The sequence below is a fragment of the Streptomyces sp. NPDC017246 genome, from assembly GCF_044331325.1.
Classification (GTDB): Bacteria; Actinomycetota; Actinomycetes; order Streptomycetales; family Streptomycetaceae; genus Streptomyces.
In genome coordinates this window covers 461373-518204 of sequence record NZ_JBIRMW010000004.1, presented here as the reverse complement: position 1 = coordinate 518204, position 56832 = coordinate 461373, and the positions used below count along the sequence as shown (strand labels likewise).

General features: G+C 73.3%; 48 protein-coding genes and 1 pseudogene (1 of these 49 cut by a window edge). 25 read left to right on the top strand and 24 right to left on the bottom strand.

The genetic code is table 11. From position 1 onward, the window contains the following. Positions 1-23: 23 nt before the first annotated feature. Positions 24-1508, top strand: a complete 1485-nt coding sequence (locus tag ACH4MY_RS12985; protein ID WP_398001625.1) for an SDR family NAD(P)-dependent oxidoreductase — start codon at positions 24-26, stop codon at positions 1506-1508. Positions 1509-1826: 318 nt separating this feature from the next. Further along, the gene (locus ACH4MY_RS12980) at positions 1827-1997 is read left to right on the top strand and encodes a hypothetical protein (RefSeq protein ID WP_266899547.1); all 171 of its coding nucleotides are present in this window, start codon (positions 1827-1829) and stop codon (positions 1995-1997) included. 76 nt (positions 1998-2073) lie between these two features. On the opposite strand, the gene ACH4MY_RS12975 is transcribed toward ACH4MY_RS12980, so the two are convergent. From ACH4MY_RS12975 to ACH4MY_RS12965, 3 genes and pseudogenes are all read right to left on the bottom strand, one after another. After that, positions 2074-3504: a lipase maturation factor family protein gene (locus ACH4MY_RS12975; RefSeq protein WP_398001623.1), complete on the bottom strand. Its 1431-nt coding sequence runs from the start codon at positions 3502-3504 to the stop codon at positions 2074-2076. A gap of 22 nt (positions 3505-3526) precedes the next feature. Continuing rightward, the gene (locus ACH4MY_RS12970) at positions 3527-4078 is read right to left on the bottom strand and encodes a DUF1990 family protein (protein WP_398001621.1); all 552 of its coding nucleotides are present in this window, start codon (positions 4076-4078) and stop codon (positions 3527-3529) included. A 155-nt stretch (positions 4079-4233) separates the two neighbouring features. Continuing rightward, positions 4234-5064 (bottom strand): annotated as a pseudogene (locus ACH4MY_RS12965) (YndJ family protein); the annotation flags it as partial. A 210-nt stretch (positions 5065-5274) separates the two neighbouring features. Here ACH4MY_RS12965 and ACH4MY_RS12960 point away from each other — a divergent pair. The 3 genes from ACH4MY_RS12960 (at position 5275) to ACH4MY_RS12950 (ending at position 10264) form a co-directional block, all read left to right on the top strand. Continuing rightward, entirely contained in the window at positions 5275-6597 is a 1323-nt protein-coding gene (locus ACH4MY_RS12960; protein WP_398001618.1) for a DUF6777 domain-containing protein, read from the top strand. Between the two features lie 49 nt (positions 6598-6646). Next, positions 6647-8779: a SpoIIE family protein phosphatase gene (locus tag ACH4MY_RS12955; RefSeq protein WP_398001616.1), complete on the top strand. Its 2133-nt coding sequence runs from the start codon at positions 6647-6649 to the stop codon at positions 8777-8779. 138 nt (positions 8780-8917) lie between these two features. Then, entirely contained in the window at positions 8918-10264 is a 1347-nt protein-coding gene (locus ACH4MY_RS12950; RefSeq protein ID WP_398001613.1) for a wax ester/triacylglycerol synthase family O-acyltransferase, read from the top strand. Positions 10265-10321: 57 nt separating this feature from the next. On the opposite strand, the gene ACH4MY_RS12945 is transcribed toward ACH4MY_RS12950, so the two are convergent. The 3 genes from ACH4MY_RS12945 to ACH4MY_RS12935 all read right to left on the bottom strand — a co-directional run bounded on the left by ACH4MY_RS12945 (position 10322) and on the right by ACH4MY_RS12935 (position 14264). Then, positions 10322-12046: an alpha/beta hydrolase gene (locus ACH4MY_RS12945; RefSeq protein WP_398001611.1), complete on the bottom strand. Its 1725-nt coding sequence runs from the start codon at positions 12044-12046 to the stop codon at positions 10322-10324. A gap of 191 nt (positions 12047-12237) precedes the next feature. After that, entirely contained in the window at positions 12238-13596 is a 1359-nt protein-coding gene (locus ACH4MY_RS12940; protein ID WP_398001608.1) for a sensor histidine kinase, read from the bottom strand. Then, positions 13593-14264: a response regulator transcription factor gene (locus ACH4MY_RS12935; RefSeq protein WP_398001607.1), complete on the bottom strand. Its 672-nt coding sequence runs from the start codon at positions 14262-14264 to the stop codon at positions 13593-13595. The genes ACH4MY_RS12940 and ACH4MY_RS12935 overlap by 4 nt, the downstream gene beginning before the upstream one ends. Before the next feature lie 81 nt (positions 14265-14345). Between ACH4MY_RS12935 and ACH4MY_RS12930 the strand changes: the two genes are divergently transcribed. The 5 genes from ACH4MY_RS12930 to ACH4MY_RS12910 all read left to right on the top strand — a co-directional run bounded on the left by ACH4MY_RS12930 (position 14346) and on the right by ACH4MY_RS12910 (position 19563). Continuing rightward, entirely contained in the window at positions 14346-15218 is an 873-nt protein-coding gene (locus tag ACH4MY_RS12930) for an Fpg/Nei family DNA glycosylase (protein ID WP_398001605.1), read from the top strand. A gap of 47 nt (positions 15219-15265) precedes the next feature. Continuing rightward, positions 15266-16033 carry a LytR/AlgR family response regulator transcription factor gene (locus ACH4MY_RS12925; protein ID WP_398001602.1) on the top strand — a complete coding sequence of 256 codons (768 nt, stop codon included), beginning with the start codon at positions 15266-15268 and terminating at the stop codon, positions 16031-16033. Positions 16034-16134: 101 nt separating this feature from the next. Next, positions 16135-16548, top strand: a complete 414-nt coding sequence (locus ACH4MY_RS12920) for a hypothetical protein (RefSeq protein ID WP_398001599.1) — start codon at positions 16135-16137, stop codon at positions 16546-16548. A 10-nt stretch (positions 16549-16558) separates the two neighbouring features. Continuing rightward, complete coding sequence (locus tag ACH4MY_RS12915) at positions 16559-18358, top strand: cation acetate symporter (RefSeq protein ID WP_398001596.1); 1800 nt, start codon at positions 16559-16561, stop codon at positions 18356-18358. Next, positions 18355-19563 (top strand): histidine kinase, encoded by a 1209-nt coding sequence (locus ACH4MY_RS12910; protein ID WP_398001593.1) that lies wholly within the window; start codon positions 18355-18357, stop codon positions 19561-19563. Before ACH4MY_RS12915 ends, ACH4MY_RS12910 begins: the two co-directional genes overlap by 4 nt. Positions 19564-19578: 15 nt before the next feature. Here ACH4MY_RS12910 and ACH4MY_RS12905 read toward each other — a convergent pair whose 3' ends face one another. The 3 genes from ACH4MY_RS12905 to ACH4MY_RS12895 all read right to left on the bottom strand — a co-directional run bounded on the left by ACH4MY_RS12905 (position 19579) and on the right by ACH4MY_RS12895 (position 21341). Next, positions 19579-20091, bottom strand: a complete 513-nt coding sequence (locus ACH4MY_RS12905; protein WP_398001590.1) for a hypothetical protein — start codon at positions 20089-20091, stop codon at positions 19579-19581. Positions 20092-20365: 274 nt separating this feature from the next. After that, positions 20366-20779: a PaaI family thioesterase gene (locus tag ACH4MY_RS12900; RefSeq protein ID WP_398001588.1), complete on the bottom strand. Its 414-nt coding sequence runs from the start codon at positions 20777-20779 to the stop codon at positions 20366-20368. 4 nt (positions 20780-20783) lie between these two features. Then, on the bottom strand, positions 20784-21341 hold the full coding sequence (locus ACH4MY_RS12895; protein ID WP_398001586.1) for a sigma-70 family RNA polymerase sigma factor: 558 nt from the start codon (positions 21339-21341) through the stop codon (positions 20784-20786). A gap of 269 nt (positions 21342-21610) precedes the next feature. On the opposite strand from ACH4MY_RS12895, the gene ACH4MY_RS12890 reads away from it, so the two are divergent. Beyond that, positions 21611-22837, top strand: a complete 1227-nt coding sequence (locus ACH4MY_RS12890) for a CapA family protein (RefSeq protein ID WP_398001584.1) — start codon at positions 21611-21613, stop codon at positions 22835-22837. A 24-nt stretch (positions 22838-22861) separates the two neighbouring features. On the opposite strand, the gene ACH4MY_RS12885 is transcribed toward ACH4MY_RS12890, so the two are convergent. Further along, positions 22862-23323: a universal stress protein gene (locus ACH4MY_RS12885; RefSeq protein WP_398001583.1), complete on the bottom strand. Its 462-nt coding sequence runs from the start codon at positions 23321-23323 to the stop codon at positions 22862-22864. 105 nt (positions 23324-23428) lie between these two features. Here ACH4MY_RS12885 and ACH4MY_RS12880 point away from each other — a divergent pair, with 105 nt between their 5' ends. Beyond that, positions 23429-24280: a polysaccharide deacetylase family protein gene (locus tag ACH4MY_RS12880; protein WP_398001580.1), complete on the top strand. Its 852-nt coding sequence runs from the start codon at positions 23429-23431 to the stop codon at positions 24278-24280. An 86-nt stretch (positions 24281-24366) separates the two neighbouring features. Here ACH4MY_RS12880 and ACH4MY_RS12875 read toward each other — a convergent pair whose 3' ends face one another. Continuing rightward, positions 24367-25026 carry a class F sortase gene (locus ACH4MY_RS12875; protein ID WP_398001577.1) on the bottom strand — a complete coding sequence of 220 codons (660 nt, stop codon included), beginning with the start codon at positions 25024-25026 and terminating at the stop codon, positions 24367-24369. A 489-nt stretch (positions 25027-25515) separates the two neighbouring features. On the opposite strand from ACH4MY_RS12875, the gene ACH4MY_RS12870 reads away from it, so the two are divergent. Then, positions 25516-26034 carry a hypothetical protein gene (locus ACH4MY_RS12870; protein ID WP_398001574.1) on the top strand — a complete coding sequence of 173 codons (519 nt, stop codon included), beginning with the start codon at positions 25516-25518 and terminating at the stop codon, positions 26032-26034. Positions 26035-26148: 114 nt separating this feature from the next. On the opposite strand, the gene ACH4MY_RS12865 is transcribed toward ACH4MY_RS12870, so the two are convergent. The 3 genes from ACH4MY_RS12865 to ACH4MY_RS12855 form a co-directional block, all read right to left on the bottom strand. After that, on the bottom strand, positions 26149-26706 hold the full coding sequence (locus ACH4MY_RS12865) for a hypothetical protein (RefSeq protein WP_398001572.1): 558 nt from the start codon (positions 26704-26706) through the stop codon (positions 26149-26151). A 167-nt stretch (positions 26707-26873) separates the two neighbouring features. Then, on the bottom strand, positions 26874-27638 hold the full coding sequence (locus tag ACH4MY_RS12860; RefSeq protein WP_398001569.1) for a hypothetical protein: 765 nt from the start codon (positions 27636-27638) through the stop codon (positions 26874-26876). An 80-nt stretch (positions 27639-27718) separates the two neighbouring features. Beyond that, on the bottom strand, positions 27719-28465 hold the full coding sequence (locus tag ACH4MY_RS12855; protein WP_398001566.1) for a hypothetical protein: 747 nt from the start codon (positions 28463-28465) through the stop codon (positions 27719-27721). A 542-nt stretch (positions 28466-29007) separates the two neighbouring features. On the opposite strand from ACH4MY_RS12855, the gene ACH4MY_RS12850 reads away from it, so the two are divergent. Both ACH4MY_RS12850 and ACH4MY_RS12845 read left to right on the top strand, forming a co-directional pair. Next, positions 29008-29820 carry an SAM-dependent methyltransferase gene (locus tag ACH4MY_RS12850; RefSeq protein WP_398001564.1) on the top strand — a complete coding sequence of 271 codons (813 nt, stop codon included), beginning with the start codon at positions 29008-29010 and terminating at the stop codon, positions 29818-29820. Beyond that, positions 29817-31982, top strand: coding sequence for a putative bifunctional diguanylate cyclase/phosphodiesterase (locus ACH4MY_RS12845; protein ID WP_398001561.1), 2166 nt, complete (start codon positions 29817-29819; stop codon positions 31980-31982). Before ACH4MY_RS12850 ends, ACH4MY_RS12845 begins: the two co-directional genes overlap by 4 nt. 140 nt (positions 31983-32122) lie before the next feature. Here ACH4MY_RS12845 and ACH4MY_RS12840 read toward each other — a convergent pair whose 3' ends face one another. Together ACH4MY_RS12840 and ACH4MY_RS12835 are read right to left on the bottom strand one after the other, a co-directional pair. Next, positions 32123-34297 (bottom strand): hypothetical protein, encoded by a 2175-nt coding sequence (locus tag ACH4MY_RS12840; RefSeq protein ID WP_398001558.1) that lies wholly within the window; start codon positions 34295-34297, stop codon positions 32123-32125. A gap of 86 nt (positions 34298-34383) precedes the next feature. Continuing rightward, positions 34384-35295, bottom strand: coding sequence for a LysR family transcriptional regulator (locus ACH4MY_RS12835; RefSeq protein WP_398001555.1), 912 nt, complete (start codon positions 35293-35295; stop codon positions 34384-34386). A gap of 195 nt (positions 35296-35490) precedes the next feature. On the opposite strand from ACH4MY_RS12835, the gene ACH4MY_RS12830 reads away from it, so the two are divergent. The 5 genes from ACH4MY_RS12830 (at position 35491) to ACH4MY_RS12810 (ending at position 40352) form a co-directional block, all read left to right on the top strand. After that, positions 35491-36117, top strand: coding sequence for a succinate dehydrogenase (locus ACH4MY_RS12830; protein ID WP_398001552.1), 627 nt, complete (start codon positions 35491-35493; stop codon positions 36115-36117). A 3-nt stretch (positions 36118-36120) separates the two neighbouring features. Further along, complete coding sequence (locus ACH4MY_RS12825; RefSeq protein WP_398001550.1) at positions 36121-38076, top strand: fumarate reductase/succinate dehydrogenase flavoprotein subunit; 1956 nt, start codon at positions 36121-36123, stop codon at positions 38074-38076. Next, positions 38073-38822, top strand: a complete 750-nt coding sequence (locus ACH4MY_RS12820; RefSeq protein ID WP_398001547.1) for a succinate dehydrogenase/fumarate reductase iron-sulfur subunit — start codon at positions 38073-38075, stop codon at positions 38820-38822. Before ACH4MY_RS12825 ends, ACH4MY_RS12820 begins: the two co-directional genes overlap by 4 nt. A 292-nt stretch (positions 38823-39114) precedes the next feature. Continuing rightward, positions 39115-39501: a tyrosinase cofactor gene (locus ACH4MY_RS12815; protein WP_398001545.1), complete on the top strand. Its 387-nt coding sequence runs from the start codon at positions 39115-39117 to the stop codon at positions 39499-39501. A gap of 23 nt (positions 39502-39524) precedes the next feature. Then, complete coding sequence (locus tag ACH4MY_RS12810) at positions 39525-40352, top strand: tyrosinase family protein (protein ID WP_398001542.1); 828 nt, start codon at positions 39525-39527, stop codon at positions 40350-40352. A gap of 15 nt (positions 40353-40367) precedes the next feature. Here the strand turns inward: ACH4MY_RS12810 and ACH4MY_RS12805 are convergent, their stop codons facing one another. From ACH4MY_RS12805 to ACH4MY_RS12795, 3 genes are all read right to left on the bottom strand, one after another. Continuing rightward, on the bottom strand, positions 40368-42740 hold the full coding sequence (locus tag ACH4MY_RS12805) for an ATP-binding cassette domain-containing protein (RefSeq protein WP_398001539.1): 2373 nt from the start codon (positions 42738-42740) through the stop codon (positions 40368-40370). 139 nt (positions 42741-42879) lie between these two features. Further along, a complete protein-coding gene (locus tag ACH4MY_RS12800; RefSeq protein WP_398001536.1) occupies positions 42880-46269 on the bottom strand; it encodes a S8 family peptidase in 3390 nt (1129 codons plus the stop codon). Between the two features lie 343 nt (positions 46270-46612). Further along, the gene (locus ACH4MY_RS12795; RefSeq protein WP_398001534.1) at positions 46613-47641 is read right to left on the bottom strand and encodes a helix-turn-helix domain-containing protein; all 1029 of its coding nucleotides are present in this window, start codon (positions 47639-47641) and stop codon (positions 46613-46615) included. A gap of 215 nt (positions 47642-47856) precedes the next feature. Between ACH4MY_RS12795 and ACH4MY_RS12790 the strand changes: the two genes are divergently transcribed. Next, positions 47857-48345 carry a hypothetical protein gene (locus tag ACH4MY_RS12790; protein ID WP_398001531.1) on the top strand — a complete coding sequence of 163 codons (489 nt, stop codon included), beginning with the start codon at positions 47857-47859 and terminating at the stop codon, positions 48343-48345. A 12-nt stretch (positions 48346-48357) separates the two neighbouring features. Here the strand turns inward: ACH4MY_RS12790 and ACH4MY_RS12785 are convergent, their stop codons facing one another. Next, positions 48358-48573, bottom strand: coding sequence for a dodecin (locus ACH4MY_RS12785; RefSeq protein WP_398001528.1), 216 nt, complete (start codon positions 48571-48573; stop codon positions 48358-48360). A gap of 379 nt (positions 48574-48952) precedes the next feature. Here ACH4MY_RS12785 and ACH4MY_RS12780 point away from each other — a divergent pair, with 379 nt between their 5' ends. The 3 genes from ACH4MY_RS12780 (at position 48953) to ACH4MY_RS12770 (ending at position 52188) form a co-directional block, all read left to right on the top strand. Next, positions 48953-50203 (top strand): extracellular solute-binding protein, encoded by a 1251-nt coding sequence (locus tag ACH4MY_RS12780; protein WP_398001525.1) that lies wholly within the window; start codon positions 48953-48955, stop codon positions 50201-50203. A 138-nt stretch (positions 50204-50341) separates the two neighbouring features. Next, positions 50342-51211 (top strand): GNAT family N-acetyltransferase, encoded by an 870-nt coding sequence (locus ACH4MY_RS12775; protein WP_398001523.1) that lies wholly within the window; start codon positions 50342-50344, stop codon positions 51209-51211. Beyond that, complete coding sequence (locus tag ACH4MY_RS12770) at positions 51208-52188, top strand: lysophospholipid acyltransferase family protein (RefSeq protein ID WP_398001520.1); 981 nt, start codon at positions 51208-51210, stop codon at positions 52186-52188. Before ACH4MY_RS12775 ends, ACH4MY_RS12770 begins: the two co-directional genes overlap by 4 nt. Here ACH4MY_RS12770 and egtD read toward each other — a convergent pair. From egtD to egtA, 4 genes are read right to left on the bottom strand one after another with little or no spacing between them, the layout of a single operon-like run. Beyond that, positions 52083-53048 carry an L-histidine N(alpha)-methyltransferase gene (gene egtD, locus ACH4MY_RS12765; protein ID WP_398001517.1) on the bottom strand — a complete coding sequence of 322 codons (966 nt, stop codon included), beginning with the start codon at positions 53046-53048 and terminating at the stop codon, positions 52083-52085. The genes ACH4MY_RS12770 and egtD overlap by 106 nt on opposite strands. Continuing rightward, positions 53045-53797, bottom strand: a complete 753-nt coding sequence (egtC, locus tag ACH4MY_RS12760; RefSeq protein ID WP_398001514.1) for an ergothioneine biosynthesis protein EgtC — start codon at positions 53795-53797, stop codon at positions 53045-53047. The genes egtD and egtC overlap by 4 nt, the downstream gene beginning before the upstream one ends. Continuing rightward, positions 53797-55128 carry an ergothioneine biosynthesis protein EgtB gene (egtB, locus tag ACH4MY_RS12755; RefSeq protein WP_398001511.1) on the bottom strand — a complete coding sequence of 444 codons (1332 nt, stop codon included), beginning with the start codon at positions 55126-55128 and terminating at the stop codon, positions 53797-53799. Before egtB ends, egtC begins: the two co-directional genes overlap by 1 nt. Further along, positions 55125-56384 carry an ergothioneine biosynthesis glutamate--cysteine ligase EgtA gene (egtA, locus tag ACH4MY_RS12750; RefSeq protein WP_398001509.1) on the bottom strand — a complete coding sequence of 420 codons (1260 nt, stop codon included), beginning with the start codon at positions 56382-56384 and terminating at the stop codon, positions 55125-55127. The genes egtB and egtA overlap by 4 nt, the downstream gene beginning before the upstream one ends. Before the next feature lie 256 nt (positions 56385-56640). Here egtA and ACH4MY_RS12745 point away from each other — a divergent pair, with 256 nt between their 5' ends. After that, positions 56641-56832, top strand: partial view of a TIGR02452 family protein gene (locus ACH4MY_RS12745; protein ID WP_398001507.1) — the start only. The gene runs 639 nt beyond the window's last position; the window shows 192 of its 831 coding nt (coding positions 1-192); the start codon lies at positions 56641-56643; its stop codon lies beyond the right edge, outside the window.

Below are 56832 nucleotides of genomic sequence, written 5' to 3'. Positions count from 1 at the left end.
AGCGAACGAGGATCCCGAAGGCCATGACGGTGACCGAAGAAACCCAGGACTACGGGCCGGGCGTCGACCCCGAGCGCCTGGCCGTCTGCCTCGGCGTCCTCGACGAGCTCGACAAGCTGGACGTCGACCACCCGGACGCGATCCTCGTCCGGCGCGCCACGGCCGGGATCTACCGGACCGTGAAGCAGCGCCGCCGCCAGGAGCGCCGGGCGTCCAAGACCGCCAACGACAAGGCGGTCACCGAGGCCACGGCCACCGGCTCCGCGCAGCGCATCGACGACGAGACCGAGGGCATCCTGCCCTCCTCCGTCACCGAGGAGGGCCGGATCGCCGGGATACTCCAGCGTCCGCGCTCCTGCTACGTCTGCAAGACGCGGTTCGTCGAGGTCGACTACTTCTACCACCAGCTCTGCCAGCCGTGCGCGGCCCTGAACCGGGCCAAGCGGGACGCGGGCGCCGACCTCTCCGGCAAGCGCGCGCTGCTCACCGGCGGCCGGGCCAAGATCGGCATGTACATCGCGCTGCGGCTGCTCCGCGACGGCGCCCACACGACGATCACCACCCGCTTCCCCAAGGACGCCATCCGCCGCTTCAAGGCCATGGACGACTCCGCGGACTGGATGCACCGTCTGGAGGTCGTCGGCATCGACCTGCGCGACCCGGCCCAGGCCGTGGCGCTCGCCGACCAGATGACCGAGGCCGGGCCCCTCGACATCCTCATCAACAACGCCACGCAGACCGTGCGCCGGCTGCCGTCCGCGTACGCCGCGCTGGTCGACGGCGAGAGCGCGCCGCTGCCGGCCGGGGAGCTGCCCGCCCACCACGTCATCGGCGCCTTCAACTCCGGCGCCGTGGGCGAGCTCGTCGGATCGTCCGAGCTTCCCGTCGGCGTGCGCGACCTGGAGGCCCAGCAGGTCGCCGATCTCGCGCTCGTCGCCGGCAACGCCACCATCGCCAAGCACCTCGACGGCACCGCCATCGACGCGGGCGGCCTGGTGCCGGACGTGGTCGACTCCAACACCTGGGTGCAGAGCATCGAGCAGATCTCCCCGGTGGAGCTGCTCGAGACCCAGCTGTGCAACTACACGGCGCCGTTCATCCTCATCAGCAAGCTGCGGCCGGTGATGGCCGAGGCCGCGAGGAAGGCCGCCAGCGGGCGTTCCTACGTCGTGAACGTCTCCGCCATGGAAGGCGTCTTCAGCCGCGGCTACAAGGGCGCGGGGCACCCGAACACCAACGCGGCCAAGGCCGCGATGAACATGGTGACGCGGACCAGCGGCGAGGAGATGTTCAAGACCGACGGCATCCTCATGACCTCCGTCGACACCGGCTGGATCACCGACGAGCGTCCGCACTTCGACAAGCTGCGCCTCGCCGAGGCCGGTTTCCACGCCCCGCTCGACCTGGTCGACGGCGCGGCCCGCGTCTACGACCCGATCGTGCGCGGCGAGGAGGGCGAGGACCTCTACGGCTGCTTCCTGAAGGACTACGCCCAGGCGAACTGGTAGGAATCCGGAATCCCGCCCGGACCCCTCCTCATGGGGTGATAAGCGGATTTCGCTGTCCTGACAAGAGCGCCCCACCGGCCCGGTGGGGCGCTCTTTCGGCTCGATTCACCCGAACGCGTCACACTTCGGAGCCCGGTAGAGCGCGGACGCGCTCATTTGGTTACTCTGATGTTCACGGTCGGCCACCGAGGAGACACACCGTCCTCACGGCCTTCCAGGGACAGGTCTGCCACCAAGGCCGCGATCCCGCCCGACGAACGGCGCCACCGCGACCGACCGGCACTTGTCCTACAGGTACGCGACACAGAGGAGTGCGCGGTGACATCCGAACTTACGAAGCAGGAACCGCGACCGGCCGAACCCAAAGACCGGCCGCGCAGGAACGGCGAGCTGGGGAGCCTCGAAGTCTGGGCCCACGCGGCCCCGATCCGGCTCGCGGGCTACGAGGACGACCTCGCCGAGCCCCACATCCTGCCCGGCATCGACTGATCCCTTGCTTCACCCGGTGCCCCCGGCCGTGCCCGGCCGGGGGCACCGGTGCGTTCCGCGGCGGTGACCTCCCCGCTCATCGCGGTCGGCGGTCCGCCGGTCGCCGCAGCCGGGTCGGCGGCAGGTACTCCCGGACGAGCGTGCGGTGCCACCAGGCCCCGGTCGTGCGGAGCTCGTGCCAGGTCGTGTACCGGTAGCGGTACAGCCGGGCGCGGACGAAGGCCGGCGGTGCATCGGGGAAGGGGTTGCTCGCGAGCAGCCGCAGGGTGTCCCGGTCACCGTCGAGCAGCCGCTCGACGAACGGACCGAACCAGTCGCGCGCGTACCCGGGGCTGAGCGCCGCGAACCACATCAGCCAGTCGAGCCGTAGGTGGTACGGGGCGAACTGCCGGGGGAGCCGGCGCGGATCGCCGGGCTTGCCCTTGAAGCCGTACTCCCGCCACACCGTCCCCGCGTGCGGTACGGGGTCGTCGGTGCCCTCGACGACGATCTCGTCCCTGACCCGGCCGACCGTTCCGAAGGCTCCGTACGTGTTGACCAGGTGGTACGGGTCGTACGAGCGGTTCATCGCCTGGTTCCGCGAGAGCAGGTTGCGCACCGGGCGGTAGCTCCGTACGAGGACGAGGGCGGTCACGGCGACGATCACGACCACGTACCAGAGCGGCGGGTCCGGCCGGGCGTGCTCGCCGGTGACGGGGGAGGCGTCCACGACGGAGAGCGCGAGCACGACGGTGATCCAGTTCAGCCAGGCGAAGTTGCCGGAGAGCACCAGCCACAGCTGGGTCGCGATCATCAGCCCGGCCGCGATCGTCGCCACCGGCTGCGGGGTGAACAGCAGGAACGGCACGAACAGCTGGACGACGTGGTTGGCCGCGACCTCCACCCGGTGCAGCGGGCGCGGCAGACGGTGGAAGAACCAGCTCAGCGGCCCGGGCATCGGCTGGGTCTCGTGGTGGTGGTAGAGACAGGTCAGGTTCCGCCAGCAGGGGTCGCCGCGGATCTTGATGAGCCCGGCGCCGAACTCGACCCGGAAGAGCAGCCAGCGCAGCAGGAACAGCACCAGGACGGGCGGGCCGACGTCGTCGTTGCCGAGGAAGACCGCCAGGAAGCCGGTCTCCAGGAGCAGCGACTCCCAGCCGAAGGCGTACCAGGTCTGGCCCACGTTCACGATCGACAGGTACATCGCCCAGAGCAGCAGCCACAGCAGCATCGAGACGGGCAGCGGCACCGCGTCCCCCGCGCCCGCCACGAGCGCGAGGGCGAGTGCGGCGCCGGACCGGGCGACGCTCGCGAAGAGCCGGTCGGAGTAGCGCCAGTGGAAGAGCGAGGGGGTGTGACGGGGGCGCGTCCCGCGCACGTACTCCGGTACGGGGAGCATGCCGCGCTCCCCGATCAGCGCCCGGAACTGAAGGGCCGCCGAAAGGAACGCCACGCAGTACAGCCCGGCGAGGCCCCGCTGGAAGACGATCCGGCTCAGCCAGTGGTCGGGTGCGGTGAACCACTCCATCGCTTCCAGTATCTGCCCCGGATCAGCTCCTGACGAGACGCCGCAGAGTCCGGCCCAGCCGGCGCGCGTACGCCCGCTGGAACAGCGGCACCACCGGGCCGCCGAGCCGGGTGTACCAGGCGGCGGGGCGGCTGAACGCGGTGACCGCGAACCGGACCGTGCCGTCCGGCTCCAGGTGGACGATGAAGGACTCCTCGCCGCACTCCGGATGTCCGGTGAGCGTGCCGTACGCGAAGCCGACGCGGTCGTCCTCGTACGCCGTCCAGATCACCGAGCAGGGGGCGCCGAGCCGGAGCGGGCCGATGCCCGCCGATATCTCGACTACGGTCCCGGCCTCGGCACGGTCGGTGTCGGCGAGGAGACGCGCCCCGGTGGCGCGGTGCATCCGCCAGGTGGTGACGGCGGCGCCGGCGGCCTCGAAGGCGGCACGGCCGTGGCCGACGACCGCGCTGTGCCGGAGGAGGTGGTAGCCCTCGGGGAGGGCCGCCGGGGTGCGGGTGGCGCCGACCTCGCGGTAGGTGAGGGCGGGGCGGGGGCGGTCGGGCCGGGACAGGCTGTTCAGGAGGCGGGTCATGCCGGGAGCTCCGTTCGCGGGCGAGCCGTGCGGTACGGGTTCTGGACGGGTGTCGAGGGTGCGGGCGCCGATGGGGTGGAGGGCGGTGGTCCGGATGCCGGCGGTGCGAGGGCCGGTGGTGCGGAGGCCGGTGGGCCCGGCGTCGGCGTCTCGGGTGGGGTGGAGCGTTCCGAGCGGAGACGGCGGTGGGCGAGCAGGGCGCAGACCGTGAAGCCGAGGGCGTTGCCCAGACCGTGGGTGGCGGCCGTCCAGGTCAGGTCGAGGTGGGGAAGACCGGTCGCCTCGCCGAGCGCCCAGCTCAGCGCGAGCAGCATGGTGACGAGGAGGACCAGGGCCGAGACGGCGAGCAGCCCGCGGGTGAGGCGGTCGGTCGCCGTCTCGCGGCGCTCGCGCAGGGTCAGGAGCGCGACCGCCGTCATGCCCGCCGTCAGGACGACGGCCCCGGCGAGCTCGGCCCAGTCGTCGACGAAGTAGCCGAGCAGCACGAGCAGGGTGCCCGCGGGGACGCTGAGCGCGGCGAAGCGGGCGGTGGGGCCGTCGGAGACACGGCAGAGGAGTCCGGCGACCAGGGCGGCGCCGAAGCCCGCGAAGTGGAAGTGCGGGACGGTCAGCGCCAGGATGTCCAGGTCGAAGCCGAAGAGCGGGTACGAGGCCCGTTCGGCGACGAGCGCGAGGCCGGCGACGGAGGGTGCGACCAGGGCGGTGAGGACGGCCACCTCGCCCGGCCGCGGGGAGCGGGTCAGGAACAGCCGGGCCGGGGCCTGGAGCGCGAGTGCCAGCGTGGCGAGGGCGTAGACGGCGGCGAGCGCGGCCGAGAGGCCGGAGCGGGGCAGCCACAGCGCCAGCGCGCCGGGGACTGCGAACAGCGGCCAGGCGCGCCGGAGCGGCTCCCAGCCCGGTGGCCGGGGGCCGTCGAGGAGCGCGAGCCCCGTCGGGACCACCCAGAACATGCCGAGCGTCACGACCGATCCCACCAGGACCGACAGCGCGGTCATATGCCACCACCCTCGACTTGAACGCGTTCAACTGGCGGGTCCGAGCGTAGGGCCTTTCTTGAACGCGTTCAAGTGGCATGTTCCCGCCGGTCTACCCGGTCGGCCGCCCTCCGCTTGCGGGGTCGTGCGCGCTGCGACAGACATGAGGGACTGGCCGGAACCGGGCGCCGTGGCCCGGGGGAGAGAAAGCGGGAGAACCAGGTGCGCTCAACCCCTCGCCGGACCCGGCGAACCCCCGCCGATTCCCGCGCTGCCGACCCCACGACCTCCGGTGCGACCGATCGCGCGACGTCCCGTGCGTCCCGGCCCACGACCTCCCGCACGTCCGGCCCCACCGCGACCCGGGCGCCCCACCGCGCCGCCGCCCGGACGATCCCGCGCGCCGCGGCCCGCTCGGCACTCGCGGCGCTCACCGCCTCGCTCCTGCTCGCCGGCTGCACCTCCGTCTGGGAGGGTTCCCGCGGCGGCTCCCAGCCGGCAGCCGCGGGATCGGCCCAGGACGTGTTCCTCCAGCCGATCGCCGCGCAGGGCCCGGACCCGTTCACCGCGTCCACGGCCCGGAGCACCGCGCGGGTGAACGCCCCGGGCCGGTCCGCGGACCCCGACGCCGAGCAGGTGCGCGAGGTCACCGGCTCCACCCCCGGGCTCTACGGCGGCACCCGTGCGGAGGGCAGCTGCGACGTCGAACGGCAGGTCTCGTACCTCGCGGCCGACCAGGACAGGACACGCGCCTTCGCCGAGGCCGCCGGCATCCCCGAGAGCCACGTCGGCGACTGGCTGCGGGGGATGACCCCGGTCGTCCTCCGCGCGGACACCAGGGTCACCAACCACGGCTACAGCCAGGGCCGGGCCAACGCCTTCCAGTCTGTCCTCCAGACCGGTACGGCGGTCCTCGTCGACCAGTACGGCTCCCCGCGCGTCCGCTGCGCCTGCGGCAACCCGCTCCGCACCCCGGCCGCCGCCCGGGACGGCGTCCACCAGGGCGAACCCTGGGACGGCTTCGACCCCGACCGGGTGATCGTCGTCCGGCCGACCACCACCGTCGTCACCAGCCTGGTCATCGTGAACGCCGCCGACCGCAGCTGGATCGAGCGGCGGACCGGCAGCGACGGCGGCGAGGACCGCAAGCCCGCCGTCGAGCCCGCCTGCGACCCGGACGAGTGCGCCCTGACCCGCTCCGCCACTCCCGACCCGGCCACCCCCGACACCGGCACGCGCGATCCGAGCGCCCCGGACCGCCGGACCTCCCCGGACACGTCCTCCCGTGCTCCCGTACCCCCGGCCCCGGAGGACTCGCCGCCGGTGAGCCCCGACGCCTCGGGGACCGGGGGCACCGGCACCGAGCCGACCCCGGGGGATCCCGACCCGTACCCCGTACCCGACACGGAGCCGTACCCCGACCCCCGCACGGACCCCGACCCCTATGCCCCGGGCGAGGCACCCACCGCTCCGGACGGCGGGCTGCCGCCCGAGCTCTTCCCGGCCGAGATGGTCCCGGACCGGCCCGAGACCTTCGAGGGATGAATCGGATCTTCATGGTGCGCACGGGCGGAGCTGCGCCTAGCGTGGCCCCATGAACGCGGGCAACGGGGGCGGGGAGGCGGTCGAGCGCCGCCGCGCGCCGGAAGAGCCGGCCGTCGGGTCGGGTAGCGAGCCGGCCGTCGGCCCGGGGAGCGAGCGGGTCGACGCGGCGCGGATCCTCGCCGACTTCGGCTCCGCCTTCCGGATGGGCGGCTTCGACTGGGACCTCACGGCCGGCACGATGCTCATGGACGAGGCCGCGCTCGACGTCTTCGACATCGACCGCGCGGAGTACGACGGCCGCCCCGAGTCCCTCAGCTCACGGGTCCTGCCCGACGAGGGCCGCCGCCTCGACACCCTGGTCGCCCAGGCCCTCAAGGAGGGCAGCGACGAGTACGGCGCGTACTTCCGCATCCGCCGCCGCGACGGCAGACATCAGTGGACCCACACCCAGGGACTCGTCCACCGCGACGACACCGGCCGCCCGGTGCGCATCGTCGGCGTCATCCGCGACGCCACCCACGAGCTCACCGAATCCGCCGCCAGGCTCGGCCTCGACGAGGGGCGGCGCCAGCGTGCCGGCGTCGTCGAGGGCACCACGGCGGCCCTCGCCTACGCGCGGACCGTCAAGGACGTCATCGACCTGCTCAACGACTCGCACGCGCTCGCACACTTCGGCGCCGCCAGTCTCGTCATGGGTCTCCTCGACGCCGGCCGCATCCATCTCGTCGCCGAGGGCCCCGAGGGCGCCTTCGTGCCGGGCACCCGGTTCACCCGGGTGGACGAGCCGTACCCGATGAGCGAGGTGATCCGCACCCTGCGGCCGCGGTTCATCGACTCGGCCCGGGACTTCGCCGACTCCTTCCCGGTGCTCTGGCCGCACATCAGGGGACTCGGCATCACCGCGGCCGCCTATCTGCCGCTCATCGCGCAGGCCCGGCCCATCGGCGCGCTCGGACTGCTCTACAGCGACAAGACCGGCTTCAGCGAGGACGAGCGCACCCTCCTCGTCGCCCTCGGCAGCAGCATCGCGCAGAGCCTCCAGCGGGCCATGCTCTACGAGCAGGAGCACGACCTCGCCGAGGGGCTCCAGCAGGCCATGCTGCCCCGGCGGATTCCCGAGGTGCCCGGCGCCCAGACCGCCGTCCGCTACCGCTCGGCCCGCCTCGGCCGGGACATCGGCGGCGACTGGTACGACATCATCCCGCTGCCCGGCGGACGGGTCGGCGCGGTCATCGGGGACGTCCAGGGCCATGACACCCATGCGGCGGCCGTCATGGGCCAGCTGAGGATCGTGCTGCGGGCGTACGCCGCCGAGGGGCACACCCCGGCCACGGTGATGGCCCGCGCCTCCGTCTTCCTCCACGAACTCGACACCGAACGGTTCGCCACCTGCACCTACGCCGAGGTCGACCTCGGCACCGGGGTCGTCCAGGTGGTGCGCGCCGGCCATGTCGACCCGCTGATCCGCGAGATCGACGGCCGCTGCCGCAGGGTCCCGGTGGAGGGCGGGCTGCCGCTCGGGCTCTCCGCGGAGTTCGGCCGGCTCGACTACCCGGTGACCACCCTGGAAGTGGACCCCGGGCAGACCCTGATGCTCTACACCGACGGCCTGGTCGAGAAGCCCGGCGCCGACCTCGACGAGGGCCTCCAGTGGCTCTCCGCCCTCGTCCGGCGCGGGCCCGCCGACCTCCAGGAGCTCGCCGACCATCTGTGCGAGGTGGTCGCGGACCGGGGCGGCGAGGACGACGTCGCCATCCTGCTGATGCGCCGCATGGGGGCGTCCGCCGGCCATGGCGCGGGCCGCTTCCAGCAGCATGTGGCCCAGAGCGACCCGGAGGCGCTGAGATCGGCCCGGCACATGATCAGGGCCGCCGTCCGGGCCTGGGGGGCCGAGGAGCGCGCGGACGAGATCGAGCTGGTCGCCGACGAGCTGATGACCAACGCGCTGATGCACACCGACGGCGGGGCGATCGTGACCCTCCGGATCCTCGGCGGGGCCGAACGGCGGCTCCGGGTCGAGGTGGAGGACCGGTCCAGCGCGCTGCCCCGGCGCCGCGAGGCCGGGGAGGCGGGGGTGTCCGGCCGCGGGCTGCTGCTCGTCGACCGGATCTCCGACGTGTGGGGCGTGGAGTCGCGGGGCGGCGGCAAGTGCGTGTGGTGCGAGTTCACCGTGGAGAGCTGAGCCCGTTACACGGATGTGGCACTGTTCACCGAAGAATGAGCCTGTTAACTGAGCGTGAACTGATCGTACTTGACCGTAACTGTCGGTACGCGATTCACTGCGTTCACCCGGCTCTTTGTGCAGGACGTGAGGACACCCGTGAGCAGCGAGCTACTGGCACCGCTAGACCTGGCCTTCTGGCACCTGGAATCCACCGCGCACCCCCTGCACCTCGGGGCACTCGCCCACTTCGGCCCCGTGCCCCCGGACGGCGGCCACGAGCCGCCCGACGTCCTCGCCCTGCTCGCCCGCCGCGCCGCCGCCGTCCCCCGGCTCCGGATGCGCGTCCGTGACGTCCTGCTCCCCGTCGGCGGCGCCGCCTGGAGCGCCGATCCGGACTTCGACGTGCTCCGCCACGTCCACGAGATCACCCTCCCCGGAGCCGACTTCCCCGCCGAGGCGGCCCGGCTCGCCGCCGAGCTCATGGAACGGCCCGTCGCCCGCGGTCTGCCGCCCTGGGAGATGTACCTGCTCAGCGGCGCCCCCGACGGCTCCTTCGCCGTCCTCGTCAAACTCCACCACGCCCTCGCCGACGGCATGCGGGCCGTCGCCATCGGCGCCGGGATCTTCGACGAGATCGCCGCGGGCCACCGCCCCGCCAGCCGCGCGCGTCCCGTACCCCCGCGCTCCTGGCTCCCCGGCCCCGGCCGGCTCCTCGGCATGGCCAGGGACCGGCTCGGCGACCTCGGCCGGGCCGTCGAGGTCGGCGCCTCCGTCGTCCGTGCCAGCCGTTTCGACGGGCGGCCCACCGCCGCACTCGCCGCCGAGTCCAGCGGAACCCGCCGGATCGCCACCGTGTCCCTGTCCCTCGACCGGGTCCACCGCGTCCGCCGCACCACCGGCGGCACCGCCAACGACGTCCTCCTCGCCGTCGTCGCCGGAGCGCTCCGCCGCTGGTTCGACGGACGCGGTCTGCCCCTCCCCGAAGCCGACCCCCGGGCCCTCGTCCCCGTCTCCCGGCGCCGCCCCGGCGCCCCGCCCGGCCCCGGCAACAGCCTCTCGGGCTACCTCCTCGACCTGCCCGTCACCGAGGCCGACCCCGCCGCACGGCTCGCCGCCGTGCGGAGCGCGATGGACCGCAACAAGACCGCCGGACCGTTCCGCGGCGCCGGGGCCGTCGCCCTCCTCGCCGACCAGCTGCCCCCGCTCGCCCACCGCTTCGGCGCCCCGTTCGCCGCGGGCGCCGCCCGGCTTCTCTTCGACCTCCTGGTCACCCAGGTGCCACTGCCCCGCTCCGCGCTCTCCCTCGGCGGCGCCCCGCTGCGCGCGCTCTTCCCCATGGCCCCGCTCGCCCGCGGTCAGTCCCTCGCCGTCGCCATGTCCCCGTACGGTGGCCGAGTCCACATCGGCCTCGTCGCCGACGGCGAGGCCGTACCCGACCTCGACGCGCTGGCCGCGGCGCTCACGGCGGAACTCGACCTCCTGGACCCGCCGGACACGCCGTAGCCCTCGCTGTCGTGCCGTCCAGGCCGGTGTGCCGTCCACCGTGCCGCCGCGATGTCGTCATGCCGCGCAGGTCGTGCCGGGGCGGACCTTCGTGAGATCGATCAGATACTGCTCGACCTTCCTGTCGACACAGGAATTGCGGCCGTAGCCGGTGTGGCCGGGGGAGTCGAAGGACAACAGCATGCCGCCGGGGAACTGGCGCGCCAGGCTCACGGCCTCCGCGTACGGCGTCGCCGGGTCGCCCGCCGTGCCCACGACGAGGACCGGCGGCACCCCCGCGGCCCGCACCCGGTGCGGGCGCTGGGGACCGGCCGGCCAGTCCCGGCAGACCAGCTCGTTCGTCACCCCGGTCGTGCCGTGGACGCCCGCCGCCCTGTCGGCCGGGGCGAGCGCGTCCCAGTAGGCACGGGCGTCGCGCGGGTGGGGGACGTCGAGGCAGTTGATCGCGATGAGGGCGGCCTCGCTGTTGTCCTCGGGCACGGCGGTCGCCGACTCCTCGGGGGCGGTTCCCGCGTCGGCATCGTCCGCCGTCTCGTCCGTGTGCCCCGAGTCCTCCGTGTCGCCCGAGCCGCCCCCGTCCTCTCCGTCCCCGCCGGTCTCCTCTCCGCCCGACGCCAGGGCCGCCAGCTTCGTACCGTCCCCGTCGTCCGCGGCGCGCAGCGCTTCGGACAAGGGCTCCCACTGGGCCTCCGGCGTGTACATCGACAGGCCGAGCGCGGAGACCAGGGTGGCGGCGTCGAGACCGGACGCGGAGCCCTCGACCGGCAGCGGCTCGCGCTGCGTCCGCTCGACGAGGCGGTCGATCAGCGCGCGTATCTCCTCGGGCGTCGCGCCGGGACAGGCGTCGCCGACGGTCTCGGCACAGGACGCGGCGTACTCCTCCACCGCCTTCCTGAACCCGGTGGACTGGCCGAGCACGCGCTGCCGCCAGTCGAGCGACGGATCGACCGCCCCGTCCAGGACCATCGCCCGTACGCGGCGGGGGAACCGCTCGGCGTACGAGGTGCCCAGGCTCGTGCCGTACGACCAGCCGACGTACGTCAGCCGGCGCTCGCCGAGTGCCGCCCGCAGCACGTCGAGGTCGCGGGCGGCGTCGTCCGTCCCCACGTGCGGGAGCAGCGGACCGCTGGCCTTCCGGCAGTCGGCGGCCATGGCCCGCGCCGCCGCGAGGGCGTCGGCACGCTCGGCCTCGGTGCGGGGGTGGAGGGGAGCGGCGGCCGGCGTCCCGCCCGGGTCGTCGGAGGCGGGCTCGGAGGGGCCCGGAGGGACACAGGTCAGGGCCGGCCTGCTCTCCCCGACGCCGCGCGGGTCGAAGGACACGATGTCGAACCGCTCGCGCACACCCCGGCCGATGTCGTCGGCGACGCCGTCCTGGATGAGCCGGACCCCGCGCTCACCGGGCCCTCCGGGGTTGAGGACGAGCGAGCCGACGCGCTTCCCCCGGGTCGCGGTGACGGCCTTCGCGACCGGCAGGACGAAGGTCTTGCCGTTGCCGGGGCGGGAGTAGTCCATCGGCACGGTGAGCGAGGCGCACCTGTGGTCGCCGCAGGGTTTCCAGACGAGCTTCTGGCCGTAGAAGCGCCGGAGGTCGGGACGGGCGGCGGGGTCGGCGGGCCCGGCCGAGGACCCCGGCCGCCCCTCTTCCGGGCCGGAGCCGGCGGTGCAGGCGACGAGTGAGGTGGCGCCGAGCACGGCGAGAGCGAGAGCGAGGGCCCGACGGCGGCGGGTGGGGGCGGTGATCACGAGGTACTCCCGGGGATGGACGGTCCAGGGAAGGATCACGCGCGCATGCTGAGGATTTCCTGAGGCGGCCCGGCCCGGCCCGGCGGCTCGGCTCGGCTCGGCTCGGTGGCCCGGCCCGGCCCGGCCCGGCTCGGCGTCTCGGCCCGGCTCGGTGGCCCGGCCCGGTGCGGTCCGTCGTCCCGGTTCCGTCCGCCACGGGGTCGGCGCTCGGTTCGGCCCGCCGGTCCGGTTCAGTCCGGTGTCGGCAGCTTCAGTACGAACCTGGCGCCTTCGGCGTCCCCCCGGCCCGCCGTGAGCGTCCCCCCGAGGGCGTGTGCCACCCAGGAGGCGATCGACAGACCGAGACCGGTCGACCCCGATCCGCTGCGGAAGCGTTCGAACAGGTCGGCCGCGACCTCCGGCGGCAGGCCGGGACCCGCGTCCTCGACCGTCAGCGTGCCGTCCCGGGTCACCGTGATCCGCACGTCCGCCGGGACGCCCGGCGCGTGGCCGTGGGTGAGGGCGTTGCCCAGCAGGTTGCCGACGGCCCGGCGTACCAGGTCGGGGTCCGCGACCACGACCGTGTCCTCGGCGTCGACCCGGACCCGATGGCCCTCCGTGGGCGCCTCGTCGACGACCGCCTCCACCAGCTGGTCCAGACGCAGCGGCTGACGCGCCACCGTGGCCGTACCGGACATCAGCCGGGCCCGGGTGAGCAGCCCGTCGACCAGCCGCCCCATGCCCTCCGCCAGGCGCAGCGTGCGCCGGTGCACGTCCGTGCTGTCCGTCTCGCCCCGCAGCGCCGTCTCCGCGAGCGTCCGGAGCGAGGCGGCCGGGGTCCGCAGATCGTGCGCCGCGTCCGCGAGAAACGCCTCCTGGCGGCCGAGCGCGGTGAGCGCGGGCCGGACCGCCCGTCCGGACAGGATGTGCCCGACGGCCGCCGACAGCAGGACGAGCAGCGCGCAGCCGCCGGTCACCCGCCACACGAGCCGGCGGTGGTCGTCCTGCTGGGCCGTCACGTCGGCCAGGGTGACCAGGACGCCCTGCGGCTCGTCGCCGTCCACCGCCTCCGGCGGGTAGAAGGGCAGCGCGAACACCCGTACCGGCCCGCCGCCGGTCGTGCTCCGGTCGAAGGCCCGGGGCTCCCCGGACCGCGCCGCCGCACGACCGGCCTCCATGACCACGCCGGAGCTCACCGTCAGGCACGGCGCGGCCGGTGTGTGCTGGACGGTCAGGTCACCCGCGGGGTCCGGGACATCCGGGTCGTCACCTCCGCCGGTGCCCGGGGCGTCCCGCCGGCCGTCGCCGGCGACGAGGAGCACGGTCAGCGGCGGGCAGCCGGTGTTCACGGTGTCCGCCATGACGTCCGTGGCCAGCCGCCCGTTCTCGTCGGTCTCCAGGAGGCCGAGGGCCCAGCTGGTGTCCACGTCCATCGAATGGTCGAGCTGCTCCCGCCAGCGCGCGCTGTCGCCGCGCACGGCGAACACGGCCATCGCGATCAGCCCCACGGCGCTGGTCAGCGCGAACAGCAGACTGATGCGGCGCCGCAGCCTCAGCACCCGCGCCGTCGGCGCCCCCGGGGCCGAGGCGGGAAGCGGCCGGAACCTCACCGGGTGCCGTCGGGCGCGAGCCGGTAGCCGATGCCGCGCACGGTGTGGATCAGGGGCGGGTCTCCGAGCTTGCGGCGGAGCTGGGAGACGAGCACCTCCAGGACGTTGGACTGCGGCTCGGCCATCTCGTCCCAGCAGCTCTCGATCAGCTCGGCGCGCGGGACCGCCTGGTCGGCGCGGGCGGCGAGGACCTCAAGGACCGCGAACTCCCTGGTGGTGAGGGTGAGGAGCACCCCGGCCCGGCGGACGAGCCGGCGGGCGGTGTCGATCTCCAGATCGCCGACGTGGTGCACCGGCGGGCGGACGACCGCGGAGCGACGGCACAGACTGCGCACCCGGGCCACCAGTTCGGGCACGGCGAAGGGCTTGACCAGGTAGTCGTCGCCGCCGCTCGCGAAGCCCTCGACCCGGTCCGCCACCGTGTCGCGCGCGGTCAGGAACAGCACGGGCACGTCGCGTCCGCCCCGCCGCAGTGCTTCGACGAAGGCGGCGGCGTCGCCGGAGGGCAGCATCCGGTCGAAGACCGCGCAGTCGTACGCGGTGACGAACAGGGCCTCGTCGGCCCGGGGCAGGTCGGCGGCCTCGTCGACGGCGAGCCCGGCGGCCCGCAGAGCGGCGGCCACCCCGAACCGGAGGTCTTCGTCGTCCTCGACGAGCAGTACGCGCACGCCGCCCACCCTAATCGCCGCTCCGGCGCCGCTCGCGACGCCTGGCGCGCGACCCCGTCGGCCGTGCGGCAGGGTGGAACCATGCCCGAACTCCCCGAGGTGGAAGCGCTCCGCGCGTTCCTCGACACGCACCTGGTGGGCAAGGAGATCGCCCGCGTACTGCCCGTGGCGATCAGCGTCCTCAAGACGTACGACCCGCCGCTGAGCGCCGTCGAGGGCGCCGAGGTCACCGCGGTCGGGCGCCACGGGAAGTTCCTGGACCTCACCACCACCGGCGCCGCGGGCGAGCTCCACCTGCTCTTCCATCTGGCGCGCGCGGGCTGGCTCCGCTGGCAGGACCCGCTGCCCTCGGGCCCGCCCAAGCCCGGCAGGGGCCCGCTGGCCCTGCGGACCGCGCTCACCGGCGGCGACGGCTTCGACCTCACCGAGGCGGGCACCACCAAACGCCTCGCCGTCCACCTCGTCCACGACCCCCGGGAGGTCCCGGGCGTCGCGCGGCTCGGCCCCGACCCGCTAGCCGAGGACTTCGGCCCCGAGGAGTTCGCGGCGCTGCTCGCCGGCGAACGACGCCAGATCAAGGGCGCCCTGCGCGACCAGAGCCTCATCGCGGGCATCGGCAACGCGTACAGCGACGAGATCCTGCACGCCGCGAGGATGTCCCCCTTCAAGCCCACCCAGAACCTCACCCCGGAGGAGACCGACGCCCTCTACACGGCGATGCGGACCACCCTCCACGAGGCCGTCGAACGCTCCCACGGTCTCGCCGCGGGCCGGCTCAAGGCCGAGAAGAAGAGCGGCCTCCGGGTCCACGGCCGCACCGGCGAGCCCTGCCCGGTGTGCGGGGACACCATCCGCGAGGTCTCCTTCAGCGACTCCTCCCTCCAGTACTGCCCCACCTGCCAGACCGGCGGCAAGCCGCTCGCCGACCGCCGCCTCTCGAAGCTCCTCAAGTAGCTCTCCGGGCCGGGGAGGCGTCGAGGACGCCCGTTACACTCCGCCGCATGCTGCGCGTACTGGCCGTCGACGACGAGGAACCCGCCCTCGGGGAGCTGCTCTACCTGCTGCGCGCCGACCCCCGCGTCCGCAGCGCCGAGGGCGCGGGCGACGCCACCGCCGCGCTCCGCAGGATCGGGCGCGCGCTGGAGGCCGGGCCGGACGGCGGCGACGCGATCGACGTCGTCTTCCTCGACATCCACATGCCCGGCCTCACCGGTCTCGACGTGGCCCGGCTCCTCGCCGGATTCGCCAGGCCGCCGCTCGTCGTCTTCGTCACCGCCCACGAGGGCTTCGCGCTCCAGGCCTTCGACCTGAAGGCGGTCGACTACGTCCTGAAGCCCGTCCGCCGCGAGCGGCTCGCCGAGGCCGTCCGCCGTGTCCACGACCTGGTGCACGCGGCCGCCGCTCCCGCTCCTGCCGCGTCCGCCGTACCCACCGTCCCCGAGCAGATCCCCGTCGAGCTCGGCGGGGTCACCCGGTTCGTCTCCGTCGACGACATCGCGTACGTGGAGGCCCACGGCGACTACGCCCGCCTGCACACCGACCACGGCAGCCATCTCGTCCGCATCCCGCTGTCCACCCTGGAGGAGCGGTGGGCCGCGCGGGGCTTCGTCCGGATCCACCGCAGCCATCTCGTGGCCCTGGCCCGGATCGACGAGCTGCGGCTCGACGGCGGCGCCACCTCGGTGCGGGTCGGGGACACGGACCTGGCGGTCAGCCGCCGGCACGCCCGCCCGCTGCGGGACCTGCTGATGCGGCGCGCCGGGGGCTGACCGCAGCTCTTCCGTCCGCCCCTACCGCGGGTGCTCCCACCTGCGTAGACTCCACGCGTCCCGGGCCCGATGGCCGCCACTTCCGACGGAGGCGGACGCCGATGTCCGAGCAGCACCCTCCCCAGGCCTCCGGCCGGGGGGACCCGCAGCGCAGACCCCGCCGCGAGACCGTCACCTACGCCTCCGCCCACGGCGCCGACGGCGTGCCGGGCCCCGCCCGACGGCAGCCCGTCCACCCGCCGGCCCGCTCCGAGATCGACGAGCAGACGACGCTCGGCCACACCTACGTGCGCTCCCTGATGCGCAGCCAGCTGCGCGCCGCCCTCACCGCGCTCGGTGCCCTCGCCCTGCTCGTCGGCTCCCTGCCGCTGCTCCTCGCCCTGCCCGCCCCCGAGATCTACGTCTGGGTCGTCCTCGGCGTCGGGGTGTACCCCGTCGTCTGGGGCATCGCCCACTGGTACGTGCGCCGCGCCGAACGCAACGAGCGCGACTTCACCGGCCTGGTCGAACGCTGAGCCGCCCCGCGTGAACCAGACCCATGCCGTCGCCGCCGTGACCGCCGTCGTCCTCGCCACGGTCCTCATAGGCGCCCTCGGGCTGCGGATCTCCCGGACGACCTCCGACTTCTACGTCGCCTCGCGCACGGTCGGGCCGGGCCTCAACGCCGCCGCGATCAGCGGCGAATACCTCTCCGCCGCCTCCTTCCTCGGCATCGCCGGACTCGTCCTCGTCCAGGGCCCCGCCATGCTCTGGTACCCGGTCGGCTACACCGCCGGATACCTCGTCCTGCTGGTCCTCGTCGCCGCCCCGCTGCGCCGCTCCGGGGCGTACACCCTCTCCGACTTCGCCGAGGCCCGGCTCGAATCCCCGCAGGCGCGCCGGCTCGCCAGCCTGTTCGTCGTCGGCATCGGCTGGCTCTACCTGCTGCCGCAGCTCCAGGGCGCCGGGCTCACCCTGGAGATCCTCACCGGCGCCCCCGACTGGGTGGGCGGACTGCTCGTCGCCCTCGTCGTCACGGGAACCGTCGCCGCGGGCGGGATGCGCAGCATCACCTTCGTCCAGGCCTTCCAGTACTGGCTGAAGCTCACCGCCCTGCTCGTCCCCGTCCTCTTCATGCTCGCCGCCTGGTACGGGGACGGGGCGCCCCGGGCCCGCTTCGACGCCCCGGCCGTCCTGCGCGGTCACACCGTCGTCACGGTCGCCGACACCGTCCGGATCGGTCTCGACGAGCCGCTCACCGTCACCGTCACCGGCAGCGTCGACGCCGTCCCGTACGAGCGGCGGACCGTGACTCTCGCCCCGGGCATCCATCACGTCCTCGGCGGCACCACGCTCGCCTTCGCCCCGGGTGCCGAGCTTCCCGAGCGGGTCGCCAGCGGCACCGACCCGCTCGGCTGGTCCCAGCCGCTGGCGGGCGGCCGCGACGGGCACCAGCTGTACGCCACGTACGGGCTGATCCTGGCGACCTTCCTCGGCACCATGGGACTGCCGCATGTCGCCGTCCGCTTCTACACCAGTCCGCACGGCCGCGCCGCCCGCCGCACCACGCTCGTGGTGCTCGGACTCGTCGGCGCCTTCTACCTGTTGCCGCCGCTCTACGGGGCCCTCGGCCGGATCTACGCCCCCGAACTCGCCCTCACCGGCTCCGCCGACGCCGCCGTCCTCGTCCTGCCCGACCGGATCCTCGGCGGACTCCTCGGGGACCTCCTCGGGGCACTCCTCGCGGGCGGGGCCTTCGCCGCCTTCCTCTCCACGGCCTCCGGACTCACCATGTCCGTCGCCGGGGTCCTCACCCAGGACGTGCTGCCGTCCCGGGGCGTACGGCACTTCCGTCTCGCGACCCTGCTCGCCACCGCCGTCCCGCTCGCCGTCGGGGTGGTCGCCTCGAAGGTGCCGGTCGCCGACGCGGTCGGTCTCGCCTTCGCCGTCTCCGCCTCCTCCTTCTGTCCGTTGCTCGTCCTCGGCATCTGGTGGCGGCGGCTCACCCCGCCGGGCGCCATGGCCGGGCTGCTGCTCGGCGGGGGTTCCGCCCTCGTCGCCGTGATGGCGACCCGGGCCGGGCTCGCCCCCGAGGGCTGGCCGCACACCCTGATGGCCTGGCCGGCCGTCTGGTCGGTCCCGCTCGGTTTCCTCACCATGGTCCTCGGCTCGCTGGCCACGCCCGGCCGGGTCCCGCCCGGCACCCGGGCGCTCCTCGCACGCCTCCATCTGCCGGAGGAAGTCACCGGCCTGCCGGGGGAGGTCACCGGCCCGCCGGGGGAGAGCACTTCCGTCGGGAGGAACACCGGTGCCCTCCCCGCTCCCGCCCCGGAGGTACGCCGATGAGCGGCATCGCCCTCGCCGCCGCGGCAGCCGCCGGGGCCGTACTGCTCGCCGCGGGCTTCGTCCTGGGGCGGTTCGCCGCCCGGCGCGGTGGCCGTGCCGCCGACCCCGATCTCGGGACGCCCGTCGAACGGGCCACCTTCCACACCCTCCACACCGCCTCGCTCGCCGCGCCGCCGCTGCGCGCCGGACTCACCGAGGAGACCGCCCGCAAGGCGGCCGGCACCCTCCGCTCGCTGCTCGGCACGGAGGCCCTCTGCCTCACCGACCGGGGCGCGGTCCTCGCCTGGGACGGACCGGGAGAGGACCATCACCGCGCGCACGTCCCGGAGCAGGCCGCCGAGACCCTGGAGACCGGCCGCAGCCGGTCCGCGCCCACCGGCTGCGCCGACCCGGCATGCCCGCTGCGCTGGGCGGTGATCGCCCCGCTCACCGGCGAGGACGGGGTGCTGGGCGCGCTCGTCGCCTACGGTTCGCGGGAGTCGGCCGTCCTGGTGCGGGCCGCGACCGAGGTGGCCCGGTGGTCCTCCGTCCAGCTGGAGCTGGCCGAACTCGACCGCTCCCGGACCCGGATCGTGGAGGCCGAGATCCGCGCGCTGCGCGCCCAGATCTCCCCGCACTTCATCTTCAACTCCCTCGCCGCCATAGCCTCGTTCGTCCGCACCGACCCCGAGCGGGCCCGGGAACTCCTTCTGGAATTCGCCGACTTCACCCGGTACTCCTTTCGCAGGCACGGGGAGTTCGCCCAGCTCGCCGACGAACTGCGTGCCATCGAGCAGTACTTGGCGCTCGCCGGGGCCCGCTTCGGGGACCGGCTGAAGGTACGGCTGCAGATCGCACCCGAGGTGCTGCCGGTGACGCTGCCCTTCCTCTGCCTGCAGCCCCTCGTGGAGAACGCCGTGAAGCACGGGCTGGAGGACCGGGAGCGCGGCTGCCGGGTCACCATAGCGGCCCGCGACGCGGGCGCCGAGGCCGTGGTGACGGTCGAGGACGACGGCATCGGCATGGACCCCGAGCTGCTGCGCGCGGTCCTGCGGGGAGAGCACCCCGCCGGCTCCGGCATCGGCCTGTCCAACGTGGACGAGCGGCTGCGCCAGGTGTACGGGACGGAGTACGGGCTCGTCATCGAGACCGGGGTCGGCGCGGGGATGAAGGTGACGGTACGCGTCCCCAAGTACCGCCAGGGAGTGCATCGTTCGCCGCCGTGACCGCCCGTGGGCCGTTCAGCGCAGATGCAGCGACAGATGGGCGAGCGGCAGTCCCAGCTTCCAGGCGGGCAGCCAGATCTGCTCGTCCTCGTCGACCGGCGATCCGGTGCCGTCCTCGGTCCGGCCGTCGAGGTCGGCGGCGCGGACCCAGGTGTCCCGCAGACGCCGCCAGGCCGTCTCGGCGAGCGCCAGGTCCGGGCTGTCGCCGCCGGCCGCGCGCCGGGCGGCCAGCCGCTCCTCGATCCAGGGCGGCCAGGGCCGGTCGTAGGCCGTGTGCCGCAGCCACTCGTCGATCCGGCCGGCGGACCGCCCGGCGGCCGGTCCGTCCGGTTCCTCGGAGAGGTGGACGGTGAGGGTGAGGGCCTGGAGGCCGGCCCGGTACTCCAGTGAGCCGGGTGCCACGAGCGCGGCGGCCCGCAGCACCTCGTCGGCCAGGTACTCGGCGCACAGCCAGGCCATCGGGACGGCGAGGCCGCCGCCACTCGTGCCGCCGGCGCCGTTCGTGCTCTCGGGGCGCAACGCTCCCACCTTCTCCCGGACATCGGGGACCCGGACATGTGGGGACCCGGGGGAGAGCTTCCTCCGAGAAGGGCGCCCGCGGGTCCCGCTTTGCTCAACTCGCCCGTGTGGTTTCGGATACGTTTCCCGGCCGGATAGGTGCCGGTGGGATTCCTGATACCAGGGGAGGCGTACGGGGCGGGGGAGGTGTTTCCGGGGGAACCGGCCGACAGGGAGAGGGGTCTCCCGGCAGGCGGTCGGGCGGCAGGCGGTCGGGCGGGCAGGCGGCCGGGCGGCGCGGGGCTCAGCCGAGCAGCGCGTACACCGCGGTCGCGTGGGCCGCGGTCTCCTCCGAGCCCTCGGCCGTCATGGTGATGTCGGCGAAGGCCATCCGCTTTCCCGCCTTGGTGAGCCGGGCCCGCACCAGGACGTCGGAGCCGACGACCGCCCGCTGGAAGCTGATGGACTGCTGGACGGTGGTCATCGGTACGAAGCCGCCCCGCGCCGCGGCGACCGCGATCACCGTCGCGGTGTCGGCGGCGGCCATCAGGGCCTGGCCGGAGAGGCCGCCGCCCTCCCGGGCGAGCCGGTCCGACCACGGGAGCCGGAGCACGGCCTCGTGGCCGTCGACGGAGGCGACGGAGAGTCCCAGATCGAGGACCCAGGGGGCGAAGTTGTCGGCGAGGATCTTTTCGGCGGCGGCGAGTGTCAGCGTCACGGCGTCATTGTGGGGCCGTGACGCGTGGCCGGGCAACGGCCGTGCGGGGCGGCCGGTAGCCGGGCAGCGACCGGCCGAGCTGGCGCAGCGCGTAGTGCGAGCGGGACTTGACGGTCCCGGCGGGGATGCCGAGTTCGACGGCGGCCTCGTTGACGGTCAGACCGTGGAAGTAGAGCCGGACGAGCACGGCGCGGTGCTCGGGGCTCAGCTCGCGGACGGCCGCCCGTACGTCGAGCGCGGCCTCGGCCGAGGCGGTGGGGTCGGCGGGGTCGGGCGTCACCGCGAGGACGCCGTCGCCGATCTCCGCGGGCCGGGCGAGCCGCGAGCGCCGGGCGTCGATGGCGAGACGGCGGGCCACGGTGAAGAGCCAGGGGCGCATCGACGTGTAGGGGCCGTCGAAGGCCTCGGGGTGCTGCCAGGCCCGTACCAGGGTCTCCTGGGCCAGGTCCTCGGCCCGCTGCCGGTCCCCGTAGGTGAGCCCGAGCAGGAAGGAGAGGAGCGCGGGACCGTGGTCCCGCTGGAGCTTCTCGAGGGTCCGTTCGTCGGTGGTCGCCGTGGTCATGCTCCCCGCCTCTCCCGCGTCGTCGTCCGGGGCGTATACGAACGCATCCGGGCGGCGAGGGACAGGGAACGGACATCGGTCTGCGACGAACGGTCGCACCGAGCGGCGAATGGTACGGCGAGCGGTCGTACGGCGATCAGCCGGAGTCGTTGCGTCCGTTTCAGCGGGGTTCATGACTTTCCGCGGCCTTGACCCTTGACTGCGGCTTTCCCGCGAGATGAATTCGTGTGAACAAATGTTCATCACATGAATCGGGCGGAGTGCCGTACATGACCTCACGCACCAGACCCGCGGGCGTGATGGCGCTCGCCGCCGTCCTGCTCGCCGCGGCGACCGGCTGCACCGGCGGGAGCGAGGCGAGTGGACCGGCCGGAGGTTCCCCCACCCCCGAGGCCACCACCGGACCACCGGGGTCCGCACACCCCGCCGCCCCGTCCGCCGCACCCGGCGGGGCCTCCGCGCCCGCCGGATTCACCCTCGTCGCCTCCGGCGACGTCCTCCCGCACGACTCGATCATCCGCCGCGCCGCGCAGGACGCCGGAGGCGACGGCTACGACTTCGCCCCCATGCTGTCCGGGGTGAAGTCCGTCGTCTCCGCGGCGGACGTGGCCATCTGCCACATGGAGACCGTGTACGGAAGGGACGGCGGGCCCTACACCGGATACCCCGCCTTCAAGTCCCCGCCCGAGGTCGCCGCCGCCCTGAAGGCCACCGGATACGACTCCTGCTCCACCGCCTCCAACCACACCCTCGACGACGGCGCCGCGGGCCTCGCCCGCACCCTCGACGCCCTGGACAAGGCCGGTGTCCGCCACGCCGGATCGGCCCGTACCGCCGAAGAGGCGTCGACGCCCACCCTGCTCACGGCGGGGGGCGCCACGGTGGCCCAGCTCGCCTACACGTACGGCACCAACGGCTATCCGCTGCCCGAGGGGCAGCCCTGGGCGGTGCGGCTGCTCGACGAGCGGAAGGTCCTCGCCGACGCCCGCGCCGCCCGCGCGGCCGGCGCCGACGTGGTCGTGGTCAGCGTCCACTGGGGCAGCGAGTGGCAGACCGCACCCGACGCGCGGCAGCTCTCCCTCGGCCGTGCGCTCACCGCGTCGAAGACCGGCGGCCGCCCCGACATCGATCTGATCATCGGCACCCACGCCCATGTCCCGCAGGCCTACGAGAAGGTCAACGGCACCTGGATCGTCTACGGGATGGGCGACCAGATCGCCGGGGACATGATCAACCACGAGGGAGCCTTCGACCCCCGCGGCAACGAGGGCGGCATCGGCCGCTTCACCTTCGGCCCGCCCCGGACGCCCGGCGGACGCTGGGAGGTCACCAAGGCCGAGTTCGTCCCCCAGTGGTTCGACACCGCCCGGGGCAGGGTGGTCAACCTCGGCGCGGCCGACGGCTCCGGTCCGCGCCACGGCGACATCCGCGAGGCCATCCGGCAGGTGGTCCTCAGCCGGGGCGCCGACCGGGACGGCCTGGTGATGGGCAAGTAGCCCGCGACCCGCCGAGGGGGCCGGTCACGGTACGACGGTGACCGGCCAGCGGCCCGCCTTCACGAGCCGGACGGCCACCGAACCCATGAACCGGTGGCCGGCCGACTCGGAGGCGCCCACCACCACGGCGTCCGCCGTCAGTTCCTCCGCGGCCTGCACCAGGCCCGCGTAGGCATCGCCCCGGAAGGTGTGGAACTCCCAGCGCATCCGCCAGAGGTCCTTCACCCGCTCGGCCGACGCGCGGATCTCCGCGACCAGTTCCTCGGCGATCTCCTCGGTGGTCCCGACGGTCGGCGCGCCCATGGCGGCCCCCGCCGGGAGCAACGGCTGGACGTACACGAGCGCGAGCAGCGCGTTCTGCCGCCGGGCGAGTCCGGCCGCGTACGCCGTCGCGCGCAGCGACGACGCGGAACCGTCGACCCCCGCCATGATCACTTTCGGGCCGTCGGTACCGCGCTCGAACCGGCCGGGCTGCTGTTCGCTCACGCTTCGAGGCTATCCGCTCATCGGGTGCATTCGGACAGGTGGTCGGTGTCGATGAGCCACGCGGGCCCTCATCCGTATGAACCATTAGTCATGAAAAAGGATCAGATGACCAGTGGGCGTCGGGCGGTGCTGCGACTCGCCGCCGCTCTCGGGGCCACGGCCACCGTCGGAGTCCTCGCGACGGACCGGCTCGCCGGGCCCGGGCATGGCGCCGACGCCGCACCCCCGGGCCCGCCCCACGGCGGCACCGCCGGAGCGGCGGGCCCCCAGGCGCAGGCCGCCCGGCCGCGGCCGAGTTCCTACCGGCTCCAGCCGATGACCGCGTACGCGCCCCCGGCTTTCCGGCGTGCCGTGCCGCCGGTGCGGCAGCGGCCCTTCCTCAGCATGTCCGGAGTCGGCCGGTCGATGGTGCTGAGCTTCGACGACGGCCCGGACCCCCGCTACACCCCGGCCATCCTGGAGACCCTGCGCCGCCACGACTGCCGGGCCATGTTCTTCGTCTGCGGCGAGATGGCCGTCGAGAACCCGGACCTCCTGCGGGAGATGGCCGACGACGGGCATGTGGTCGGGAACCACTCCTGGTCCCATCCGCTCATCACCAAGCTGCGGCCCTCCCGGATCCGCGACGAACTCGGCTCCACCAGCGAGGTCGTCGAACGGACCCTCGGCGCGGCCCCGCTCTGGTACCGCGCGCCCTACGGGGCCTGGAACCGGCACTCGTTCGAGATCGGGGCCGAACTCGGCATGGAGCCGCTCGCCTGGACCGTGGACACGCTCGACTGGAAGGAACCCGGCACCGGCACCATCGTCCGCAGGGTCCTCGACGGCGCCGCCCCGGGCGCGGTCGTCCTCTCCCACGACGCCGGCGGCGACCGGGGCCAGAGCGTCGCCGCCCTCCGCCGCTATCTGCCCGAACTCCTCGACGCCGGCTACCACATCACCGTGCCCCGGCGCTGACCGCCCGGGTGCGCGGAAGGGCCCCGGCACCTCCTGGCGCCGGGGCCCTTCCGCGGTCCTGCCGCCCGCAATGCGCCGCCCGCCGCCTAGCGGGTGGCGACCATGCGCGCGTACACGACGACGTTCCCGTCGTAGCCACGCGCGCGCGTGTAGCCGCCGCCGCAGGTGATGACCCGCAGCTCGGGCTCACCGGTGTCGGCGTACACCTGCACGCCGGGGAAGTTGTCCTTCGAGTACACCTCGAGCCCGTAGATCTCGAAGACCGCGACCCGGCCGTCGTAGCGCTCGACCTCGATGTGCTGGCCCTTCTCCAGGGAGCCCAGGCCGTAGAAGACCGCGGGGCCCTGTGCGTTGTCCACATGGCCGACGACGACCGCGGTGCCGCGCTGGCCGGGGGAGATGCCGTTCTGGTACCAGCCGGCCAGGTTGGCGTCCTGGGGCGGCGGGGCCGCCACCCAGCCGTCCGGGTCCAGGCCCACGTCCATGACCGGGGCCGCGACCTGGATCGCCGGGATCTTGATCCGGGAGGCCGGGGCGAAGGGCAACGGCTCCAGACCCTCGGTCGCCCCGTCCGGCGGGGCGACGGGGCGCGCCGCCGGACGGGCCGCCGCGGCGGGCTGCGGAGGCCCGAGCGCGACGTCCGCTCCGTTGCGCATCATCGCGATCCCGGACAGCATGGCGAGGGCCAGGACGCCCCAGGGTCGGCGTCTCCTGCGTTCGAAGACGCGGAAGTCCTTCGGGGGCATGGTTCTCCCTTCGTGGCGTCGTCAGAACGGTAAGCGGGACCTGACGGACCGTCGCGCCGAGCGGTGCGAACGGGTGGGGGCCGCCGCCGGACGGGTGCCGGAGCCCGGTGCGGACACGGGCGGCGTGCGGGGTGGGGGCCTACCGGGAGCGAGGGCCGTCGCCCTCCGGAGCGCGTGCGGCGCGTGCGGCGCGTGCGGTCGGGCTCCCGGGAGCGCATGCGGTGGGGAGCGCACCCCGGGCGGCGGGGCGCCGACAGGTGGGTGACACGGGGCTGACCCATCCGAGTAATCGTCAGATAAGCAGCCCACTCGGCTCTGACCTGCGGTTCTAGCCCCTGCGAGACCCTGATCCCGGGCGTGTCGCCGCACCGTGTGGACCAGTGCCGAAGTGCACAGCCCGCCCCGACTTGTGATGGTTCGTCATGGAAGGCGTACTCGTCGAAACTCCCGGAGCACCGCTTTGGGGCGTCTTCCACTGGAGGTTCAACCATGCGTGCTGCACGCACTCTGGCGGTGACCGCCACCGCGATCGCGGCGGTCGGCCTTGCGGCCCCCCTCGCCGCCGCCACCTACGGTCCGGGCAACGTGCTCAGCGGTGGCTCGAACAACACCCCGAGCAACGTCACCGTCAGCCCCTTCGAGGTCCACCCCGGGTCGACGCTCACGATCACCGCCAGGGGTTGCAACCGCGGCGGCACGGTCACGTCCAACGCCTTCCCGGACACCACCCTCTCGGGCGGCAACGGCGTCTCCACCGCCGTCGCCCGCGTCTACAACAACGCCACTCCCGGCAACTACAACCTGGCCGTCAGGTGCAACGGCGGCTCCTCCGTGGTCACGGAGCCGTTCCGGGTCCTCCCGGGCCGCGGCGCCCAGGGCGGTCTCGGCGGTTCGCTGGCTCCCAGCTCCACCGAGATGGCCGTCGGCGGCAGCCTGGTCGCCGCGGCCGCGCTCGGCGGCGGTCTCTTCATCGTCCGTCGCCGCCGTATGACCGGTGCGGGCGTCTGACCGGTCGAACCTCCCGGTCGGCCCCGCTCCGCCCGTCGCCCCCGAGTCCCTGCCGGGACCCGGGGGCGACGGGCGTCCGCGGACGCCCGGCACCGAACCGGCCACGACGGCCGCTCAGTGACGACGGGCCGCGCCGGAGCGGCGACGCACCACGTACACGCCGCCGACTGCCGCGGCGAGCACGAGCGCACCGCCGGCGGCCAGTTCGAGCGGCTCGACGCCGCCCATCGAACCGCCGAGACCGCCCTGCACACCCCGCGGGGGAGTGAGGATGGTGGAGCTGATCGTCGGGGCGGCGGTGGGCGTGCCGCTGATCGTCAGGGTCACGGTGTCCTGGATTCCGCCGGTGCAGTTGAACGACACCGTGTAGACGGCGCCGCGCCGTGCGTCCAGGTCCACGGTGGCGAGGGCCGCCGAGCCCGGTGCGATGGTGACGGTGTCGAAGATGCCGGCCGAGGCCGTCGCCGTGCTGGCGCAGCCGGGGGCGCTGAGCGTCACCCGGCCGCCCGGGGCGACGAGCGAGGGCGACACGACGAAATCGCCCGGTGCCTTGGCCCGTGCTGCCCGCGGGTTCGGTGCGGGAGCGCCGTCAGCCGCGACGGCGGCGGGGGCGGCCAGGGCGAGGGCGGCCGCCCCCAGCAGGGCAGTGGACGCGGCACGTATCGCGCGCATGGTGAATCCTCCGGGTCCCGAGGGGCAGCCGCAGAAGGGGGTTTCCGCGAAAGACCGTGCGTACACCTCGATGCCGGACACGCTAGGAGCGCACTATCACAGCCGCGATCCCAGACGTGCGAATGGGGCACGGATGTCCCTCGACCGGCCCACACGGCCGTGTCGCCTCACGGTGTGAGCTGCGGGAACAGGTCGATGAACGGCGCGGCGGTGGCGGAGATGCCCCGGCCGAACGGGGCGTCGAAATCCCAGATGAGGAACAGCAGGAACGCGATCAGCACACTGAAGAGCCCGGCGAGCAGCAGCTCCCGCCCGGTTCTGCGGATCTGCAGGGTGAAGATCAGGCCGACCGTGACCAGGGCGCCGATGATCAGGCCGAACCACACCACGCCCGGCATCGTCGCCCCCGCGTTCTGCCCCCGGGCCCCCCGGGCGTCGTCGGCGGCCGCCACCTGGTCCACCAACGGCTGGTAGGCCTGCCCCTCGAAGTCGTTGGCCGGCCGGTAGTCGGTGACGCTGCGCCGCACCCGCTCCAGGAGCGCGGTGCCCTCCTCGCTCAGCTCGCCCTCCTCGGCCATGTGCGTCCACTCGTCGTCGACCACGAACGTGACGTACGCGTCGACGTCCGCGCGGATGCGGTCGCGGACCTGCTGCGGGTACACCTCGGCGCGGGCCGAGATCTCGTGCATCGCCTGTGCCTCCTGCCGCACGGTCTCCTGGGCGGCCCCGCGGGCCTCCCAGACGCCCGCGATGGCCAGGCCGAGGACGATCGCGTAGATCACGCCGATCATCATCGTCATGTACTCGATGACGTCCGGGGTCTCGCTCGGATCGTCGTCCTCGGGGATCCGGCGGTTGTTGATGACGACGATGGTGAGGACGACGGCGCACGCGGCGGCCATCGCAAGGGTGAGAACAAGCCATTCAGACATGGATTCCTCTTGCGGGAGTCAGCGGGAGTCAGCGGGAGCCGGCGGGACGAAGGGGTCGACGGAGCCGACGGGGCGGCGGGTCACTTGGACCGGGGGCGCAGGATCGCCGTCGCGAGCACGGCGGGCGCCGTGATCATGAGGGTCGCGGTGACGATCGAGGTGCCGCTCTTCCGCTCGGTGTGCGTGGCACGGCGGTAGTGGGGCAGCGCCACGGGGCCTGGCGCGGGGGGCCTGGGGCGCACGGTGGGCGGAGGCGTCGGGCTCGGGCTCGGCGGAGGCGGCGGAGGCGGCGCGGGAGCGGGCGCCGGCGGCCTCGTGGTCGGAGCCGCGGGCGGCGGCGGCTCCGGGCGCGGTGCCGGCCTGGCGGCCGGTGGCTTCGGCACGGGCCGGGGCGGGAGAGGCGTGGGCGGAGGCGGCTTCGGTGAGGGCGTCGGGGACGGGGACGGCGGTTCGGGCGTAGGCGTCGGCGTGGGCGAAGGCGTGGGCGTCGGCTCGGGTGTGGGGGACGGGCACGGCGGGGGCGGCTCGGTGGGGCAGGGCTTCGGGTGGTGGTGATGGCCGTGCCCGTCGCCCTTTCCCTTGCCGTGGCCCTTCCCGTGACCCTTGCCCTTCCCTGAACTGCCGTCGCCGTCGCCGCCGTCGCCGCCGTCGTGGCCGGTGCCGTCGTCGTGGCCGTCGCCGGCGATCGCCACCGCGACGTGGGAACCGCCCGGGCCGGTCGAGGCGTAGGCGCAGGCGTCCGCGGCGGCGGGCACCGGGGTGGCGAGCAGCCACACCAGTCCGAGGGCCGCCAGCGGCCGCGCGAGGAGTGATCCGTACAGAGACACGCCGTCGAGCTTGATCACATACGCGCCGCGCCGGGGCGGAATCGCGTGGGATTCGCCGGATGGAGGGGATCTCCGGAGGTGCTGGTTTGACGTTTCGCCTCGCACGGCGCCGGAAGCGGCGCAATGCCGGGTATCGCGGCACCCGCGAAGGCGGAGAAGACGGCCGACTCGGCGCGTTCCGGCCTTCGGCTCGATATCTGTCCGGTTGTCGCCCTGTCGGACAGGGGGGTCAACGGGGCATCCTGCACCGGCGACCAGGCCCCGACGGCGGCAACGACCGAGGTACGGGCGGGGCCTGGACGCCCATAGGGTGAAACCGCGGCCGGCCGAAGAGCCGACGCACACTCATATGCACGTGAATTTGCACAGCCTGAAGGCGTGAACTCTTCGCTGCGAGAGCACGTGCCAATGGCGTGTGACCAAGAACGGACCGCGAATTTCCGTTTCTACTCGCTCTCTCGGCGGGCGATCAGTAGCCTCACCTCGAACACCGGCCGCGAACACATGGCCGCATCCCCCATGGCGACTTGTTGGAGACATTGATGGAGCGTCCCGCCTGGGCTCCGCCTGGTATCGACATCTCGGTGCCGAGCGTGTCCCGTATGTACGACTTCTATCTGGGCGGCTCGCACAATTTCGAAGTGGACCGGGAAGCGGCGCGCAAGGCCATGGAGTTCATGCCTGGCCTGCCCAAGATCATGCAGGCGAACCGCGCCTTCATGCGACGCGCCGTCCGCCACGCCGTTGACAACGACGTCACCCAGTTCCTGGACATCGGCTCCGGCATACCCACCTTCGGCAATGTGCACGAGGTCGCCCGCACCGCCGACCCCTCCGCGCGCGTCGTCTACGTCGACCACGACCCGGTCGCCGTGGCCCACAGCCGCGCCGTCCTGGAGGGCGACGAGGGGGCCGCGGTCGTCGCCGCCGACCTGCGCAAGCCGGCCGACATCCTGCACAGTCCCGAGGTGTCCCGACTCCTCGACCTGAAGCGGCCGGTGGCGCTGCTCCTCGTCGCCGTCCTGCACTTCCTGGAGGACCAGGACCGGCCCTACGAGGCCGTCACCGAACTCCTCGACGCCCTCGCGCCCGGCAGCCTCCTCGTGCTGACCCACGCCTCGTACGAGGGCATCCCGCTCTCCGAGGAACAGGCCGGCGGCACCGTCGGGGTCTACCGCACCATCCGCAGTCCCCTGGTGATGCGATCCGGCGCCGAGATCACCCGTTTCTTCGAGGGCACCGACCTGGTCGAGCCGGGCCTCGTCCCGATGCCCGACTGGCGACCGGAGAGCCCGGTCGAGGAGGAGGATCCCTACGCCTTCTCCGGTTTCGCAGGGGTGGGGCGCAAGGCGTGAAGGTCCCGTCTCAGCCGTCCGGCGGCCTCGCCGAAGCCGACGGCCCCGAGGACAGACTCAGGCGGTTCGTCACCATCTGGAGCCGCGCGATCTTCCCGGTGACCGCCACCTCGCTGACCCGCGCCGAGTTCGAGGTGCATCTGCTGCCGCTCGCCCGCACCCTGAACGACGCGCTGCACGCCCGGCCCTTCGACACGGCCCCGGCCCAGCGCACCGGCGCGGCGCTCGTCGCCGCCCACTGCACCGACCCGGACTCCCTCGGCCGCAGCCTCGGCGTCGTCGACTCGTATCTGGTGCTCTACTGCGGCACGGAGTCGGAGCTTCCGGCCGAGGAGCTCCGGGCCCGCTGCGCCCGGCTCCAGCACGCCATGGCCACCGGCTACGCCCAGGCCCTGCGCGAGCGGACCCGCGCCGAGCAGGAGGCCATCGCCCGCTCCGCGCTCTCCGCCCGCAGCGCCGCCGAGATCGCCCTGCACGCCACCGAGAGCCGCTTCCGCGCGGTCTTCGACGGGGCGGCGATAGGGATCGGCATCGCCGACCTCGACGGCAACGTCCTGGAGGTCAACGAGACCCTCACCCGGATGTTCGGCGGGATGGAGGGTCCGCTGCGCAGCCGGAAGGTCAGCGAGTGGGTCCACCCGGAGGACGGTCCGCACGTCTGGAAGCTGTACGAGGAGCTGGTCCGCGGCGACCGCGAGCACTACCGCGTGGAGAAGCCGTACTACCGCGGCGACGGAACGGTTCTCTGGACCAACCTCACCGTCTCGCTGCTCCGCGACGCCGAGGGCAACCCCCAGTACCAGCTGGCCCTCATGGAGGACACCACCGAGCGGCGCCTGCTCCATCTGCGCCTGCGGTACGAGGCCACCCACGACGCGCTGACGGGACTCCCCAACCGGACCCTGTTCTTCGAGCGTCTGGAGAAGGCCCTCGCGCCCGGCGACAACGCCCGTTTCGGCCTCTGCTATCTGGACCTCGACGGCTTCAAGGTCATCAACGACAGCCTCGGTCACTCCACCGGCGACCGGCTGCTCGTCGAGGTCGCGGACCGGCTGCAGAGCTGTGTCACCGGGGCCGGCGAGATGGTGGCCCGGCTCGGCGGGGACGAGTTCGTCGCCCTCACCACCGGCGCCGCCGGCGAACGGGACGTCACCGAACTCGCCGACCGCATCCTCGCGGCCCTCTCCACCCCCCTCCGCATCGACGGCCGCGAACTGACCGTCCGCGGCAGCCTCGGCGTGGTCGAGGGACCGGCCGGCGAGCGGACCCCGGCCGAGGTGCTCCGGAGCGCCGACATCACCATGTACCGGGCCAAGTCCGCGGGCGGCAACCGCTTCGAGCTCGCCGACGCCGAGGCCGACGCCCGTGCCATCACCCGGCACGGCCTCACCACGGCTCTGCCGACCGCCCTGGAACGCGGCGAGTTCTTCATCGAGTACCAGCCGCTCGTCCACCTCGACGACGGCAGCGTGCACGGCGCCGAGGCGCTCGTCCGGTGGTGCCACCCGCAGCACGGCGTACTCGGCCCCGACCGCTTCATCCCGTTGGCCGAGGACACCGGCCTCATCGTGCCGCTCGGCCGCTGGGTGCTCCAGGAGGCCGTGCGCCAGGCCCGCTTCTGGCAGACCCGGCACTCCGACGGCGGTCCGCTGCGGATCAACGTCAACCTCTCCCCGACCCAGCTCCACCACCCGCGCCTGGTCGCCGACACCGTCGACGTCCTGGAGCGGTCGGGGCTCGAACCGGGCGCACTCTGCCTGGAGGTGACCGAATCGGCGCTCATCGGCGCGGACGAGGACCTGCTCAAGCCGCTGCGGCAGCTCGCCGAGATGGGCGTCGACATCGCGCTCGACGACTTCGGCACCGGCTACTCGAACCTGGCCAACCTGCGCCGCCTTCCGGTGAGCGTCCTCAAGCTCGACCGGTCCTTCACCCGGGGCATGCAGCAGCACCCGGTGGACCCGGTCGACCTCAAGATCGTGGAGGGGATCGTCTCCCTGGCGCACAGCCTGGAACTCGCCGTCACCGTCGAGGGCGTGGAGACCGGTGCGCAGGCCCGTCAGCTGCGCGACCTCGGCTGCGACACGGCGCAGGGCTGGTACTACGCCCGCCCCGGCGCCCCGGACCGCATCCACTCGCTGCTCCTGGCGGACGCGGTCTGAGACCCGCGCGTACGAGACCGGCCTCCCCGCGCGAAGCGGGGAGGCCGGGAAGAGTACGGGGGAGGAAAGCGGGGAGGCTATTTCATTGGAGTGGTAGAAGGAAGCCCCTCCATGGCCTCGCCCCGGAACGACCGTAGCACTCAGGCGGGCAGCAGGTCGCGCAGATTTTCCGGGGTGATCACGCGCGAGCCCGGAGGCAGGCCGTCCGGCCGCTCCAGGCCGAGGTACGTGACCGGGGTGTCCGGCGGCGTACGGCCGTCCCACAGCGTCGTCCGCGCCCCCGACTCCTCCATCAGCGCCACGATATGACGTACCGTCAGGGGAGTCCGCCCGAACAGGCCGCGCAGCAGGACCGCGATCGACACCCGGTGCTCCTCGACCCGGTTCGCCGACGGCGTCCCCCGCAGGTACAGATGCAGCCAGTGCGCGTGCCAGTGGCCCTCCTCGTCCCGCCGGAACGCCAGCGGCAGCGCGACCCGGCCGGGCCCCCGGAGGTCCGACTTCATCCGGACGGTCCGCGGCTCGAACGGCCGGCCGCCTTGCTCGCCCTCGCGGAGCATGAACCCGAAGAAGCCCTCCGCCACCTCGTCGAAGCCCTCCCCCGAGAACACGTGCACCTGCGGAACGACGAATGTGCCGCGTACCGCGCCCAGCCGCAGATCGATGAACTCCGAAGCCCCGTCCGGCGCTTCGGTGATGTCACCGGAGTGGCTGCCCTCGACGTCGGTGAGCGCCGTGTACGAGAGCCAGGTGACCGTCGCGAAGTCCTCGTCGAGGACCAGCGCCGACAGATCGTGGTCGGTGGTGCGGGCGGCCTCCCTCCAGTACGTGAAGAAGCGCAGCAGCTCGCCCTCGACCGGGGAGACCGAACCCCGGGGCAGGACGCCGAGCCCCGCCGAGGCCGCCCGGCCGCTCAGCGGCAGGGCCACGTCCAGCACATCGGGATCGATCAGGAGGTGCCCGGGGTCCGGCAGCCGGCGCCGGGTCTCCGCGTCGAGCACCTCGACGAGCCGCTCGCGGACGGCGTCCGCCAGCGGCGGACGGGTGTCGGCGGCGACCCAGGCCCTCCCCTCCCGGTTCACGAACACACGGCGCTCCCGGCCCGCGCCCGCGCGGTTCTGGACGTGCTCGCGGACCGACAGGACGACCCGGCCCGACACCTCCGGCGCGGCCCGCTCGACGGCCGAGAGAACGGCATCCCGCTCCTTGCCCTCCGCGGCGCCGCGGAGGAGCCGGTCCACGGCGCGGAACAGCCGCCCCGGAGCCCCGGTGGCCAGCAGCTCCGCCGCGGCCGCGACATCGCCGTGTGCCAGCAGCTCCTCCACACGGCTGTCGAACGACGGCACCCTCCGCTCGCCCCGGGCCACGGCGAAGACCTCGGCCGCGTGCGGCCAGTGCGGGTACTCGTGGGGGTGGAGCCGCTCCCCGAGCCGCTTCCACGCCTCCCGGTGCGCGGACACGTCCGCGAGCTTGGCCGGGGACGCGGCCACCACCGCGTCGAGCCCCGCGAGCAGGGCACGGCGGTACGGACGGGAGAGCGCGCGGAACGGGGTCGGCTCGCGCAGGGCGACATCGCCCTCCGCGAGGGCGCAGGCCAGCCGCAGCACGTCGGTCACGGTGTCGAGCAGCGGGGCGGCGCCCGTCCGCAGCCGGGCGCGGTTGACGACGGCGCGGTTCTCCCGAACGGTGATCGTCTCCGGCTGCGGGCCGTCCACGCAGTGCTCGGCGAGCACGGCCAGATCACGCAGACCCTCCTCGCCGAGCGGGGTCGTGCTGCCGGCCAGGGCCAGATAGAGCCCGGTGACCTCGTGGTCCGCGTCCCGGCCCGGACGCAGCACCGTCAGCCGGTCGCCGGCCGCCGCGATCAGCTCGTCGTGTGCGGCGAGCATCTCCTCGTACGTGTGGCGGTAGCGGCCGTACGACGGGAGGGTCAGCAGGTCGAGGAGGCCCGCGCGCAGCTGGTCGACCGCGCCGGCGCGGGCGTCGCCGTCGCTGACCGCCTCGGCCACGCAGGTCATCCAGAAGTCGAGGGTGTCCGGCACGTTGGCAGGGAAGTCGACGAAGTAGACGTTGTGCCGCACATGGTCGCCGACGAGTTCGCGGACCGTGGCCAGGGTACGGACGGCGGTCTCGACGACCGTGGGCCCGGCCAACCCCGACAGGCGCTCGATCAGCTCTCCCGACAGCTTGAACCCGGCGGTCATCAGGGCCGCGTCGAACCTGCGCGCGGCGGCGGCCCCGTCCCCGGCCGGACCGGTGGGGGAGGGGAGGCGGTGGGTGTGCCGGACGACCAGGTGTTCGAGAGCGTGGACCATGGAGGCATGCTCGCAGCCGCCCGCCGCCCCTCGCACATGGATTTACCGGGGTCCGGGAGAGGCGGACCGCTCGCGCGCCGACCGCCTCAGCCGGCGTCCATCGCCTGCTCGGGCCTGCCCCGGCGCGAGGCCAGCAGCATTTGCTGGAGCTCCCGGGCCGCTCGCGGCGGCGCCACGTCGCTCCGGTGTGCCAGCGCGATGGTCCGCCGCAGCCCCGGCCGGGCGAGCGCGGTGACGCGCAGGTCCCGGCCCGCGCGTGCCGCGACCATCGCGGGGACGACCGCGAGCCCGAGCCCGGCCCGTACGAAGCCGAGGACCGCGTCCAGCTCGCCGCCCTCGACGGTGAAGGTGGGCTCGAAGCCCTCGGCCCGGCAGGCGGCCACCGTCAGTTCCCGCAGGTCGTAGCCGTGCCGGAACATCACGAGCGGCTGGTCCCGCAGGTCGGTGACGCGCACCGGTCGGCACGGCGCCGGGGCCGAGGCCGAGGAGACCACCACCAGGTCCTCCCGGAGCAGTTCCACGGTCGTCAGGGCCGGTGACGGGGTCGGCAGCGGCAGCACCACCAGTGCCAGGTCGAGGGCCCCGCGGGCCAGCTCCCGGACGAGGTCGTGCGAGCCGCCCTCCTCGATGAGGAGCTCGATCCCCGGATGCAGGTCGTGGAAGGCCCGCAGCACGTCCGGGAGCAGCCCGGTGCACAGACTGGGGGTCGCGCCGAGCCGGACCCGGCCCCGCTTCAGCTGGGCCAGCTCCTGCACCTCGATCCGGGCCGTCTCCGTGTCGGCGAGGATCCGGCGCGCGAGCGGCAGCAGGGCCTCGCCCGCGTCGGTGAGCGTGATGTTGCCCCGGGCGCGGCTGAACAGCTCGGCGCCCAGCTCCTGCTCCAGGGCCTTGATCTGCTGGGAGAGGGAGGGCTGCGAGACATGGACGCGCTCGGCGGCCTGGGTGAAGTGCCGGGTCTCGGCCACGGCGACGAAGTAGAGGAGCTGCTGGAACTGCATGGGCCCAGCCTAGGGGACGTGGATAGGCCGCGCCTATCGAGATCAGCCGGACCATGTCTTGGACCTCTGGGGCCCTTCGGCCCTAGCGTCGGGAACATGACTCTGGCACCCACGAGGGACCGGACGACACGCCGCCCGCCGTCCCCCACACCGTCACGCGGATTCCTGTCATCGACCCTCGGCAAGAAGACGGTCATGGCCGTCAGCGGGCTGCTCATGCTCGGCTATCTCGTCGCCCATGTCGCCGGCAACCTGAAGGTCTTCTTCGGCCCCGAGGAGTTCAACGCCTACGGCCACTGGCTCCGGGTCATGGGCGCGCCCGTCCTGCACCACGAGTGGGCGCTCTGGCTCGTCCGGATCGCGCTCCTCGCCGCCGTCGTCGCCCACGCCGTCTGCGCGTACCAGCTCAGCCGCCGCGACGTGAAGGCCCGCCCCACCGCGTACGTGCACCGCCGCCGGCGCGCGTCGTACGCCACGCGCACCATGCGCTGGGGCGGGATCATCCTCGCCCTCTTCATCGTCTGGCACATCCTCGACCTGACCACCGGCACCGTCCACCCCGGCGGCTTCGAGGAGGGCAAGCCCTACCAGAACGTCGTCGACACCTTCTCGACCTGGTACGGCAACGTCATCTACATCGTCGCCATGCTCGCCGTCGGCCTCCACGTCCGCCACGGATTCTGGAGCGCCGCCCAGACCCTCGGCGTCGGCAACGCCCGCCGCGAACGCCTCCTGCGGGCCGCCGCCGACATCCTCGCGCTCGTCCTGACCGCGGGCTTCGTCTCCGTCCCCGTCGCCGTCATGACCGGAGTGGTGAGCTGATCCATGAACTCCACCGAATACGCGGACTACGCCACCGGCGCCCCGCTCGCCGACACCAAGGCCCCCGCCGGCCCCGTCGCCGAGCGCTGGGACACCCGGCGCTTCGAGGCGAAGCTGGTCAACCCCGCCAACCGGCGCAAGCACCGGATCATCGTCGTCGGCACCGGTCTCGCGGGCGGCTCCGCCGGCGCCACCCTGGCCGAACAGGGCTACCACGTGGTCCAGTTCTGCTTCCAGGACTCCCCGCGCCGCGCCCACTCCATCGCCGCCCAGGGCGGCATCAACGCGGCGAAGAACTACCGCAACGACGGCGACTCCGTCCACCGCCTCTTCTACGACACCGTCAAGGGAGGCGACTTCCGCGCCCGCGAGTCCAATGTCCACCGGCTCGCCCAGATCTCCGTCGAGATCATCGACCAGTGCGTCGCCCAGGGCGTCCCCTTCGCCCGCGAGTACGGCGGGCTCCTCGACACCCGCTCGTTCGGCGGCGTCCAGGTCTCCCGCACCTTCTACGCCCGCGGCCAGACCGGCCAGCAGCTGCTCCTCGGCGCCTACCAGGCCCTGTCCCGGCAGATCGCCGCCGGCAACGTCGAGATTCACGCCCGTACGGAGATGCTCGACCTGGTCGTCGTCGACGGGCGGGCCCGGGGCATCGTCGCCCGCGACCTGATCACGGGGGAGATCTCCACCCACTATGCGGACGCGGTCGTCCTGGCCAGCGGCGGCTACGGCAACGTCTTCTATCTGTCGACGAACGCGATGAACTCCAACGCCACCGCCGTCTGGCGGGCCCACCGGCGCGGCGCGTACTTCGCCAACCCCTGCTTCACTCAGATCCACCCCACCTGCATCCCGCGCACCGGCGACCACCAGTCCAAGCTGACCCTGATGAGCGAGTCGCTGCGCAACGACGGCCGGATCTGGGTCCCGAAGGCCAAGGGGGACACCCGCCCCGCCGCCGAGATCCCCGAGGACGAGCGCGACTACTACCTGGAGCGGATCTACCCCTCCTTCGGCAACCTCGTGCCCCGCGACATCGCCTCCCGCGCCGCGAAGAACGTCTGCGACGAGGGGCGGGGCGTCGGCCCCGGCGGGCAGGGCGTCTACCTCGACTTCGCCGACGCGATCCGGCGGATGGGCCGCAAGGCCGTCGAGGAGAGGTACGGCAACCTCTTCGACATGTACGAGCGGATCACCGCCGAGAACCCGTACGAGGTCCCGATGCGGATCTACCCCGCCGTCCACTACACGATGGGCGGACTCTGGGTCGACTACGACCTCCAGACCACCGTCCCCGGCCTCTTCGCCGTCGGCGAGGCCAACTTCTCCGACCACGGGGCCAACCGGCTCGGCGCCTCCGCCCTCATGCAGGGTCTCGCCGACGGCTATTTCGTCCTCCCCGCCACCATCAACGACTACCTCGCCCGGCACCCCCACGCCGAGCCCGTCACCGACGAGCATCCCGCCGTCCGGGAGGTGCTCGCCGAGACCGAGGACCGGCTGAACCTCCTCCTCGCCGTCGACGGCGACCGCACCCCCGACTCCTTCCACCGTGAACTCGGCGAACTCATGTGGGAGTACTGCGGGATGGCCCGCACGGAAGCCGGCCTGCGCACCGCCCTCGCCCGGATCCCGGAGATCCGTGCGGAGTTCTGGAGCCGGATCAAGGTCCCCGGCTCCGGCCAGGAGTTCAACCAGTCCCTGGAGCGGGCCAACCGGATCGTCGACTACCTGGAACTCGCCGAGCTGATGTGCCTCGACGCGCTCCACCGCGCCGAGTCCTGCGGCGGCCACTTCCGCGAGGAGTCCCAGACGCCGGACGGCGAGGCCGCACGCCGCGACGAGGAGTTCTCGTACGTGGCGGCCTGGGAGTTCGGCGGCACCGGCGGGCCCCCCGTCCTCCACAAGGAGGACCTCGCCTTCGAGTACGTCCACCCCACCCAGCGGAGCTACGCATGAGGCTCACCCTGCGCGTCTGGCGCCAGCGGAACGCCGACACCCCCGGCGCGATGTCCACCTACGACGTGGACGGCATCTCCGCCGACATGTCCTTCCTGGAGATGCTCGACACCCTCAACGAGGACCTCACCCTGCGCGGCGAGGATCCCGTGGCCTTCGACCACGACTGCCGGGAGGGCATCTGCGGGGCGTGCAGCCTCGTCATCAACGGCGACGCGCACGGACCGGAGCGGACCACCACCTGCCAGCTCCACATGCGGTCCTTCCGCGACGGAGACACCATCGACGTCGAACCCTGGCGGGCCTCCGCCTTCCCCGTCGTCAAGGACCTGGTCGTCGACCGCTCCGCCTTCGACCGGGTCATCCAGGCCGGCGGCTACATCACGGCCCCCACGGGCGCGGCCCCGGAGGCCCACGCCACCCCCGTCCCCAAGGCGGACGCGGACTCCGCCTTCGAACACGCGGAGTGCATCGGCTGCGGCGCGTGCGTGGCGGCCTGCCCCAACGGCTCGGCGATGCTCTTCACCTCGGCCAAGGTCAACCATCTGAACGTGCTGCCGCAGGGCTCGCCCGAGCGCGAGACCCGGGTCCTCGACATGGTGGCCCAGATGGACGCGGAGGGCTTCGGCGGCTGCACACTGACGGGCGAGTGCGCGACGGCCTGCCCGAAGGGGATCCCGCTGCCGTCGATCGCGGCGATGAACCGGGAGTGGCTGCGGGCGCGGCGGAAGCCGGCCCGGGGCTGAGTCCGGATCAGGACAGTCTGAGGGCGTGGGCTCCACCACACATCGCACCCCGGAGCGAAAGATCATTCACATAATGATCACTTTCTCCGTAAGATTTTCGCTCCGGGGTGCCCCTGTCCGCGCGGACAGCAAGATCAACTCCGTTCAACTCTGTACTTTTCATGACAAGTTGTCCACTTCACGGCCAACCGGCCGGTGGCGATTTCCGGCGCGCCCGAACCCCCGGGTACTGATGAGGGCTGCCGGGGGCATATGACCAAACCCCCGGTCGCACAGACCACTTGGGGGTTCCATGTCCAACATCACCCGCCGCCGGGCTCTCGGCGTCGCGGCCGGCGCCGCGGGCGCCGCCGCAGGCCTCGCCCTGGCCGGCTCCGCCGTCGCCGACGCGCCCCGCCCCGCCGCTCCCGCGGCCGGCCCGGCGTCCTTCGACGAGGTCTACCAGGGCCGCCGCATCAAGGGCGGGCCCTCGCACGGCGGCGGCCACCACGGGGGACACCACGGAGGCGGCTACTCCGTCACGGTCGACGGCGAGGAACTGCACGTCATGCAGAACGCCGACGGCACCTGGATCAGCGTGATCAACCACTACGAGCCCGTCGCCACGCCCAGGGCACTCGCCCGCGCGGCCGTCCGCGAACTCCAGGGCGCCCCGCTCGTACCCCTCACCCTCGGCTGACCGATCCAGGAGCACGCACCACCATGACCGTACGCAAGAACCAGGCCGCCCTCACCGCCGACGAGAAGCGACGCTTCGTCAACGCCCTCCTGGAGCTCAAGCGCTCCGGGCGGTACGACACCTTCGTCACCACCCACAACGCCTTCATCATGGGCGACACCGACAACGGCGACCGCGTCGGCCACCGCTCCCCGTCGTTCCTGCCCTGGCACCGGCGCTTCCTCATAGAGTTCGAACAGGCCCTGCGGTCCGTCGACCCGACCGTCACCCTCCCCTACTGGGACTGGACGGTCGACCGCACCTCCCGCTCCTCGATCTGGGCGCCAGACTTCCTCGGCGGCACCGGGCGCGCCCGCGACGGCCAGGTGACCGACGGCGCCTTCGCCCGCAGCGGCAACCGCTGGACGATCACCGTCCGCGTCGACGGCCGCGACTACCTCAGGCGCGACCTCGGCGCCGGCGGCCGGCAGCTGCCCACCCGCGCCGAGGTGGACTCCGTCCTCGCCATGGAGACCTACGACACGGCCCCGTGGAACAGTTCGTCGGACGGTTTCCGCAACCACCTGGAGGGCTGGCGCGGCGTGAACCTCCACAACCGCGTCCACGTCTGGGTCGGCGGCCAGATGGGCACCGGGGTCTCCCCGAACGACCCCGTGTTCTGGATGCACCACGCCTTCATCGACAAGCTGTGGGCCGACTGGCAGGCCCGCCACCCCCGGTCCACGTACCTGCCCGCGGCGGGCACCGCGAACGTCGTCGACCTCGGCGACACCATGCGCCCGTGGAACGACGTCACCCCGGCGGACATGCTGGACCACACCCGCCACTACACCTTCGACACGGCGGCCTGATCCGCCGGACGGGCCTCAGCTCCGTCCGGTGAGCCCGAGCGAGCGGGCCAGATACGGCGCGGTGCGGCTCTCCGCCGCCCGCGCCACCCCCTCCGGGGGCCCCTCGGCCACGATCCGGCCCCCCTCGTCGCCGCCGCCCGGCCCGAGGTCGACGACCCAGTCGGCGGTGGCCACGACCTCCATGTCGTGCTCGACGACGATCACCGAATGCCCGGCGTCCACGAGCCCGTGGAGCTGGCGCATCAGCACCTCGACATCCGCCGGGTGCAGACCGGTCGTCGGCTCGTCGAGCACGTACAGGGTGGGGGAGCGGTGCGGCCGCTGGAGTTCGGAGGCGAGCTTGATCCGCTGCGCCTCGCCGCCGGACAGCTCGGTGGCCGGCTGGCCGAGCGTCAGATAGCCGAGGCCCACGTCGAGCAGCGTGCGCAGGCTCCGGGCCGCGGCCGGGACGTCGTCGAAGAAGGCGGCGGCGGACTCGACCGTCAGATCGAGGACCTCGGCGATGGTGAGGCCGCGCAGCCGCACCTGGAGGGTCTCGGGGTTGTAGCGGGCGCCGTGGCAGTCGGGGCAGGGCGCGTACGTACTGGGCAGGAAGAGGAGCTCGACCGAGACGAAGCCCTCGCCCTGACAGGTCTCGCAGCGGCCCCCCGTGACGTTGAAGGAGAAGCGGCCCGCCTTGTAGCCGCGCGCCCGCGCCTCCTCGGTCTCGGTGAACAGCTTGCGCACGACGTCGAACAGACCGGTGTACGTGGCCAGGTTGGAGCGCGGAGTCCGGCCGATCGGACGCTGATTCACCGTCACCAGACGTTCCACTCCGGGGAGTTCCCCGGTGAGTGCGCCGACGAGCGTGGACTTCCCGGAACCGGACACCCCGGTGACGGCGGTCAGCACCCCCACCGGGAAGGCCGCGTCGACCGCCCGCAGATTGTGCCGGGTGACCGGCCCGGTCCGCAGCCAGCCGGCCGGTGCGCGGACCTCCCGCGCGGGCGCCGGCTCCCGGTCGAAGAGGAAACGGCGGGTCGCCGACGCCTCGACGTCCGCCAGCCCGCGCGGCGGGCCGCTGTGCAGCACCCGCCCGCCGTGCACCCCGGCGCGCGGGCCGACGTCCACGAGCCAGTCGGCGTGCCGGACGACGTCCAGGTGGTGCTCGACGACGAAGACGGAGTTCCCCGAGGCCTTCAGCCGGTCGAGGACCACGAGCAGGGCCTCCGTGTCGGCCGGGTGCAGTCCGGCGGACGGCTCGTCGAGGACGTACACCACACCGAAGAGTCCCGAGCGGAGCTGCGTGGCGAGCCGGAGCCGCTGGAGCTCGCCGTTGGAGAGGCTGGGCGTGGCGCGGTCGAGGCTGAGGTAGCCCAGACCGAGTTCGGTCACGGTCGCGATCCGGGCGACGAGATCCTCGGTGAGGACGCGTGCGGTCTCCTCGCCCTCGGCCGTCGATTCCCTCGCCGCCGCGGAGAGGAGCCCGGACAGGGCCGTCAGCGGCAGCGCGGCCAGCTCGGCGATGGTCCGGCCCCCGAAGGTCACCGCGAGGGCCTCCGGCCGCAGCCGCCCACCGCCGCACACCGGGCAGGGCGCGCTGGTGAGGAAGCGCTCGGCCTTCGCGCGCAGCGACGGGCTCTTCGAGTCGGAGAACGTCTTCAGCACATAGCGCCGGGCGCTCATGTACGTCCCCTGGTAGGGGCGTTGGATGCGGTCGGCGTCCCGCACCGGATGGACGGTGACGACGGGCTGCTCGTCCGTGAGGAGGATCCACTCCCGGTCCTTCGCGTCGAGCTCGCGCCACGGCCGGTCGACGTCGTACCCGAGGGTGTCGAGGACGTCCCGCAGGTTCTTGCCCTGCCAGGCGCCCGGCCACGCGGCGACGGCCCCCTGACGGATCGACAGCTCCGGCTCGGGGACGAGGAGTTCCTCGTTCGTCTCGTGGATCCGCCCGAGCCCCTGACACGAAGGGCAGGCGCCCGCCGCCGTATTGGGGGAGAAGGCGTCGGAGTCGAGCCGCCCGGCGCCCTCCGGGTAGCGCCCGGCCCGCGAGAACAGCATCCGGAGGGAGTTGGAGAGGGTGGTGACCGTACCCACGGAGGAGCGGGCGTTCGGGGAGGACCTGCGCTGCTCCAGGGAGACCGCCGGCGGAAGCCCCGTGATCTCGCCGACCGAGGGCGCGCCCACCTGGTGGATCAGCCGCCGCGCGTACGGGGCGACCGATTCGAAGTAGCGCCGCTGGGCCTCCGCGTAGATCGTGCCGAAGGCCAGGGACGACTTGCCGGAGCCGGAGACCCCGGTGAAGACGACGAGCGCGTCGCGGGGGATGTCGACGTCCACGCCGGCGAGGTTGTGCTCGCGGGCACCACGGACACGGACGTACGGATCATGGGCTCTGTCGTGCATGCGGTGATTTTATCCTTTGGTCCGCTCTCGTCCTGATGGGGCCGCCGGGGGTGCGGCCGGGACGGTGATCGCGGTCCGGAACGCGGGCCGTCCGGGCGGGTCGCCTCGTGGAGGCGACCCGCCCGGACGGGGCGTGCGACTAGCGGACGTCGTAGGCGCGGGTGACGGTCTGGGTGACCGCGTTGCCGCCGGCGTCGGTGAGGGTGGCCCTGGTCATGACCTGCTTGCCGGTGGCGCCGGTGTGGTCGAGGACAGCCGTCCAGGTGCCGCCCTGCTTCCGGGTCGGCGCCTCGGTCCAGGTGGCGCCGCCGTCGTAGGAGTACGACAGCGAGGCCGCCGTGATCGCGCCCGGGGTGTACCCGGCGTGGCCCTCTACCGACAGGCCGACCTCGATGCCACTCCGCGCGGGCAGGGTGTTCAGGCCGTCCACCGGCAGGTCGTAGACCGGGGTGAGGATGGGAAGGCCGCGCGAGTAGACCGCGGGCTCCTTGTGGGAGCGGAAGCTCCAGGTGGTGGTGGCGGCGGTGGAGCGCAGCCAGTTCCGGTCCGCGGACGGAATCTTCTCCAGGATCTGGGTGAGCTCGTACGCGGAGTCCTCGTCCGGCACCTCGAACACGCCGTACGGATCGACCCTCGTGGCGATCTGCTCACCGTCGCGCTTCAGCACCAGCTTGCCGAGGTCGCCGAACGACCCTCCGTAGGTCCAGTGGTCACCGGAGCCGTCCAGCCAGAGCGCGTTCTGGAAGCCGATCAGGTCACCCTGCCGTTCGGCCGCCAGCATCGGCTCGCCGTCGGCGTCGCGCGGTGCGGCCGGCCGCAGCGGACCGCCGTACCACTCCTCGGAGCTCCGCTGCCCGGTCCGGTAGGTGCGCTCCTGGTCGCCCATGAAGGCGGCGAACGGGAAGCTGGTCATCGCGCCGTGGTACCAGGCGTCGTCGCCGGTCGTGTAGTACGCCGTGCGGATGGTGGGCACGTGGACCTCGCCCATCGGCGTCACGGGGACGTAGGCGCCGGCACCCCCGTTGGGGCGGATGAACAGTGCGTCGACGTAGTCGGCCTCCTTGCCCATGGCCCTCCACGTCTCGGTGACCTGGGCCAGCCTGGAGTCCTTGGGCCGGTAGACCTGGTCGGAGGAGAGCGGACCCTCGGTCGGGTACGACAGGTTGTAGACGTAGGGCGAGCCGCTCTCGGCGCCGGTCGCGCGCCAGGTGGACCGGAACTCGTAGGTGCCCTTCCGGGCCCGCCCGTCGACGTCCGCGTAGAAGTTCCGGATGGTGTCGGCGGGGGTCAGCGATCCGGACGTCTGCCAGGTGTCGTCCCACGTGCGGGCGTAGCTGAACGTGGCGCTGTCCAGTGTCGAGGTCCGCTCGGTCCGCAGGCTCAGCCGGTGGGCCTCGCGGGCGTCCAGGACGACCGTGGTGTCACGGGTGATCCGGAACTCCGGCTGCGCGAGGTAGCTGATCGACTCGGCCGCGTCCGCGGCGTCGTACGAGGTCACGAAGCTGCTCAGGGCGTAGTCGCCGGGGCGCACGCTGAACGTCTGGTCCGCCGCTCCCGCGTTGACACGGCGCTCGCCCTTGTCGATGTCGAGCTTGACCAGGTCCAGGGACGAGGGGCCGGTCGCGGGCTTGCCGTCGCGGTCGATGAGCTTGACGCGGAGGGTGACCGTCTCGGGCTGGACGTAGAGCGTGAAGGGTACGGAGACGTGCGCACCGCCGCCGGTGGCCAGGATCCGGCCGGTGACGGCGCCGTACTGGGAGGCCTTGAGGCGGGCGGTGGGGTCGATCCGCAGCGGCACCTGGACGGTGGTCCCCGCGGGGACCGTCACCCTGCCCTCCGCCGGCTTCGCGATGCCGGAGCGGACCTCGCTGCCGTCGTTGCCGCGCACCCCGCCGACCTTCAGATCCAGGGTGAGGGCGGCGGTGCCGGTGTTGGTGAAGGGCACCTGCACCGTCCTGCGGTCCGAGGCGTCCTGCGGCCAGTTGTAGCTGCCGGCCTGGACGGCCGGCGCGGAGAGCACCTTCTGGTTCACCGCGCCGAGCACGTCGAGCACGCCGGCGCCGGTCTCGTCGGCGCCCGCGATCTTCCCGCCGGTGCGCGCGGAGGAGACCAGGGCGGCCTTGACCTGCTGCGCCGTCCACTCCGGGTGGGCCTGGCGGACGACCGCCGCGGCGCCCGCGACATGCGGGGTGGCCATGGAGGTGCCGGACATCGCCCGGTAGGCGTAGAGGCCACGGCCGCCCGCACTGGCCGCGGAGATGCCGACGCCGGGGGCGGACAGCTCCGGCTTGAGGGTGTGGGTGGCGGCCACCGGACCGCGGCTGGAGAACCACGCCGTGGTGCCGTCGCGGTCGACGGCGCCCACGGTCAGCGCCTCGGACACACAACCGGGCGAGGAGACGGTCTCGGTGCCCGGACCGGAGTTGCCCGCGGCGACGACGAACAGCGAGTCGCTGCTCTGCGCGAGCCGCCTCGTCGCCTGCGCCACCGGGTCCGTGCAGTCACGGGCCGAGGCGTTGCCCAGGCTCATGGAGACGACATCGGCCTGCTGGTCGACGGCCCACTGCATACCGGCGATGACCCAGGAGTCCTGACCGGAGCCGTAGTCGTTGAGGACCTTGCCGATCAGCAGGGAGGTACCGGGGGCGACGCCCCTCATACGGCCCTCGCTCGCCGCACCGGACCCGCCGACGGTGGAGGCGGTGTGGGTGCCGTGACCCTGGCGGTCGTCGGTGGTCGTGGAGTTCGTGAAGTTCTTGGACGCGGTGACGCGGTCCGCCAGGTCCGGGTGCTCGGCGTCCGCGCCCGTGTCGAGGACGGCGACCTTGGTGCCCTTGCCGTCGTAGCCGGCCGCCCATGCCTCGGGAGCGTGCACCTGGGCGGTGGACCGGTCCAGCGTGGCCTCGACCTTGCCGTCAAGCCACAGCTTCTTGAGCGTGGCGGCGGAACGGGAGCGCGGGTTGGTGATGTCCTGCCAGAAGGCGGCGGCGGTGTCCTTGCCGGCCTTGAGCGCGACACCGTCCACCGCCGGGAGCGCCAGACCACGCTCGGCTCCGCGAGGCGCCGCCGGAGCGCCGTCGAGGACGTTCACGCCGGGCTGGTACGTGGCGATGAGCGGCAGCGCGTCGGTCCGCGCGTCGTCGTATCCCTGGCGGATGAGCCCGGTGACGTTGAAGAGCTGCTCGTCGACCTTGCCCTCGGCGATCGCCTCGGTGGCGCCCTCCGGGTAGACGTAGAGGTCCTTCCCCGTCTGACGGGTCTGGAGCGTCGGCCGCGTGCCGTCCTCGCGGGGCAGGACCGCCGCGGAGCTGCGACCCGACGGGTCCGTGGTCACCAGGATCTTGTCGCCGGTGACGAGGGTGACCGTCACCTGCTTGCCGCTCGTGGCGGCGGACCCGCCGCCGACGATCGGCCTCTTGCCCGAGGCACCGTCAGGCGGGGTCTCCGCCGCGATGGACGGTGCGACCGTGGTGACGGCCAGGACGGCGGCGGTTGCCGCGCCCAGGGCTGTACGCGTTATGGAGCGCATGGATCTCCCACTCGAAACCGTGAACATGTCGGGCTGCAGCTGCAGCCTGGCAGACGCACGGATCAGCGAGGGATGCCGGGCGTGGCGGGTTCCCTGCATGTCGGCTACCCGACACGTGCTCGCATCCGGCAACGCTCCGTCCCGGTGGAACCCCGGGGCGCGCGGGTGGGGGAAGGCCCGCCCCGGACGTGGACACCACACTGCGCACGGCGTTCGCCTCAGGTCCTCGGTGAGCGGCCCCCGGCCCGATGCGGAGCACGTCGGCGGCGCACTCCCGGCAGGCCGGTCACGCTCGGGAAGGCCGGCCGGCCCGCGGCCGGCACCGCGTCGGGCGGCGAGGAGGTCAGAGCCAGCCCGCGCGTGCGGCGTGCCATCCGAGTTGCAGGCGCGAATCCGCTCCGGCGCGGTCCATCAGACGGCGGGTGCGTCGCTCCACGGTGCGGATCGAGAGACCGAGCTGCGAGGCCACCCGCCGGTCGGAGATCCCGGCCAGCAGCAGGGCGAGGACCTCCAGCTCCCCCTCGGTCGGCCGGTCGTCGGCCGTCGGCTCCGCACGCAGCCCCGTGGAGGCGTCGAACAGCGGCCGGGCCAGGTCCCATTCCCGCTCGAAGAGATGGACCAGGGCCGTCAGCAGACCGCTGCGGTGCACCACGATGGCGCTCGGCTCGTCGTCGGAGTCCATCATGTCCAGCGGCACCATGGCGCGTTCCCGGTCCGACACCATCATCTTCAACGGCAGGGACTCGGCCAGGCGAATCGAGAGGCCCGCCGACATGCCCGCCCTCACGTCGCTCCCGATGCCGGGACTGTCGAGGTAGTCCTTGGAGGCCACGACCCGGAAGTCGACTCCCCGGTCCAGCGCGGAACTCTCGGACATGTCGGCGTCCTCGCGGGCCACCGCGATGCTCTCCCCGACGAGGAACACGAGCAACTCCCGCTGCGCTCCCCGCTGCAGCTGGTGGAACCGGTGCGCGACCTGCTCCACGCCGACGACCACCTCCACCACGCTGCCCGCGGGATGCCCGGCGGTACTGCGGTACTGCTCGGTCAATATCGAGAACGCGGCCTCGGCCCGATGCAGCGCGTTGCGCTGCTCGACCAGGAGCGGGGCCAGCGCCACGGAGGGAGGGGTGAGCCGGTAGCGGGCGGGCAGCGGGCCGGCATCACCGCCGGGGGAGTCGGCTGTCCCGCCCCCGGCCTCGGCGGTGATCGCCACCAGGCCGCGTGTCGACAGTTCGAGGAGGACGCGGTCGACCTCGGGGTTCTCGAGTCCGGTCTGCCGTACGAGGTCGTGCGCGGAGGCGGTCGGGAGGGTCAGCAGTGCGGTGTAGACGGCCTCTTCGGGCAGGCTGAGCCCCAGTGCCTGCAGCAACAGGTCCCCTCCCGGGCGGCAGCCGTGTCCGTCCTCTGCGCAGCTCGTGCGGACCGAGCGGACTCACATCGGCCGCACCCTATCCCACGGCCCCGACACCGGGACGGGCGCCGTCGCCGGCCCGGACACCGAGGCGGGAATCGTCGCCGGACCCCGCGAGGGACCGGGTGTCCGGGGGTGCGGGGATTCCCGAAGGGGGCTCCTAGGCTGGGCCCGTGACAGCCGACCACCGGCCTCTGGCCGTCTTCGACCTCGACAACACGCTCGCCGCGACCGCCCACCGCCAGCATTTCCTGGAGCGGCGCCCCAAGGACTGGGACTCCTTCTTCGCCGCGGCGCCCGACGATCCGCCGCTGGACGAGGGGGTCGCGCTCTGTCGTGAGGCGGCCGAGGAGTGCGACATCGTGTATCTCACCGGGCGGCCGGAGCGCTGCCGCCGGGACACGCTGGAGTGGCTGGCGGCGCAGGGGCTGCCCGAGGGGCCGGTCCACATGCGCCGCAACCGGGACTTCCGGCCGGCCCGGGTGACCAAGGTGGAGACCCTCCGCCGGTTCGCCGCCGACCGCGCGGTCAGGATGCTCGTCGACGACGACCTGCTGGTCTGCGACGCGGCGGAGGCTGCCGGTTTCCACGTCGTACGCGCCTTGTGGGCGACCCCCTCGCAGGAGCTGAGGGACGCCCAGGAGAAGGAGGGCCGGACCTGACCGGGGGCGGGGTCAGCCCTCGTCCTCCAGGCGGAAACCGACCTTCAGGCCGACCTGGTAGTGCTCGATCGCGCCGTCGACGATATGGCCGCGGACCTGGGTCACCTCGAACCAGTCGAGGCCCCTCAGGGTCTGCGAGGCGCGGTTGATGCCGTTGCTGATGGCCTCGTCGACGCCCTCGGTGGACGTGCCGACGATCTCGGTGACGCGGTAGGTGTGATTCGACATGGGGGCCGAACTCCTCTCGGTGCGGTCTCTCCACGGTGCCCCAGGCCGCGTCGCTCCGCGACACGACGCGGCCGGGTGGCCGACGCCCCGAGCGCCGCGTCGAGTGCCGTGCCGGTCGTGGTGTCGAGCGGCGTGTCGAGATGCGCGGCGGCCGCCGTTTCGGCCGATCAAAAGCCACCGACGGGTAGTTACCGTTGGTAACGGAACAGATGGTGCGTCCGTGGCGCGGAACGGGATGGTCAAGGACTTGACCATCCCGTTGGTCCAGACCAGAATCCAGGCCACATACCCGCGCGAACACCCCGTTCGGTCCCCCCATGTCGGGTCAGCCCCCCCCATGCCGCACGACCCTGTGCTGAACCCGCAGAAGGTGACCCACGTGAAGAACCGCCATCTCGTCTGCCCCCTGGCCGCCGCCACCGCGCTCGCCCTCGCCGGCTGCGGGATGCTGCCGGGCGGGGGCGGTGGGACGAAGACCGTCAACATCTGGCTCATGCGGGACAGCGCCAGCGAGGACTTCATCAACCGCTTCACCGAGGCCTACGAGGACGAGCACGACGGCGTCGACCTCAAGGTCACCATCCAGGAGTGGACGGGCATCGGGAAGAAGGTCACCGAGGCGATCCAGGGCTCCGGCGGACCCGACGTCATCGAGGTCGGCAACACCCAGGTCGCCCAGTACGCCGACACCGAGAAGCTCTACGACCTTACCCTGGAGTCGGTCCGCGACCTCGGCAGCGAGGACTGGCTGCCCGGTCTCGCCGAACCCGGCAGCATCGGCGGATCCCAGTACGGCATCCCCTGGTACGCGGCGAACCGCATCGTCATCTACAACAAGGACCTCTTCGCGGACGCCGGCATCGACAAGCCGCCCGCCACCCGCGCCGAGTGGCTCACCGACACCGAGAAGCTCAACAGCAAGGGCTCCCAGGGCATCTACCTCGCCGGACAGGACTGGTACACCCTCGCGGGCTTCATCTGGGACGAGGGCGGCGAACTCGCCACCGACAAGGGCGGCGAGTGGACCGGTGCGCTCGACAGCGCGGCGGCCCAGCGGGGCATGGCCTACTACAAGGAGCTCCAGTCCCTCGGCTCGGGGCCGAAGGACGCCGACGAGCAGAACCCGCCGCAGGCCGACGTCTTCGCCAAGGGCGACGTGGCCCAGCTCATCGCCACGCCCAGCGCCGTCGCCGCGATCCTCAAGACCAACCCGGATCTCAAGGACAAGCTCGGCTACTTCCCGATACCCGGCGCCAAGGCGGGCCAGCCCTGCGCCGTCTTCACCGGCGGCTCCGACCTGATCATCCCGGAGAACGCGCCCCAGCGCGGGGCCGCCCTCGACGTCGTCAAGGCGCTCGCCGGCGAGAAGTGGCAGTCCGAACTCGCCCGTGCCATGGGCTACGTGCCCAACAAGAAGGGCCTCGCCTCCGTCGTCGCCGGCCAGGAGGCCACCGCCGTCATGGCCAAGGGCGCCGCACGCGGCCGGGCCACCCCCAACTCCCCGCAGTGGGCGAACGTCGAGGGCGACAACCCCATCAAGCCCTACATGACGGCCGTCCTCCAGGGCGAGGACCCGCTGAAGGCCGCCAAGCGCGCTTCGACCGAGATCACGGACACCCTCGCCGAATAGCATTCAGCGCCTCCACACCCGCGAGCCCCCGGACGGTCATGTCGAATCCAGCCGGTGACGGAAGAAGTAAGGAGCCGGGCCACCGCTCACACGGCCCGGCGCCGCCCCTTCCCCTTCCGTACGCCGGAGGAGCCCGACATGGCCGCACCGACCCCCACGCTCACCGTCCCCGCCCAGCCGCTCGCCGTTCCCGCCCAGCCCGGGGCGCACGCCGGGCGGACCGTGTCCCCGGCCGACGCCGGGCAGCCCACGCCGCAGGCTCCCGCCGAGGAGCCCACGCCCCGGTACGTCGTCGGTCTCGCCCGTGACCAGGAGGACGTCCGCGCCGCCCAGCGGCTGCGCCACCAGGTGTTCGCCGGTGAACTCGGTGCCCGGCTCGACGGCCCGGAGCCCGGCCTGGACACCGACGCCTTCGACGCGTACTGCGACCACCTCCTCGTACGGGAGGAGACCACCGGCGAGGTCGTCGGCACCTATCGCATCCTGCCGCCCGACCGGGCCGTCGTCGCGGGAAGCCTCTACTCCGAGAGCGAGTTCGACCTCACCCGGCTCGCCCCGATCCGCCACGACCTGGTGGAGGTCGGGCGCTCCTGCGTCCACCCCGCCCACCGCAACGGCGCCGTCATCGGTCTCATCTGGGCCGGCCTCGCGCGCTACATGACGGACACCGGCCACAACTGGCTCGCCGGGTGCTGTTCCCTCCCGCTCGCCGACGGCGGCACGCTCGCCGCCGGCACCTGGGACACCGTCAAGGCCAAGCACCTCGCCCCGGAGGAGTACTGGGTCACCCCGCACAAGCTCTGGAACGCCGAGGGCGTCACCCGCGCCGAGGGCCGTACCGAGCTCCCGCCGCTGCTGCGCGGTTACCTCCGGCTCGGCGCCTGGGTCTGCGGTGCTCCGGCGTACGACCCCGACTTCGGCGTCGCAGACGTCTACGTCCTGCTCTCGCTGCGCCGGACCAACCCGCGCTACCTCAACCACTTCCTCTCGCTCGTCCCGGCGCGGTGAACGGGACCACGGCCCTCTCGCCGTGGCTCCCCACGGCGCCCTGCACCCCGGGCCACTGCGCCGCCCATCCCGAGACCGCCCATCCCGAGACCGCTCGTCCGGAGACCGTCCACCGCGAGATCACCCCTCTCGGGACCGTCCCCCCCGAGAGGACCCACCGTCCCCGCGGGGCGGCGGACCCGGCCGGGACCCTCCGGGCGGCGGTCCGGCTGACCGCCGGACTCTGCGCCGTCCTCCTCGGCATCCTGCTCGCCCCGGCCGCCGGACTCCTCCCGGCCGCCACCCGCTTCGCGCTCGTCCGGTCCTGGCTGCGGGCGATGATCCGCGCCTTCGGCGTCCACGTCCGGTACGAGGGAGCGACCGCCCCGCCCGGCGGCCCGCTCCTCGTCGTCGCCAACCACGTCTCCTGGCTCGACATACCGCTGATCGGGGCCGTGCTGCCCGGCCGGATGGTCGCCAAGTCGGAGGTGCGCCGCTGGCCCGTCCTCGGCACGCTCGCCGCGCTCGGCGGCACCCTCTTCATCGACCGGAACGGCCTCAGGGCGCTGCCCGGCACCGTGCACACCCTGGCCGGAGTCCTCGCGGGCGGCGGCCGGGTCATCGTCTTCCCCGAGGGCTCCACCTGGTGCGGGCGGGCCCGGGGGCGCTTCCGGCCGGCCGCGTTCCAGGCGGCCCTGGACACCGGAAGCGCCGTGCAGCCGGTACGGATCGACTACCGGCCCACCGACGCCGCCGCGTACGTCGGGGACGATCCGCTCGGCTCCTCACTGTGGCGGGTCGTCTCCGCCCGCAGGCTCACCGCCGTCGTCCGGCTGGAGGAGCCGCTGCCCGCCGCCCCGTACCCGGACCGGCGGGCCCTGGCGGCCGCCGCTCAGCGGGCCGTCGCCAGCGAGAGCGCGAACCTGCCCTCGCTGTCGGTCCACCAGCGGTCCAGATCGAGGTCCGCCTCGGCGAGCTCGGCCCGGACACCCGCCTGACGGAACTTCGCGGACACCTCCGTCCGCATCTCCTCGCCCGCCGCGAACGGCACCACGAGATCCAGCTCGGGGATCTTCACGGTGAGCGCGCGGCGGGCCCGCAGCCGCATCTCGATCCACTCCCGCCCGGCGTCCCACACCGCCACGTGGTCGAAGGCGTCCGGGTCGAAGTCCGCGCTCAGCTCCCGGTCGATCACGGACAGGACGTTCTTGTTGAAGGCGGCCGTCACGCCCGCCGCGTCGTCGTAGGCCGCCACGAGGGTCGCCTCGTCCTTCACCAGGTCCGTGCCCAGCAGCAGGGCGTCGCCCGGTGTCAGCATCGCCCGCACCGAGCGCAGGAAGGTCCGCCGCTCACCGGGCAGGAGGTTGCCGATCGTGCCGCCGAGGAAGGCCACCAGACGCGGTCCCGGTGTCCCGGGCAGCGCGAGCCCCCGGGTGAAGTCGGCGACCAGGGCGTGCACCCGCAGTCCGGGCCGCTCGGCGAGCAGCGCCTCGGCCGCCCCGGTCAGCGCGGACTCGCTCACGTCGACGGGTACGTAGCTGTCCAGGCCGGGCAGCAGCGCGTCGATCAGGAACCGGGTCTTCTCGGAGGAACCGGAACCCAGCTCCACCAGGGTCCTGGCCCCGGTGGCGGCGGCGATCTCCGGCGCCCGCTCCACCAGGATCTCCCGCTCGGCCCGCGTCGGGTAGTACTCGGGCAGCCGGGTGATCTCCTCGAAGAGCTCACTGCCCCGGGCGTCGTAGAACCACTTGGGCGGCAGCTCCTTGGGGGTGCGGGTCAGCCCGTGGAGGACGTCGGCGCGCAGATCGGCGCCGGCGGCGTCGGGGGCGAGGGTACGGGTCAGCTGGAACGGGCTCACGCGGAGGGCTCCTTGAGCGGGGTGAGGGTGACATCGGCGCGGGTGGCGGTCACGAGCGTGTGCTCGGGGACCTCCCGCCAGCGCGGATCGTCGTCGTACGGTTCGGAGGCCACGACCACCCGGTCGGGACCCGTCAGGTACCAGAGGCTGTTCTCCCAGGCGGTCGCCGCGATCCGCGTGCCGTCGGTGAGCAGCAGGTTCAGTCCGGAGCCGGGGGCCGCCCCGGCGGCCTCCCGGACCGTGTCGGCCAGGGCGGGACCCGGAGCGTCACCGGATCGCAGCCGGTGCAGTACGAGTGCCCAGAGCAGCGCCGAGTCGGTCCGGGCCTCGGTCCGGAGGAGTTCGCCGGCCGACAGGGTTCCGGCGAGCGGTTCCAGGGAGTCGGGCCAGCCCGTGACGGCGCCGTTGTGGCTGAACAGCCAGGGCCCGGCGGTGAACGGCGCCGCCGCGGCCTCACCGTCGGCGCCCGGCAGGGTCGCGCCGCGGACCGCGGCGAGCAGCGCCCCGGAGCGCACCACCCGTGCCAGGTCGGCGAAGGACAGGTCGCCCCAGATGGGGCCCCGGCGCCGGTAGCGCGCGGGCACCGGATCGCCCTCGGCGTACCAGCCCACCCCGAAGCCGTCGGCGTTCACCACGCCGCTGGTCTGTGCGCGGGGCTCCCAGGACTGGCGCAGCAGGGCGTGGTCCGGGCGGACGATCAGCTCTCCCAGCGCCACCGGCTCGCCGACGTAGGCGATATGACGGCACATCAGTCGAGCTCCGCGTTCCGGGCGGTGCGGAAGCCGGAGAAGATCTGGCGCCGCACCGGCAGGTCCCAGTTGCGGAAGGTGCCCCGGCAGGCGACCTGGTCCACCGCGAACGAACCGCCCCGCAGCACCTTGTGCTCCGGGCCGAAGAACACCTCCGAGTACTCCTTGTACGGGAAGGCGGTGAACCCCGGATACGGCAGGAAGTCGCTCGCCGTCCACTCCCACACGTCACCGATCAACTGCCTTACGCCGAGCGGCGATGCGCCCTCCGGATAGCCGCCGGCCGCCGCGGGCCGCAGGTGCCGCTGCCCGAGGTTGGCGTGCTCGGGGCCCGGGTCGGCGTCCCCCCACGGATAGCGGCGCGAACGCCCCGAGTCCGGGTCGTACCGCGCGGCCTTCTCCCACTCGGCCTCCGTCGGCAGCCTCCGGCCCGCCCAGCGGGCGTAGGCGTCCGCCTCGTACCAGCTCACGTGCAGGACCGGTTCGTCCTCGGGCACCGGCTCCGTCACCCCGAACCGGCGGCGCAGCCACTGGGCGCCGTCCCGGCGCCAGAACAGGGGCGCCTCGATGCCGTGCTCCCGGATCTGCGCCCAGCCGCCCGGCTGCCACCAGCGCCGTTCCGCGTATCCGCCGTCGGCCATGAACGCCAGATAGGCGCCGTTGGTGACGGGAGTGGTGTCGATGTGGAAGGCGGGCACCACCCTGGGGTGAGCCGGCCGCTCGTTGTCGAGGGCCCAGGGCTCGTCCGAGGTCCCCATGGTGAACGGACCGCCCGGGACGAGGACTTCGGCGGGCAGTGGGCCGCCGCGCGGGGCCGGGGGCGGGGGAGCGGTCAGGGCGACCGGCCCCTTCCGCAGCTGATGGGTGATCAGCATCGTCTCGTCGTGCTGCTGTTCGTGCTGGGCGATCATGCCGAACGCGAAGGCGGCGTCGAGCAGCGGTCGTCCCTCGAACGGGGTGCGCTCCAGCACGTCGAGGACCCGGAGCCGTACGTCCGCCGCGTAGGCGCGCGCCTCCCCCGGCGCGAGGAGCGGCAGCGACGGGCGGGTGGCACGCGGGTGCTCGAAGGCGTCGTACAGCGAGTCGATCTCGGGCCGCAGCGCCTCCTGCCCCGCGACGGCCCGCCACAGCCACTGCTCCTCCTGGTTGCCGATGTGCGCCAGGTCCCAGACCAGCGGAGACATCAAGGGGGAGTGCTGGGCGATGAGTTCACCGTCGTCGACAGACGAGGTGAGCAGCGCCGTACGGTCCCGTGCGACGGTCAGGGCCTCCAGGGCCCGCCGGCGCAGGGCCTCCGGCCCGGTCCGAGGTCCCGTCTCCGTCGTCGTCATGACGCCATCACCTCGAAGTCGTCGGCCGGGCAGTTCCCGGGAACCACGTACCGCTCCTGGAACGCGGCGACCGCCCGCCGCACCTCCTCGCTCGCCCCGATCCGGGGCAGCGCCTCCAGCGCGGTGGCGAACACGGTGCGCGCCGCCGCGTGCAGCTCGGGGTCGGCGAGACCGTCGCGGGCCGCCGAGAGCCAGAGCGGATTGCGCGGGGCCGGACCGTCACCCGCCCGCTCCGCGAGCGGCTTCACCGCCCGGTACACCGTCTCCGCCGCCTCCGGGTCGTCGAACACCGCCGTCGTCACCGCCACCGGCACCATCCAGCCGTCCGCCCCCGGCTGCGCGTCGACCATCCGCAGCTCCAGATGACCGCGCGGCCGCACCGGAGGGAACAGCGTCGTCATGTGGTACCGCAGATCATCGGCGTCGGCCGGCCGGGGCAGGCCGGTGCGCAGCCACTCGCGGAAGGTCAGCCCCTCCGGTACGGCCCACGGGCCCTCGTCGGCCCGTACGCACATCACCGGGGTGTCCAGGACGTGCGCCGCCCACTCCGCGCGCGGCTCACCGTCCGGGGAGGGCGCGAGCGCCCGCCGGGGGTCGAGGTCCGTCCACAGCGACTGCCGCGTCGAGCGCCAGCCGGTACGGCGGCCGCCGTGCAGGGGCGAGTTGGCGAAGGCGCCCACGAGCACGGCGCCCAGCAGATGGGCGAGCTGCCATCTCCGGTGGTAACCGAGCGGGCCGGGCTCCTCCAGACCGGCGTCGAGACAGATCTGCACCGAGGCCGACTCGCACATCATCGCCCGCCCCGCCGGGCCCGTACGGTCGAGCGCCGTCTCCATCGCGTCGTACCGGGGCTCGTGGAGGACCCGGCCGCGCGGCGCGTGCCAGGGATCCACCCCGTAACCGCTGAGGGCGAGGCCGAGCGGTCCGAGCGCCGACCGTACCGCCCGCAGATCGGCGGCGAGGGAGTCGAGGCATTCCATGAGCGACCCGGCCGGGCGCGAGCTGAGCTCCAGCTGCCCGCCGGGTTCGAACGTCAGGGACGACACCAGCGGCAGGGCCCGCACGGTGTCCAGGGCCGCCGCGAGCCTCGGCGGCCGTACGGGGAGCCGCGGGTCACGCAGCTCGTGGACGAGCCACTCCAGCTCCACTCCCACGGTACGGGGTGGGCCGGTCTTGAAGCAGATACATCGCAGCAGGTCCTCCGCCTCCATCTCGCTGAGAGGGGGGCCGCCACGCGGTATGCCGCTCGACGACATCCGTGCACCTCCTGGTCATCGGGCCGGTCGTCCGGGACCGGGGTCCCGGCGAGTCGTTGTCTCCACCTAAAGCCACCATCGAGCGGTGTGCAAGAGCGCCCCGAACCGGACGAACGCGCCCTCTGTGCCTCCGCCCGGCCGAAACTGCCCGGTCGCACGGTGTCCCCGGAAGCCCCTCGCACCGTCCCGGGACGTCCAGGGACGGTCGCGGGAAAATCTGTTGTCCCGGCCGCGGCACGACGATCATCCTGAGGTCATGAGTGCACGACTGCGCGCGATCGCGCGGCAGACCGAGGAGATCGTCGCCGCGGGCCATTACCGGGCCCCGGACGGCCGGACCGTCTCCCTCGCCGAGGACCTGACCGCGGCCCTGGCCGGAACCCGCCTCCACGGCCCCGACCCCGTCCCGGTCACCCCCGACACCCACCGCACCCCCACCCTCGACGTC

Excerpts from the sequence above, each read along its gene's own strand:
- ACH4MY_RS12930 (WP_398001605.1), top strand. The coding sequence starts at position 14,346 with ATGCCCGAACTCCCCGAGGTGGAAGCGCTCCGCGCGTTCCTCGACACG.
- ACH4MY_RS12925 (WP_398001602.1), top strand. The coding sequence starts at position 15,266 with ATGCTGCGCGTACTGGCCGTCGACGACGAGGAACCCGCCCTCGGGGAG.
- ACH4MY_RS12810 (WP_398001542.1), top strand. The coding sequence starts at position 39,525 with ATGACCGTACGCAAGAACCAGGCCGCCCTCACCGCCGACGAGAAGCGA.
- ACH4MY_RS12880 (WP_398001580.1), top strand. The coding sequence starts at position 23,429 with ATGACCAGTGGGCGTCGGGCGGTGCTGCGACTCGCCGCCGCTCTCGGG.
- ACH4MY_RS12775 (WP_398001523.1), top strand. The coding sequence starts at position 50,342 with ATGGCCGCACCGACCCCCACGCTCACCGTCCCCGCCCAGCCGCTCGCC.
- egtB (WP_398001511.1), bottom strand. The coding sequence starts at position 55,128 with ATGACGACGACGGAGACGGGACCTCGGACCGGGCCGGAGGCCCTGCGC.
- ACH4MY_RS12835 (WP_398001555.1), bottom strand. The coding sequence starts at position 35,295 with ATGCAGTTCCAGCAGCTCCTCTACTTCGTCGCCGTGGCCGAGACCCGG.
- ACH4MY_RS12975 (WP_398001623.1), bottom strand. The coding sequence starts at position 3,504 with ATGGAGTGGTTCACCGCACCCGACCACTGGCTGAGCCGGATCGTCTTC.
- ACH4MY_RS12910 (WP_398001593.1), top strand. The coding sequence starts at position 18,355 with ATGAGCGGCATCGCCCTCGCCGCCGCGGCAGCCGCCGGGGCCGTACTG.
- ACH4MY_RS12850 (WP_398001564.1), top strand. The coding sequence starts at position 29,008 with ATGGAGCGTCCCGCCTGGGCTCCGCCTGGTATCGACATCTCGGTGCCG.
- egtC (WP_398001514.1), bottom strand. The coding sequence starts at position 53,797 with ATGTGCCGTCATATCGCCTACGTCGGCGAGCCGGTGGCGCTGGGAGAG.
- ACH4MY_RS12870 (WP_398001574.1), top strand. The coding sequence starts at position 25,516 with ATGCGTGCTGCACGCACTCTGGCGGTGACCGCCACCGCGATCGCGGCG.
- ACH4MY_RS12785 (WP_398001528.1), bottom strand. The coding sequence starts at position 48,573 with ATGTCGAATCACACCTACCGCGTCACCGAGATCGTCGGCACGTCCACC.
- ACH4MY_RS12825 (WP_398001550.1), top strand. The coding sequence starts at position 36,121 with ATGAACTCCACCGAATACGCGGACTACGCCACCGGCGCCCCGCTCGCC.
- ACH4MY_RS12820 (WP_398001547.1), top strand. The coding sequence starts at position 38,073 with ATGAGGCTCACCCTGCGCGTCTGGCGCCAGCGGAACGCCGACACCCCC.
- ACH4MY_RS12985 (WP_398001625.1), top strand. The coding sequence starts at position 24 with ATGACGGTGACCGAAGAAACCCAGGACTACGGGCCGGGCGTCGACCCC.
- ACH4MY_RS12860 (WP_398001569.1), bottom strand. The coding sequence starts at position 27,638 with ATGTCTGAATGGCTTGTTCTCACCCTTGCGATGGCCGCCGCGTGCGCC.
- ACH4MY_RS12840 (WP_398001558.1), bottom strand. The coding sequence starts at position 34,297 with ATGGTCCACGCTCTCGAACACCTGGTCGTCCGGCACACCCACCGCCTC.
- ACH4MY_RS12955 (WP_398001616.1), top strand. The coding sequence starts at position 6,647 with ATGAACGCGGGCAACGGGGGCGGGGAGGCGGTCGAGCGCCGCCGCGCG.
- egtA (WP_398001509.1), bottom strand. The coding sequence starts at position 56,384 with ATGTCGTCGAGCGGCATACCGCGTGGCGGCCCCCCTCTCAGCGAGATG.
- ACH4MY_RS12805 (WP_398001539.1), bottom strand. The coding sequence starts at position 42,740 with ATGCACGACAGAGCCCATGATCCGTACGTCCGTGTCCGTGGTGCCCGC.
- ACH4MY_RS12800 (WP_398001536.1), bottom strand. The coding sequence starts at position 46,269 with ATGCGCTCCATAACGCGTACAGCCCTGGGCGCGGCAACCGCCGCCGTC.
- ACH4MY_RS12830 (WP_398001552.1), top strand. The coding sequence starts at position 35,491 with ATGGCCGTCAGCGGGCTGCTCATGCTCGGCTATCTCGTCGCCCATGTC.
- ACH4MY_RS12890 (WP_398001584.1), top strand. The coding sequence starts at position 21,611 with ATGACCTCACGCACCAGACCCGCGGGCGTGATGGCGCTCGCCGCCGTC.
- ACH4MY_RS12920 (WP_398001599.1), top strand. The coding sequence starts at position 16,135 with ATGTCCGAGCAGCACCCTCCCCAGGCCTCCGGCCGGGGGGACCCGCAG.
- ACH4MY_RS12895 (WP_398001586.1), bottom strand. The coding sequence starts at position 21,341 with ATGACCACGGCGACCACCGACGAACGGACCCTCGAGAAGCTCCAGCGG.
- ACH4MY_RS12875 (WP_398001577.1), bottom strand. The coding sequence starts at position 25,026 with ATGCCCCCGAAGGACTTCCGCGTCTTCGAACGCAGGAGACGCCGACCC.
- ACH4MY_RS12865 (WP_398001572.1), bottom strand. The coding sequence starts at position 26,706 with ATGCGCGCGATACGTGCCGCGTCCACTGCCCTGCTGGGGGCGGCCGCC.
- ACH4MY_RS12815 (WP_398001545.1), top strand. The coding sequence starts at position 39,115 with ATGTCCAACATCACCCGCCGCCGGGCTCTCGGCGTCGCGGCCGGCGCC.
- ACH4MY_RS12970 (WP_398001621.1), bottom strand. The coding sequence starts at position 4,078 with ATGACCCGCCTCCTGAACAGCCTGTCCCGGCCCGACCGCCCCCGCCCC.